The sequence below is a fragment of the Pollutimonas rozaliensis genome (assembly GCF_048751585.1).
Lineage (GTDB): Bacteria > Pseudomonadota > Gammaproteobacteria > Burkholderiales > Burkholderiaceae_B.
Genome location: NZ_JAZHOB010000001.1, coordinates 623,770 through 681,304, shown reverse-complemented (window position 1 = coordinate 681,304; position 57,535 = coordinate 623,770). Strand labels below are relative to the sequence as shown.

Here is a 57,535-nt window from a genome sequence, read left to right as displayed (position 1 = left end):
AGCACAGCGGCTGAGCCGGTGCTCGTCTTGGCGGACGGAACTCCGGCAGCTCGGGCAAAGGGCGATAAGCCCAACAATACGCCGCCGGCCGCTAGGCCCTGAACGAATCGGCGACGGGGCAGTATAGGTAGTGCAAGCGAGGACGGTAGCAGGTGTTTCATGTGAGCGTATCCCAAAGTCGAAAGAGGCAGACATCAATCATCCTTCGATGATCAAAGCCTCAAATTAAATTGATGACTAGCACTTTAACGAAATGCGCATGTCGGCCCAATGACGCCGGCATTACATTTTTGTAATGCATAGGTATTCTTCAGGTTGGGCCGTGTGGTTGCATTTTCGATACTGGCAGCAGGGAGGCACTTAAGCGTGTAACGCTCGCGTTAAGTGCCCATCATCCAAAACATCATGGCTCCCATGCCGACAAAAGCAAAAACGGCTATGAGTCCAATCGCCGCCAGTGCGATCACAAGGATTTTTATCAGTTTATTACTCATGAAACTACTCAAATTGCTTTACGCTATGTGAATGCCAAACGATACGATGTCAGGAGATTACTTATCGAGCGTCGTGCCACCTTTAGCAATCTGTAGCCAGGTCGCACCACGATCTTGACTGATATAGACGCTACGCTTGAAGGTCGCGATCGCAAGTTCTTCGTGGCGGGTAGGGTTTTGAGCAATAAAGGCCACCGCGTCTTCATCTAGTGCGGGAAGCTCGATTTTTTCTATAACTCCGCCGTCCTTCAGGTCCATGCGACTTAGCACGGGGACATTTGCATAACTGCTAACCCAGAGGTGCTCGCCATCCAGATCGAACCACTGCGCAAGTACCTGCGCGCTCTGGACCAATGGCTCAAAATGGTTGCCCGCGTCACGAGACAAGTACAACCCGTCGGCAGCGCCCACGGCAACGACGTTGACATCGCGCGGGTGCACCGCCAAGCTATTAATTTTGGCCCTTAGGCCGTTAGCGGCTGCCCGCGTCCATGCCAGGCCGTCTGTTTGAGTCATATACAGCCCAGCTTGGGGCATCCGGGTATTAGGCCCATAATTCAGGACGTACACCGCATCGGTTTCATAGCTTGTGGCCAAGGTATGAAAATCGGACTCTCCTTCCAGCCCCAACTGTCGCCAAGTTTTTCCCGCATCCGTACTCTTGATGAGGCCGAACGGATTAATTAGCTTCGAGCCTGTTGCGGGATGCCCGCTGCTGTAAAACGCCCCGCGGGTGGTGGCGAATCCCATGTAATCATGCTCGGGGCCGGCCATCTTTGTCCATTGACCATTCGAATACGCCGCGATGCCATGATGGCTCGGGATCAGCAACTGTTTACCGTCTGTGCTATAGGCAAGCCCGTGCACGTGCGTGAGTTTAATCGGCGCAGCCTGTGCCAAAGTCATTATGGCTTGTGCATCGGCTACGGATGGATCGGTACTTGCGGTTGCTACGCCGATTCCGCCGAACATCAATAGCGTGCCAACGCTTGTTGCCGCCAGGCTGGTAAAAATCGTTTTAGAACTCATCACGTGATATCCGTAAATCTAAGTGCTACCCCATCAGGAGTCCGCTATGGGTAGGGTAGGACGGCTGCGAGCCGGCTAGTCTTTGAGCGGCGAGTGTCCGACCGATGGTGTGGAGGGAGCTTTGTCGGCTTGGGCTTTTTCCACCCTTTGGTCCTTGTCGCAGGAGTGCATACCTTTCATCATGAAAAACATCATCAAGGGACAAATTAGAAAGAACAAAAATGGGGCGCTGGCGGCAAGCCATTCACGGGCGGCGGGAAAAGTCGCGTACGCCACGGCAATGGCGACAGCTAGGCCAAGAGCCGCCTTCAGCATGGTTTTCATATCACATTTCATCTTCGTATCCTTCAAATAGGCGGGTTAATTCATATCCGCTCGGCAGCGTTGAGTGACGGTAGCGAATTCACTGTAGCGAAGTCATGCTGTCAGTCCGATTACGCCGCGATTACATTTATGTCATGCGCGCGTTGCGTCTCCCGGTAGTCAAGCAACATGTTGTTATTTAAAGGCAAAAAGAATAGCAACGGCGGTCGCTGCGAGCTGCAAACGTGTGAACTGATTGCCGAGGAAGCCGGTAAATGGCACGTTGGGCCAGCTTGACATTGCCGTAATGGCAAGGTTTAGTATTGTTATGCTGCATTACCTAAGGAGACAGCACAATGATTGAATTTGAAGTGAAAGATATGACTTGCGGTCATTGCGTGGATACGATTACGCGCGTGGTCAAAGAAACGGCACCGACGGCCAGCGTTAGGATTGATCTCCCCGCTCATTTGGTTCGAATCGATGGAGAGTCCAATGCAGACGTTATCGAACGTGCCATTCGAGAAGTTGGCTATACGCCGGTGCTCAAACTTTAGGGCCGGACGCTGTTAAGCCGCCGAGCGCTAGGCGTTTTCCATGCTTTAGCGCGTTTTCGGCATCATGCTCCTAGTAACTCATCTGAGGCGAGCCATATTCTTGGCGAAATGGCTCGCAGATGCTCGCAATTATCTGATAAAACGTTTGGGTAAGTTCACTGCAGACTTCAATGTACCTGGTCCCGCAGACGAAATGCTTGTGCGTAATCGATGTCGAGCTTAATGCAACGCTCCATGTTTTTATATCTTGATTTTGAGGCAAGATACTTTGCAGTGAACACAAGGGCGTCTAAAAATGAATTCGTCCGAAATATTGTTGTATTACAGTTTTGTAATCTGATCGTCATCGTGCTGTCAGTTTTACGCGTGTAGAGTCTTACTATGAGTTCTGACGCTTCTACGTCAGGGGCGGTCCCTTAAGTCAGACACAAAACTGAAGTACATCGCAGGAGCGATCCCATGAAACTGCTCGTCGTTGAAGATGAGATAAAAACTGGCGAATACATACGTCAAGGGCTCGTCGAGTCCGGCTTTATAGTCGATCTGGCCCGCACGGGTCTGGACGGGCACCACCTCGCCCTGACAGAGGATTATGATTTGATCATCTTGGATGTCATGCTGCCAGATGTTGACGGCTGGCGTATTGTTCAAGCGTTGCGCGAAGCGAAGTCGGCTACTCCAGTATTGTTTTTGACGGCACGCGATAGCGTGGAGGATCGTGTTAAGGGCCTGGAACTAGGCGCCGATGATTATTTGATTAAACCTTTTGCTTTTTCGGAGCTGCTCGCACGAGTCCGTACGTTACTGCGTCGAGGAACCACGCCGGTCTTTAATGATCAGTTGCAGGTGGCCGACCTGGTGCTGGACATCCCGCGTCGGCGGGCGAGGCGGCAAGAGGTACGCATTAATCTGACAAACAAGGAGTTCGCACTTCTGGAGCTTTTGGTGCGTCGCCAAGGCGAAGTGTTACCGCGTTCTCTGATCGCCTCGCAGGTGTGGGACATGAATTTTGACAGCGATACCAACGTCATTGACGTGGCAATTCGGCGCCTGCGCGCCAAAATCGACGACGCCTTTGAGCCCAAGCTAATTCATACCGTTCGCGGCATGGGTTATATGCTTGATGTCAGCAGCGTGAGCTAAAAAGAATGGCACGCCGCCCCGCGTCCTTGGCCCTGCGCCTGACCGTATCCATTGGAGCAGTCATAACAGTGGTGCTTCTTACGTTTGGATGGATGGTCCAACGATCCATTAATAGTCACTTCGTTCAGCAGGATGTCGATGAGCTTAATGCTGTTGTTCAATCGCTGACCCAGACGCTCTCCGAGCCGCCAACTACTCAAGAACCGGATGCATTGAAGCGTCGATTAGCGGCTGCGATTTCAGGTCATCGTAATGCGCAGTTTCGAGTATCGGATAGCCATGGAAGTGTGATTTACGCTACGCCTAATTCGGATTTGGATGGTTTTGCGCGGTTGACTCCCTCTACGGGCGTGATCACCATTGACTCGGTAAAAAACTGGCGGGATAAGGGAGAGACCTATAGAGGAGCTGTTGTGCAGCTAATAAACAAAGGTCTTCCAGGTGGCGAGCCTTTAACTTTAGCTGTGGCCACTGGCATCAATTTTCACCTGCACTATCTTGAAAGCTTTCGCAGTTACCTGAGAATTATTACGGCCGTGGCCTGTCTGATTGCCATTCTGGCGACATGGCTTGCTGTGTATCAAGGGCATGCGCCGATACGGCGTATCAGCCAAGAGATTCGTCGAATTAAATCTGATCAGCTTTTTATTCGGCTTGTTCCTGGTACGGTTCCAGTGGAGCTAACTGAGCTGGCCGTGTCATTCAACGACATGCTGGATCGCATTGAAGATGGCTTTCATCGCCTCTCGAATTTTTCGGCTGATATTGCTCATGAGTTGCGTACGCCCATAACTAATTTGAAGACGCAGACTGAAGTCGCTCTCTCTCAATCGCGCGATATTGAGCAGTATCGAGAAATTCTATATTCCAATTTGGAAGAATACGAACGTATGGCCAAAATGGTCGGTGATATGCTGTTTTTGGCACAAGCCGATAATAACCAGCTCAAACCGGAGCTGGTCAGCGTGAACTTGGTCACGGAAGTGCAGGCGCTATTTGATTACTTCGAAGCGTGGGCCGAAGAACGCTCTGTTGCTTTGATACGCAAAGGTCCCGTTGTATGTGTTCAGGGTGATAGATTGATGATGCGCCGCGCGCTAAGCAATCTTTTGTCCAATGCCATACGTTATACCCCTCCGGGGCGAGCAGTCACCGTCTCACTAGCGGCTAACAGCAACGACACGGTGGTTATACGTGTTGCGAACCCGGGGTTAGCAATCAATCCCGAGCATCTTCCAAGGTTGTTTGACCGGTTTTACCGCGCGGATCCTTCACGCCAACGCAAGGGCGACGGAGCCGGTTTAGGTCTAGCCATTGTCAAATCGATTATTGACACACATGGCGGCACTATTACTGCAAAAGATGAGGATGGACAAATGGTTTTTGAGATTACGCTTCCTAACGCCACGCTTTAATTGAATATTAATTATCACGAATACCAATACGGTTGCGAGCGAGCTTTTGTTCCAACGTGAATCACGTATTGCTCGCCTAGGCAATGATGACGGCTTTATAGCCACCGATAAGTTCGACTGCTCCGACGGTCGATGTGCATGCCTACAGTTCCCGACCAGACGTTCGTGCAGAAGGCTTACCAAAAGCTTGATGAAACAGATCGCATGAAACCATCCTCATCCAATGATTGTGTTATCCATGTAATGGAAGAGTTATTCCCTCGTAGCTAAGATCTAGCATTTCCGGTCTGTCCTAATTCAGACCGGAGTGAACCATTTCGGGGTGGGAGTCACTTATGCATTTCAGAGCGAAAGAGGAAGGCAGCGAGGATCCCGAGGAGGATGGCGCCAGCGCCGAACACGTGGAGTGCCGTTTCGATGCCAAACGGCAGCATCGCGCCAAAAAGTAGGCTCCCGCTGCCGAAGCCGACGAACAGGGTGAACACGTTCAAGCCCATGGCTTGCCCGCGGTTTGGCCCCAAGTCGGTCACGATGCGGGCCAGCAGCGGTTGTGTTAGGTCGTAACCGACCGACAGCAGCGTTACTAAGATGGGCGCCCCGATCAGAGGGGCATGTCGAGTGAGAGCGCGGCGGCGCTGGCGCCGGCGATGAGCAATCCGACGGGGATCAGTTGGCTTCTGCCGTAGCGGTCGGCGAGCCGCCCGATGACTGGGCCGAGTAGGAAGCCGGGAATACCGTAGCCCAGAAGTGCAAGGCCGATCCCGACGTCGCCTAAGCCAAATTTGCGCGAAAAATACACGCCAAGCCAAGTGAACACGCCGAAATGAAACACCGCATTGAGCGCAACGTAGGCATAGGTGCGCTGACCACGTGAGCTGCCCAGTAAGGTACGATAGCCGGCAAACAGGGTGCCAAGCGTTGGCCTCGCGGTGCCGCTTTTGTTGCCCAACAGATCACGATAAGGCAACAGAAAGGCGAGAACCATCGTAGCGGCTGCGGCCACGCCAAAAAATAGGCCGCGCCACGTGATGAACGGCTCGAGCATCACACCCGCGACCGCGCCGACCGCCATGCGCCGGCCATGGCACCAAATAGCCAGCCCAGCGGGCGGCCCCGTTCACGGTAGGGAAACAGGTCGCCAATCAGTGCGAGAGCGAGCGGTACGACGCCGCTGGCCCCAAGGCCGGTCAGTAGACGCACGGTCGTTAATTGCTCAGCTGATTGGGAAAATCCCGTCAGAACGGTCAGAAGAATGAACGCCGATAGCGAAGCGATCATGATCGGACGTCGTCCGATCCTGTCAGATAGCAACCCGTAAAACAACGTCGCAACGCCATAGGCAATGAGATAGGCGGGCACCATCAGACTAGCCATTTCCACAGACACATGAAATACAGCGGCCAAACGCGGCAGCAGTGGTGCCACCATATATGCCTGGAAAAAGATAAGAAATGTGGCGCCGGTGAGAATCCATAGCAATCGTTCACTGCGCGCATTACCTCCCCCGGTAGTGAGCGCTCCACTAGTGTTTGTGGTCATATTTAATTGCCTCTCATTAGATTTTGATGTCGTTAGGATGGACCTTCCAATTGTGGCAAGGTCAAGCGCTTGTTGACGCTGGAAATCACAGAGACGATTAAGTCCAGTTGCTTGTTCTTCGTTGTTACCAGTGTAGAAGCCACGATATTGTCTGAATCTACATCAAGGTTCGATACAGAGAAATAGGGAGCCCCCATAACGTGTACTCCGGAAGTCATCAAGTTTTAAATCATTTCCATTACAGATTTGTAATCATGTCGTCACCACTGTGTCATCGTCGTGTAGGTAGAGTTTTGAGGTGGCGTTCATCGCCGCCGTCCTCGCGGCACAGAGGCTTGGTCTAACAATATGCGACAGTGTCGGAGAGGTTAACGAGACACTTGTGGTGTGGGGATGCGTTATTTACATAATTTCATTGTGTTCGATGAGGAGCAGAACTTTCATTAGACGGCGGATCGGGTGCACATCGAACATCATCTTGGGCAAGACGACGGGCGCGGAAAATGGCCGCGTTTGTGACTTATTACTGTCGAAGGCTGAGAGTTGAGTAGACGAGGCCAAGCGTAGTATGGGTGGGCCCCTTTGGGCTAATGCTTTGGTTGTTAATGAGCAGTACATACGTTCGAGGCTGAAAGAGAATGGTTTTAACGTTTCGATCTTCAAATTGTGCCCGCAGTTCGACATTCTCCGGGGCATCGTATATTACAAGCCGATCAAGAGCATGATCGAGCCGTCGTCATGCTTTGGCTGCCGGACGGTGGCGATTTAGCATGGAGCTACGCCATTTACGTGCCTTCATCGTACTGGCTGAGGAGCTCCACTTCGCTCGTGCCGCTGAGCGGCTGAACATTGAGCAGTCACCGCTGTCGCGTACTATCAAGCACCTAGAGGGCGAATTGGGCGTGCTGCTGTTTAAGCGCGATCGACGTGGTACGCATCTGACCCCTGCTGGTGAAGTCTTTCTGCAGAACGTGCGTCGGGTATTTACCAGTCTCGACCAAGCTACGGCGAGTGCTAAGGCAGCGGCAGCGGGTTATCGCGGCACGCTGCGTATTGCCGTCTCTGATGGAGCTGCGGAACCTAGACTAGCAGCGCTGTTGGCGCGCTGCCGTGAGGAGGATCCTGAAGTGGAGATCCGCCTGTTCGACGTACCACTAGCGGAGCAGTTGCGAGGGCTACGGAAAGGCGCGTTTGATGCCGGCTTCGCTCGCTCCTCCGAAACCGGAGACGATATCGTTGCTTATTCTGCCTGGAGTGATCCACTAGTAGTAGCCATGGCCGCACGTCATCCCTTGCTGGTGCATGCACAGATTCCGGTGGAAGAGTTGTTGCGCTACCCGTTGGTGATGTGTCATCCCCATGAGTGCGAAGGTTACCTGCAGCAGATCGTCAAACTACTGCGCATTGTGAACACCGAACCCATTGTGATCGCGCAAGCTAGTTCCTTGAGCATCGCTTTGACTCTGGTGGCCGCTGGCTATGGTCTGTGCTTTGCCACTGCCACCCAGATCGGCATGTACAAGCACCCGGATGTGGTGGCTCGGGCTCTGGAAGGGCCGCAAGGAGAAGCGACGTTGATGACCTATCTGCTATATCCTCAGGCTGGAGTTTCTGAACCATTGAGTCGATTTATCGAGCGAATTCAACTTGGAGAGGCTGACGGCATGTCATTGCCGTAGCAATATTACCCATCGGTTGCGTTGGTTTCAGTCTGTAGATTTTTCTCAGTGGCCGCTATCAGTTCACTCGCGCTTTTGTTCAGTGCCCTGGCGATACGCAGAATAATCGCCAGGTTCGGCATATGTTCGCCACGCTCGATCTTGCCCATGTGCGAACGCTCGATCCCCGCCAGGTGGGCGAGTGTCTCTTGGGCGATGCCCAACTCTGTTCTTGCCGTCCGCACGGCCATGCCAAACGCAATGGCTGGCCCTGCTTCATAGGTGGTGGTGCCAGCGGGCCGGCCTCGTTGAATAGTAAGCTTCTGCATCTGCAGAAGCTTCGTATGATGACATAAATCAAACCACGTTAAATTTAACTCATGATAAGATTTAAGCCTTATTTTTGACTTACGCTGTCGTTCTCCGCTAGTTCCTGGACCGTTACCGTTAAACGTGGGCTCGTCCATTAAATCCCGGACTCGGAAATGGAGCGTAGAGAATGTGAAGGAAGTGTTGAACCAGCTTCTTGTTTTGAGGAGAAGACATTAGGCGGTAGTTGGAGGCATGAGCTGCCCCAGTCTGTCTCCAGATGTCGGTCGTCCGGCTAGTTCAGCTTTAGCGAAGACTTTGGCACTATTCCGGTATTTAACGAAGAACGACAGTTCTCTGCGAATAAGGAGAACAATATGCCCTCCAACGCTGATCTGCGACCTTTGCGAATCGCCGTATCGTTTGGCGCGATCCACGCACAGCTAGCAACGCTCCTAGCTCGCCAACGCATAGAGGAGCCTGAAACGCCCGTTGCACTGTCTGAGGTTGCCCCAGCAGAGCAAATCGCGGGTCTGAAAGACAGACGCTACGAACTCGGATTTACCCTGGATGTGGGAGCCGAACACGGCCTGAAGATGCAGCCGCTCTGGCATGACGAACTGGCGGTCCTGATGCCAGCGCGCTCACCACTACTGACCTATGCAGCCATCCCGTTGTCTACACTTGCGGACTATCCGGTAGTGATGTGGCATTCCGAGGCCTGCGCGGCCATGCATTATTACGTGCAAGCCTTGTTCGTGAAGGCTGAAATGACACCACACGTTGCAGCTCAGGCGCGCAGTTTTGAGTTCATGGCAACTGTGGTAGCGGCCGGCTATGGTGTCGGGCTGGCCGCATGCTCTCGGATCGATGCGGCACGAGAAGCCGGTATCGTCGCGAGACCTCTTCACGCAGACGGTCACTCGATTACAACGTTCCTGCTTTATTGCGACGGCGCTTCGGAGAGGGTCACGCGGTTTATCGAGCGGGCGCGGCGCTGTGCTGGCACGGCCTCGCTTCGTGACGTGGTGGGTTAAAGCGGCAGCTCTCGCCGTTTGCTCCGAGATCGACTACGAACTTATTTCCGCTCAATAACGTTCAATAATACTGTGCGTCGCTCTGGCATTGGTCTGCATGTTTTCGATAGCGTTGTGTAGAACTCGACGGCTCTCTATGGCCTTCGCCAGACTTCGCGTATTATAGTGGTCATGGATGGGTACATTATTAGGTACATTCGCACTATTCGAACTGAATAAAACCTTTGTTAATCAAGGGGGTAGGCGGACTTTACTGTTTCCTTCACCCGCTCCAAGAATTTCAGCAATGGACTCTTCGCCATATGCGGAGAAAGAGTGGCCATCCCCCAAATACGGCTCGCACAGTCCCTGTCACGTTGAGTCAAGGCCCTGATGTGATCAGACCTCAACGCTTCCGGGCAAGCGAAAGAATTTCCAATTGATATCGAATTCGCTCTGCAAGCATCTTAAGGCCTATGGCCCCTAGGGATATACCGAGCAGAAAGGCGAAGAAATAAAGAGAAAGAGACTCCCAGCTTGTAAAATTGTAGCTGGAGTCGATTACCTGTCGTATCCAAGAAAGTCCGCCAGCTTCCTTCACGATTGGTATCGTAAGTACTATTAACGAAAGTACAGCGGTTTTGTCCCCGAGTATTACACCAATGCGCCTTTCCAGGCGGGATAGTTTCAGCCTCAGATGCTGTTCAGCCCTCTCCCGTACATCTTCGTTAAACGCAGTAAGGCTCAGCGCATGGCTTTCGTTAACCTCGACTTCGTGAAGCAATGTTGTTAGGGTGATTCTTTTCCATCGGAGGGCTAGCAGCAATATGCCCATGGAACGCACGATGACGGACAGTAGACTGAGAATTTGTGCGCCAATTGCAATGGTGAGCGCTGTCGTTTTTACCCATTGCGCCGTGGGATCCCAGAAATGGAAGTGCATAGCTAACGGGACGATAAGCAGGATAAGTCCACATGCAATCCCCAGCATCCAATTAGCGGCTCGTTCCAGCACTCGTTGCTCACGGCCAATGAGTGTTGAGGGACGGTAAGGCTGCGAGTTGGATAGCTTTGTAAGAAGAGCTGCCAGGTTGTTGGTAGATGAAAGTCTATTGTTCATATGCATAGCTTCAGCTTTGGAAGTAATAGGTTTTGTCTCGTGAAGGGTTGAGGCTAAGTGCCATGGCGTAAGGATACTTACACCGGCTGGAAAGATCGCAAACCCGTTGCCCAGGCACTGCGGCCCATCTATGCCGCCGCCAGCGAACAAGAAGCGCAAATGGCTTTGCAGGCCTTTGCCGAGGGGCAATGGGGCGCCAAGCACCCGACCATCGTGCAGGCTTGGCCGAAAGCAGCCAATCGCACGGCTGCCTTCTTCTCTATGCTTTGTTTGCCGAAAACGCCCCTGCAGTCAAATCAATATCCGCGCCGCTAATGCCCATCCGACGAGCAGCGTCCTGCCAATGATCGACAACCACGACTATCTCCTTCACAATTTTCCACGTCTGCTCATCGTCCAGTCCATAAAATGCGGCCGTGCTGAGGACCGTCTCTAGGCTAGGTCGATTGTCGGCGTCGTCAATATTCAAGACATGCTCCGCCTTGTCGATATTCGGATTGACGTCAAATGCGGGTGCGAGTCTCCATCCCGTCTTGCCAAGCACGAATCCGTGATTGCGAAGGTGGTCGTCGCGGTTGCCAACCGCGACATTGAACGCCACGCGCCGGAATAGCTGTTCCAAGTCTGCATCCGCGTGCTCGGCATCCCCCTGAGCTCGAATGAACTGCGCCAATTCCAGATAGCTCGTACCTTCACTTTGAGTCTTGCGAAGCAATGTCATCGCCGAGGCATAGAAGCGTCGCGAACTGTTGGCGCGATCGAACCTTTGGACACAGAAGGTATGGAAGTCGTTGTTTAACTTGATGAGCTTCGCAGGCGGTACGTCTATCCCCGCTTTTCGGGCGAGCTGGTGAACGACATATTCCCAAGCCCCGACGTCTCGATCGTCATCCTTGGCTGGGAACTTGCCGATCCAGAGTGAGCCGTCGGTTTCAGTAAAGTTGGCCTTTGGCCTGGCTCCGCCCAAAGACGCGCCAGGTGCGACAAGCACGGCTAGCCATTTGCGTAATGCATCTAGATTGTCGATACGCCGGTTGCTGAGCTGGTATGCCACAGCTTCCAACTCTCGTAGCGTCGTCACTGGCGGTGCCGCCATTTTTTCGTTGCCAAGAAACTCTTCCGTACCTGGCCGGCGAAAGCGCAAGGCGCCTTGGCGAGTGAGGTCTTGCACGCCGATCAGGAAGTCCCAGGCGTATAGCGTACGGGGAGAGCGTTGCTCATCCTTTGCCTGCAGGGCCTCGCGCCGCTTCATTAGTGTTTGTCCCCATCGGTCTGGTGACGAATCCAGGAAGATGCCGAAGTTGCCTAGCTCCGGTTTGGGAAAGAAGGGGTGTTCGTCGAGAGATAGGTCGGGGTCCAGCGCGAAGGCGCGAGGATCCTTCAGCCAATCGCGTTCGTAATGGAAGCGGATCTGGCCGCGGTCATGGGCAAGCGTGCCGACCTGGCGAGCAGAACCAAGGTCGTCGTCCAGCCAGACTTCCAGGGTGTTGTCCTGCGTGCTCATGTTGGTTCTTCGCCGTTTGAGGCTGATGAGGACTTGACGGTCTTGGCGCGGGTAGCGCTGCGGCGCTTGGGCGCCACCGGCTCCAGCGCCAGGTCCTGCAATTTCCGACCAACTCTGTCGTCGGCTCCAAGCTGGTTGAGGTCGTCCTCAAGACCAAGCACGGCCAGAACTCGAATATAGGACCCCAGCGTAGCCCCAGGATCACCCGCTTCAACCTTGTACAGGGTGGTCCTTGAAATTCCTGCTCGTTGCGCTACGACGGCATTGCTTAGCTTGCGTCGCTTGCGAGCAAGGCGCAGCCGCTCTCCTAGCGCGGACAGGAGACTCTGTTCTTGAGGAAAGATGATAGGTGGTTTGCGTGGCATGTTCGCTATTATGGGCAATATTTCTTCAATTTGTCCATAATAGATTAATATTTGGCGGGCGGCCAGCATTAGATTGGTCAACGATGCTTGGAAGGGGGGGGCGTCGCCTGTGAACCAAGTTGATGTCGCTACCGAGCTTCTGAATCGCACGCATGACGGGGCAGAGGATCGGGGACTACAGCTAAGCGCTCCGATGAGAACCTTAAAGTGCTATTTGTGTTCTCAAGAAAGCAATGATGGTCGTCAACGAAACAGGGCAATCCTAACCCCTGGCCAATGTCAATCAAGCTGGTACATAATCGGGTACATTCCCGCTTCCAAGGCGGAAACGATCCTTTATCAATCGATGGGTTGGATGGCAGATTCGATTCCCTCACCGCTCCAACTTGCACTTCCGCCCATCTTATCGCTCAATTCAATGGTAAGTCTGCCGACCTTTCGGCTTGTATATATCATCTTGCTTCAGTATGAGCTGATGATGTGCATTCAAAGTGTGCGGCAGCCAGCGACAAAGCCCTCATAGATCAACTCAACTACCACTTGACGCCGCGTGCCTGTGGTCTCTGTCAGCTCCTATCCAAGTGATCACAGAGATGTACCGACAATTCATTACCGACATGCTTTGTATATTTATGGTTGTAGCTGATGTTGAAGGTAATTGATAGGCTACTTTGGATTGCAAGCGACCGCGGGCTAACTAGCGACAACGTACGGTTATCGTTACTATTGCTCACATAGGGTGATGTGCGCGGCGCCCATATTGTGAACTACTTCAATGCGCGTCGATCATGCACGAATGTGCGGCGGCGATTTCCATGGCTTATAAGACTCCCTTATCCAAAGAGCAAAAAGAGAAACTGGCAAATTTAGAACCACGGCTTGTGTCCTGCGTCAAGTCTGCCAATTTACGAGAAGCAAAGCTAATCACGGCGGAGATACAGCTCCTATTACGGCCAACAGGGCATGAAACGCGTTTGCTTCAAGCAAAGAACTGGCTCTACGAAACCGCTATGGAGGCCAATAGCATCACGTTCGCTAAGTTGGGTTTTGAGGGAAATATCCAGAAAAGTGGTCCGCGCACTAGATTGCATCTTGAGGCAACCTCCCTTTTGGCGATATGTTATTTGCGAGAAAGAAATATCGATAGGGCGAGAGAGCTGATTGCTAAAGCAGTAGACGATATAAGCTGCATTAGATCCGAGTCAAAAAGAAAACAATTCCACGAGCGGCTTATAGCCCGTCTAGAGGAGGAAAGCATACTGCTTGGATTGGTCGATGAGCTTGCACCTTCGCTGGACTTGGAAGAAGTGGACTGGCATACCGTAAATCTAATAAAAACAAAATCGGAAAGTCAAATATATCTCGAAATGGGTAGGGCGGTACCGCCACAGGTGATCGACCTTCTGGATGTAGTCAGGCGAGCGTATACGTTGAGACTGCCCGCGCCGGATATAAAGTTGCTGCCACCTCCATTGAATAAGGAGAATGAGGAGTCGCTAGGAAAGAGAGCAAACTCAGCTCTTAGAAGAGTGGCTTGGCGGTCGATATGTAGTTCAGATAGTGAGGTATACAAAGCATGGAGTCAGGGGTTGGCAGCTGTTTACGACAAGAAATACATAACGGGCGCAATTGTGGTTTCATTTAATTCAATTAGCATATCTGCCGTTATGGTCGCTGCAAGTGCGGCGGCTTTGGCGATAAAATTTGGCGTTGAGGTTTTTTGCGAAACGTTTGCGCCTAAATCTCTCATGATTGAGAAGAAGGACAAAGCCTAGTTTGTTTTAGGTCGACTTTCCTTCCTTTGTGATGAGATGACTAAACCCTGGCTCTTCAACTGCGTTAGCAGCCATGCCAGAGTTCGCCCTGTGCCAAAAACACCTCGGCGCAGGGCAAATTCTGTCATGGCTTCACCGTCTTACAGTACCGCCGTTTCAACTCGATCAATTGGGCGTCGCGCCCGAGGACTCCACCAGCCCCTTCCACAATATGACTTCCTTATCCAGGAATTTCTTGAAATCCGCCGGGTTGCTGCCCACCGCTTCGGAACCCTGGTTTTCAACGGTCTTGCGTACCTCCGGGTTATGCATCACCGCCGAGATGCTGCGGGACAGGGCATCCACAACGGGCGCCGGTGTGCCGGCGGGAACGAAAATCGCATTCCACGTGGCCACGTTGAAGCCCGGCAGCGTCTTGGAGATGAGTGGAACATCCGGCACTTGAGGAGCCGGCTTGTCGGTGGTCAAACCCAATGCTTTCACCTTGCCGCTGCGTATATAGCCCAGGGCGTCGATCAAGGGGGCGAACATGACCTGGATGCTGCCGCCAATCAAATCTGTAACGGCCGGAGCGGCGCCCTTGTAGGGGATGTGCGTCATTTCCACATTGGCCATGGTCGTGAACATGACGCCGCCCAGATGCTGCGACGTCCCCGGGCCGCCGGAGCCGTAATTCAGTTCGCCGGGCTTCTTTTTCGCCAGCTCGATCAGGCCCGCCACGTCGTTCACCGGCAGGTCGTTGTTGACGATGAGCACCAGCGGGGTATGGACGATCTGCGATACCGGGATGAAGTCCTTCAGGATATCGAAGGGCAGGTTCTTGAACAGTGAGATATTGGCAATGGACGTGCTGGTGCCCACGAACAGCGTGTAGCCGTCGGGTTTCGATCGGGCAACGTAGTCGCCCGCAATATTGCCGCTGGCGCCGGGTTTGTTTTCCACGACGACCGGCTGCTTGAACTCCTTGCTAAGCCCGTTGGCCAGGATGCGCGCCACGATGTCGGTGCTGCCGCCGGCCGAGAACGGCACGACGACATTGACGCTGCGTTCCGGGTAGGCGGCGTGGGCGGCGCCGCTGCAAGTTGCGTACGCCGCAACCAGCAGCGCCAAGAGGGTGGTTCGAAGTTGGGACATGTCTCTTCCTTTATACGTTATGGGGATGGGCGGCGTGCCTACGACAGTACGGCTACCGTTTTCTTCTGGATCAGTTCGAAATCGATTTTTGCGCCCAGCCCTGGCTCGGTCGGCGCATAGACATAGCCGTCGGCGTCGGCATGAATGTCTTCAGCCAGCCCGTATTTCTGGGCGCCATCGGGCAGCAGCACTTCGAAGAACTCGGTGTTCTTCAGCGCCATGATCACGTGCAGGCCGGCGATGTTGTTCAGGGAGTTTCCTCCGTGGTGGACTTCATAGTTCATGCGGAATGACTCGGCCAGGTGGGCGGTCTTCATCATGGTGGTGATGCCGCCTTTCAGCGCCACGTCGCCGCGCAGGAAATCGGTCGCCTGCTGCAGCACCCAGGGGGCGTAGGAATCCAGGCCCACGGCGGGGAACTCGGTTGCCATGATGGGAATGTGCAGCTGCTGCTTGAGCTTCACATAGTTGTAGATGTCGGCATCGTGCAAAGGATCCTCGTACCAGTAGTAGTTCAGGTCCTGTAGTGCGCGGCCCACTCGCACCGCTTCGGGATACTGGTAGCTCCATGCGGCGTCCAGCATGACCAGGTAATCGTCTCCCACTGCCTTGCGGACGGCTTCGCAGACCTTGATGTCTTCCTGCCAAGGGTGTGGGGGATGGATCTTGTAGGCCGCCCAATTCAGCGATTTATAGTGCAGCGCTTCTTCGGCATATTCCTGGGGGCTGTCCAGTATCATCGAGCTTGCATACGCCTTCACGCGGTCCCGGTAGGAGCCCAGCAGCCTATGGATGGGCAGGCCGGCCACCTTGCCGCAGATGTCCCAAAGCGCGACATCGCAGGCGCCGACCGTGCGCACGGTGGTGGTCCGGGCCCTGCGCCATAGCGCGTGGTACAGGCGCTCGCGGTCCAGCGGGTTTTGCCCCATCAGGATGGGTTTCAGGTATTTGATCAGGTTGGGGCCGTCCAGGTCCGCGCCATAATACGCCGAACCCAGGAAGCTGTGGCCCGTGATTCCTTCGTCGGTTTCGATCTTAAGCAGCCCAAGCTTGCTGGAGCCGGCAAACTTGCCTGTATGCGCCGCATAGCTGGTTGGCGGGATATCGTCCCAGGCAAACAGGGTTAGGGTGACATCGATTATTTTCATGGTGTCCTTCGATCATTGATAAGGTGAAGAAAAGAGGTGTCTGTCAAACGTAGGCCGGGCCTTCGATGACGGGATGGGCGCGAAGAAACTCTTCATCGACGGCTACGCCCAGTCCGGGCTCGTCCGATGGGCTTACGCAGCCGTTTTCATCAAGGCTGTCCGCGCGGCGTGTCAGGCGGTCGCGAAACAAATTCTCTTTGGCGGTGTCGGCTTCAAAATATCCGCCGTTGTCGATGGAGGCCAGCACATGGATGCTGGAAGCCATGTTCAATCCCGTTGCGCAGGTGTGCGGACACAGGGGAAGCCGCCAGGCCGAGCCCAGCGCCGCAATGCGCATCAGTTCGGTAATGCCTCCGGCCTTGGATGCGTCGGGCTGAAGAATGCCAACCGCCTTGTCTTCGATCAGGCGGGCGAATTCATAGCGTGTGTAGTGGTTTTCGCCGGCCGCCAGGGGCGTTGCCCCGAGCAGGGCAGCCGCGGTGGCGTAGCTGCGATAATCGTGTGGCGCGAACGGTTCTTCCAGCCAGATCACCCGGCACTCCCGCAGCGCGGAAGCCACATTGCGCACATCCGTCAGCGAGTAGGCGGTATTGGCGTCCGCCATGATGCCCAGTTCGTCGCCGAACGCTTTCCGTACGGCCTGAAGGCGTTCGATATCCAGCGCCGCGGTGTCGCCCAGGCGAAGCTTGATCGCCCGATAGCCCTGTTCCCGCAAGGCGTGTACCTCGTTGACCAGGGTGTCGGGCGCCTGGAAGCCCAGGGATATGCCGCCGGCATAGGCGGGAATGGGCTTGCGCGATCCCCCCAGCAGGCGATAGACGGGCCAGCCGACCGCCTGGCCCCGGATGTCCCATAGCGCCTGGTCGATGCCGCTGAACGCCAGGGCGGCGGCCGTGCCCATGCCGTGGCTGGCCATCTGCCGCATGTAGACCTTATCCCAGATGCGGTTGACTTCATCGGCCGGCATGCCCAGCAGCAATTGCTGCAAGGTGGTGTTTACCAGGTGGGCGATCGCACCCGGACAGCGGCCGTGATGCGACTCGCCCCAGCCTACCAGTCCGCCGCGCGTCACGATCTTGATGATCACGCAGTCGCGCTTGACCGCCCGGCCTATGCCCAGCGTCACGCCATCGCGGACGGGCACGGATGACGCGATGGCCCGCAGTTCGACGATGTCCAGATCGGTCTTTGTCATGCCTTGCCTCCCTGGGCGGCGCAACGGCCGGGCCATGCTTCGGGATTCACCAGGTATTCGGGCCGCTCGCCCGCCATCATCTGCAGAAGCTGCTTGACGGTGCCCGAACTCATGTCGTTGAAGCTCTCGGCGGTGACCCCGGCAACATGCGGTGTCAGCAGGACGTTGTCCAGGCCGAAGAAGGCATGCGCGGAGTTCAGGGGCTGGTTCGCGTAGACGTCCAGCGCCGCTCCCCGTATCCGCTTTCCTTGCAGGGCGGCGATCAAGGCTTGTTCATCCACGATTGCGCCACGGGCGGCATTCAACAGGATCGCGTTCTTCTTCATGCCTTGCAGTTCCTGCATGCCGATCATGCCGCGCGTTTCGTCGGTCAATGGGCAGCACAGCGCCACGTAGTCACTATTGGCCAGCAGGTCGGCAAGCGATGCCGGCCGCACATTGGCGGGCAGTGGGATACCGGGCCGTTGCAAGCCAAGCACTTGCATGCCGAATCCCGCAATGCAGGCTTGTGCCAGGCCTTGGCCGATAGTGCCGACGCCGATGACGCCCAGCGTCTTTCCCGACAACTGCGTGGCAACGGAGGTAAGCGCGCGTCCGGCATCCCAGCCTTGCGCCCGGGTGGCCGCTTCCATGCGCGACAAGGGCCGGGCAAAGGCGAGCATGGCTGTAACGTAATGCTCCACGACCGCCTGGGCGTTCGCGCCGGGGACATTGGCGACCGGGATGCCCAACCGCGTGGCGGCCTGTACCGGGATCAGGTCCAGGCCTGTACCGTGCCTGACCACGCCCCGCAGCCGGGTACCGTATTCGAAGATGTCGTCGGGCAGCTTGTTGCGCACGACAAGGAAGTCCGCATCCGCGATGGCGGCCCGATAGCCGGCGACGCTGCGGTCGGTCATGACAAGCACGTCGGCCTGTTTTCTTAATTGATCGGCAACCGCGGGGGCCATGGCTTCCGTGCATAGGATTTTCATGGTTGGGTGCCTTCCGTCGTGTTGTAGGCCGGGCCGTGAGCCCACGGCGAAAACTCGGCGGGCAGCAATATTTTGTTTTCCTGTGTCAGGACAAAGGGCTGGACCTTCGCCGCATAGGATTTCCAGTCCGGGTTGGAAAGCAATATCGCGCGGCGGCGGGCCCGGTCGGCAAGGTCTTCGTACGCCCACATGTGCACGACTTGATTAAGAGTGCCCATCTCGGACAGGAAGTAGCCCAGCAAGTGGCCAAGAATGGGGCGCTGGATGGCCAGGCCCTCGTTCTGGTATGCCTTGACATACTGGGCCGCCTTGCCGCAGTGGCAGGTATAGATGCGTTCTTCGATGATCATGTAGTGGCCAACACCTTTATAAACACTTATAGTCCTGTGTAGGACTTTAGTGTCGTCTGCCTTTACATCCTTGTCAAGACCGCAGTCGGTTTTTTTTTTGTGCAACAGCATTTCGACGTAGGGATAAACTATCGCCATGACAATAAAACCCTCTCGCTCGCTACCCGACATCCGCTTGGCTGGTCCTGAAGGTCTGCCCAAATATTTGCAGCTCAAGAACGCCTTGGCGGAAGAGATTGCGGCGGGACGGTGGAAAGCTGAAGAGCAGTTGCCTGCCGAAGATGTCCTGGTGCAGGCTTCAGGCTTCAGCCTGGGCACGGTGCAGCGTGCGCTGCGCTTGCTGGTCGACGAGGGTATTCTTGTTCGTCGCCATGGCTCGGGAACTTTCGTGGCCAAGCAGTCTCATCCCCTGGGAGGGCCGTTTCAGCACTTCCGCTTCGTCAACGATGCCGGAGACGGCATTCTGCCGATCTATACCAACGTGCTGAAGCGCTTTATCGTGAAGGAGGCCGGGCCTTGGGATGCCTTCCTGGATAGCGGGGAAATTGTCTGCATCGACCGCGAGTTCTCGATCAACAACGAATTCTCGCTATACGTCCGAATCTTTTTCTGCACTATCCGTTTCCCGGAGCTTACGTCCATAGACACGGCAAAGCTGAACGGGGTCAGCTTCAAGGATCTTCTGTTTCGAAGATACCGCCAACGGACCGCCTCGTATACAGAGCAAATGAGCGTCCAGGCTCTTCCCGCCTTCGTTACCCAGGCGCTGAAGCTGCCGAAAGGAACGGTTGGCGCGCGCCTGGATATCGTTGCGCGCGATACAAGAGGGGATGCCATCTATGTGCAGTACGCTTACATACCGCCCAACGCCAGACAACTATTGATGTCTTGAGCGAAATTCATTTGAATCGAATATGGAGTTCTTATCGTGAAAATCTGGCTCACCATGGCCGCCCTGGCGGCGGCGTCATCTTTTGCGCATGCGGCCGACAAGGCCATCACCGTTTACCAGGACCCCAATTGCGGATGCTGCTCCGGCTGGGTCCAGCACATGCGCGATGCCGGCTTTGACGTGAAGGCCGTGAAAACCGCCGACATGGCCACGGTCAAGCAGAAGCTGGGCGTGCCGATGAACTTGAGCTCATGCCATACTGGCGTGGTGGAAAAAACAGGACAGCTTATCGAGGGCCATGTGCCTGCCAATGTGGTAAACAAGCTTTTGGCGGATTCCTCCGTCAAGGGGGTTGCGGCGCCTGGCATGCCCCTGAATGCCCCGGGCATGGGCCAGCTGGACGGCAATCTGGTCACGGTCGATTTTTCGGGCAAGCCGTTTTCGCGGGATTGAAAGCTTGCGGCTCGACGACCTTGACGGGATACGCATGAGGTTTCCGGGAACCTGCCGTCTGAAATCGGGTCAACAATAGGTCCATTGGATGCCGCGGGGCATACCTTGGCATTCCCTTTATTCCAAGAATAGGTAAACCGATATGTCCATACAGCAACTGTTGCAGCAAGTGCTTCAATCCGGCCAAAGCATGGCCCAGGATGCCGGCAGCAAGATGAATCAGGCGGCGCCCGGCATCAGCTCGACGCTGGGCGGCTTTGGCGGGGGCGCGCTTACCGGCGGCGTACTGGGACTGCTCCTGGGCAACAAGAAGTTCCGCAAGATGGGCGGCAGCGTGGCCGCGTATGGCGGAGCCGCGGCGCTGGGCGCCTTGGCCCTGAAGACTTATCAGGACTGGCAGCAGAAGTCGGCCGAGCAGGCGGCGGTTTCCAATCCCGCGCAGATCGCGCCGCCGCCGCTCTCGGCGCCGGCCGCGATACCCGCGAGCCAGCTTGAAGAGCACAGCCGGACGATATTGGCGGCGATGATCGCCGCCGCCAAGGCCGATGGGCACATAGGCGCCGAAGAACGCCAACTGCTGGACGCGGAAATCGCCAAGGCAAGCAGTCAAGCCGACCGCGCCTGGTTCGACGCGCAACTGGCCAAGCCGTCGGATCCCGTGGAAACCGCCGCCCTGGCAAAAACGCCGGAACAGGCGGCCGAAGTCTATCTGGCCAGCCTACTGGTCATCGACGAGCAAACCTATATGGAGCGCGCCTATCTGGACGAGCTTGCCCGCCAGATGCCGCTGCCCGAGGGGCTGAAGCTGGAATTGGAAGAGAAGGTGCGCAGTCTGGCTTGAGCGCTGGGACCGCTGGCAGACAGGGCTTTATTCGCTGACGGTTCCCGGCGGCACATGCACGGGATCGAAGTGCGTCATCACGTCCAGCACGGGTTCGTTCTGCATGACCCGCTTGCGTGCCTCGGTGGCGATGGCATGCCCTTCCGTGATGGTCAGATCGCCATCCATTTCCAGGTCTACCTCGACCCAGATCATGTCGCCCAGCTTGCGTGTCTTCAGCCCGTGTATGCCGTGCAGGCCTGGGGTGGACAGCAAGTGGCCGCGGATTCTTTCCTCGGTTTCCTCGTCCACCGCCGAGTCCATCAAGTCGTTGAACGAGCCGAAGAAGAATCGCCAGCCCATGCGTATGATCATCAGCCCCACCACCAGCGCCGCCAGCGGGTCGGCCAGGTGGAAGCCGCCAAGGTTGGCCAGGATGCCCAGCGCCACCACCAGGGATGATGCCGCATCCGAGCGCGCGTGCCAGGCATTGGCGACCAGCATGGATGAACGCACCCGTTTGGCGACGCGCAGCATGTAGCGGAAAAGCAGTTCCTTGGATGCCAGGGCCAGCAGGGCGACCGCGAGCGCGGCGCTGTGCACTTCGGGAATGGATTGCGGGCTTTGCAGCTTGACGAAGCTGTTCCACAGCATGCCTATGCCGACCGACAGCAGCAGGGCGCCGATGATAAGCGAAGCGGCCGTCTCGAAGCGCCTGTGGCCGTAGGGATGGTCGGCGTCGGGCGCCTTCTGGCTGTGCTTGTTGGCGACCAGCACGACGCCGTCGGACACCAGGTCGGACAGCGAGTGGATGGCGTCGGCCACCAGGGCCTGCGATTGCGCGAACAGCCCCACGACCAGCTGGATCGCGGTCAGCGCGATGTTGACGGCAACGCTGACCAGGGTGCTGCGATGGCCGGCGGCCTGGCGGTCGGGGGCGAAGTGCGGGCTCATGGGCGGCGCTAGCTGATGCGCATGCCGGGCTGGGCGCCCGGCCAGGGCTCAAGAATATAGATGCCCGGATCGGTTTTCTCGTCGTTGTGGCTGGCCGCAAGCACCATGCCCTCGGATATGCCGAAGCGCATCTTGCGGGGAGCCAGGTTGGCCACCAGGACGGTCAGCTTGTCGATGAGATCGGCCGGCTGGTAGGAGGACTTGATGCCCGAGAACACCTGGCGGTGGCGGTCTTCGCCCACATCCAGCGTCAGGCGCAGCAGCTTGTCGGAGCCGTCGACGGCTTCGCAATTTACGATGCGTGCGATGCGCAGGTCGACCTTGGCGAAGTCCTTGATGTCGATGAGTTCGGCGATGGCTTGGCCGCCGGGCATAGGCACGGGTTCGGCGGGCGGCTCGAAAAGGTCGTCGAGCATCTTGGGCTCCACGCGCTGCATCAGGTGCTTGAAAGGCGCGATCCAGGTAGGCAGCTGGCTGGCATCCGGCCAGCGGTAGGCGTTCGCGGCGCCGAACAGATCCCGCGCCACCTTGTCGGCAAGGACCGGCAGCACCGGAGTCAGCATGACCGACAGAGCCTTGAAGCCGGCCAGTGCGCGCGAACATACATTTTGCAGTCCGGCTTTTTGTTCGTCGTCGGCGCTGGCAATGCCCTTGGCCATGACCCAAGGCTGGGCGGCGTCGAAGGCCTGGTTGATCTGGTCGGCATGCGCCATGATGCGGCGTATGGCGCGGCCGTATTCGCGCTGTTCGAAATCGGCGCGCACCGTTTCCGCCACCTGCGCCAGTTCGGCTTGCAGGGTCTGGGTGTCGCCCAGGTAGGCCAGTTGGCCGTCGAAATGCTTGCTGATGAAATTGGCGGCGCGGCTGGCGATATTGACATATTTGCCGACCAGGTCGCTGTTGACGCGCGCGATGAAGTCGTCGGGGTTGAAGTCCAGGTCTTCGACGTGGGAATTCAGCTTGGCCGCGATGTAATAGCGCATCCATTCGGCGTTCATGCCCAGTTCCAGGTAGCGCAGCGGCGAAATGCCGGTGCCGCGGCTCTTGGACATTTTTTCGCCGCTGACGGTGATGAAGCCGTGCACATGCAGGCCGTCGGGTGTTTTCCTGCCGGAGAACTTCAGCATGGCGGGCCAGAACAGGGCGTGGAAATAGACGATGTCCTTGCCGATGAAATGCACTTGCTCGGTGTCGCTGTCGGGCGCCGTCAGCGCGTCGAAATCCAGGCCCTGCTTGTCGCAATAGGCTTTCAGCGAGGCCAGGTAACCCACCGGCGCGTCCAGCCAGACATAGAAGTACTTGCCCGGGGCATCGGGAATGGGGATGCCGAAATAGGGTTCATCACGCGAGATGTCCCAGTCGGCCAGCTTGGCCTCGCCGTCGTCGCTGCCCGTGCCCAGCCACTCGCGGGTCTTGGCCAGCACTTCGGCCTGCAGGCGCTTGTTGCCGCTGGCATTGCTGCCGGTGGTCCAGGCTTGCAGGAATTCGACGCAGCGGGGATCGGACAGCTTGAAGAAGAAGTGCTCGGACGACTTCAATACCGGCGTGGCCTTGGTCAGCGTGGAGTAGGGGTTGATGAGCTCGGTGGGCGCGTACACGGCGCCGCAGGATTCGCAGGAATCGCCGTACTGGTCCTTGGCGTGGCAGCGCGGGCACTCGCCCTTGATGTAGCGGTCGGGCAGGAACATGCCCTTCACGGGATCGTAGAACTGCTCGATGGTGCGCGTGTCGATGAAGCCGGCGGCCTTCAGGCGGCGGTAGATATCTTGCGACAGGGCGACGTTCTCGGCCGAATCGGTGGAGTGCCAATGGTCGAAAGCGATATGGAAGCCGTTAAGGTACTGCGGGCGTTCGCCGGCGTAGCGGGCCACCAGGGCCTGCGGCGTGATGCCTTCGCTTTCCGCCTTGAGCATGATGGGCGCCCCATGGGCATCGTCCGCGCCGACGAAATGCACCGTATGCCCCGACATTCGCATGGAACGAACCCAGATATCGGCCTGGATGTATTCCATGATGTGGCCGATGTGGAAGGAACCGTTGGCGTAAGGCAGGGCAGTGGTTACGAATAGCGTGCGAGGCATGTCGGAAGATGTCTATGAAAAAGTGAAGAAAAGCGGGGAACTGCCAATTTTAGGGCTTTCCCCGGCATCATGCTGAACACGCAAGCATAGCAGGCGGGCGCGCCGCCGCCGCCCATGATCCGATTTCGGGCTTGGGCTTGCGTCCGCGCAGCGCGGATTAGTGATGAATTGTTAAGTTTGGTATGCGAATGCCAGCACGCGTTTGCGTGCTGGGTATGATGGCTTCGCCATCGGGGCCTTTAGGGGATTTCTCGCATCTCGATATCGGTGACATCCTTGTTTTTAAAGACGTTTTTGGCCGAATCGGGCTTGCGGCGCTGTTCCCAGTAGGCTTTCACGCCGAAGGGGCGGCCCTTGATGCGAGCCACCACATACAGGATGGCGACGGCGATTGCGGTGGAAAGCATGAATATGAATGCCATGGCCATACCGAAAATGGCCAGCACCAGAAACAAGATACCGCGGAGAATTTGATTAAATGTATTCATATTGATTACGTAGACCCCGAAAGGGGAAAATAATTCCCCCAATCCGAGCGTCCGTTTGGGGAAAATAAATTCTTCTATCCGCTATTCTTGAGGCTTCGGTGTATTTTTTTCAAGCAAGGCCTATAGTCATGAGCTCAAATCCTGAACAAATACTTGGTGCGCTATCCGAAGTGACGGATCCCCACACCAAGAAGAAGCTTGCCGTTACGGCGAAGAACTGTGAAATACAGTTGAAGGGAACGGACCTAGATATCACTGTACCCCTTGGTTATCCATCGCACAATGGGCACGCGGAATTGCAGAAACGGATTGAAACCGCTTTGGCTCCGCTGGGACTGGCCTTGAAGTCCCTGCGCGTGAAGACGGCCATCGAGACCCATGCCGTGCAGCCCGGATTGAAGCCTTTGCCCAATGTCCGCAACATCGTGGCCGTGGCTTCGGGCAAGGGCGGTGTGGGCAAGAGCACCACGGCCGTGAACATCGCTCTGGCCCTGCTGAACCAGGGAGCCCGGGTAGGCTTGCTGGATGCCGATATCTACGGTCCCAGCGTGCCCATCATGCTGGGCCTGTCGGGCAAGCCCAAGAGCCTGGACGGCAAGACCATGGAGCCCCTGGTGGGCCATGGCCTGCAGGCCAATTCCATCGGCTTTCTTATTGAAGAGGATTCGCCGGCCATCTGGCGCGGCCCGATGGTGACGCAGGCGCTGACGCAGTTGCTGAACCAGACCAACTGGAACGACCTGGACTACCTGATCGTCGACATGCCGCCCGGAACCGGCGATATCGCCCTGACGATGGCCCAGAAAGTGCCGCTGACCGGCGCCGTCATCGTTACGACGCCTCAGGATCTGGCCCTGGCCGACGCGCGCAAAGGCTTGCGCATGTTCCAGAAAGTGAACGTTCCGGTGCTGGGCGTGGTCGAAAACATGTCCATGCACATTTGCTCGAACTGTGGCCATGCCGAGCCTATCTTCGGCGAAAACGGGGGGCGCAACATGGCGGCGGAATTCAATTTGCCCTGGCTGGGCTCATTGCCGCTGCAATTAAGCATACGAACCCAGACCGACTCGGGCAATCCCAGCGTGATTGCCGACCCCGCGGGTGAGGCGGCCAGGGCCTATAACGACATTGCGCAACGCATAGCCGCCAATGTGGCCGCCCTGCCGCGCGACATGTCCGGAAAAATTCCCACCGTGGTGGCAAGGAAGACGTGACTTAATGCGGGCTCGAGCGGTTTGCCTGTTGTTGGCATGGGGGGTGGCCCATAGCGCCCATGCGGCTCCGCCCGAGGTCATCATCGACCCGGGCGGGATTCCCCCTGAGGCTCTGCAATCCATCAACAGCGCGGTCCAGGCCATCACCCGGCTGGCCGAGGATCAGGACGGCGGCGAGGTGTCGCGCCTGAGGCGCCGCGCGCATGACGCGACCGTATCGGCCCTGCAAACGCAGGGCTACTACGCACCCACGGTCACGCTGGAGGTCGGCGAAGGCCTGGATGGCGAGGCCTGGGACATCATCATAGAGCCGGGCGAACTCACCCATGTGGACAGCGTGAATCTGGGTTTCAAGGGCCAGATCGAGCGTCCCGAGTTCGCCGCCCGCGTCCAGCTCTTGAAGGATCAATGGCCGCTTACGCAAGGCATGCCTTTCGTGAACGAGGCCTGGAGCAACGCCAAGGCGGGCCTGCTGGACGATGTCAGCCGCAAGGATTTTTATTTTGCGCGGCTCGCGTCCACACAGGCCACGGTGGATGCCGAGAAGTCCAAGGCCGATTTGTCGGTCCAGGTGGACAGCGGGCCGCGCGTCACGATGGGCGAGGTGACGGTGATCGGCCTGAAGCGCGTGCCGGCCAGCCTGATCGATCGCTATGTGCGGTACACGCCGGGCGACCCTTACGACCAGGACCTGCTGGATGAATGGCAGCAGGCCTTGCAAGCCACTTCCTTTTTTCGCGGCGCTTTTGTCACGCTGGATCAGGACGAGTCGGCCAGGAAGACCAAGCCCGATGGCGAAGTGGAGCTGCCCGTCCGGGTGCAGGTTTCCGAGGCGCCCGCGCGGCGGGTCACCACGTCGCTGGGTGTGGACAGCGATCATGGCATACGCGTCGAAGGCCTGTATCGCCAGAATGTGGTTTTTGGGCAGCCGGTCTGGATAGAAACGGGCGCTGGCATCGACAAGGACCGCCAGCGCGCTTTCTTCGATGTGCATTTGCCGCCTACGGCCAGTGGCTACAAGGACAGCGTGGGTGTGCTGTACGAGCATTCCGATATCGAGGGCCTGGACAACACGCGCGCCGGCCTGGGCTGGAAGCGGCGCCAGGAACGCAAGGCGGCGGGCGACAGCCGCGTCGAATACGAAACGCAATGGGGCTTGATCGCCGCCTACGACAAGACCCGCATCAGCGGCGCGCCGGGTTTCGAGGTTCCGACCTTGGTGGGCACCTGGCAATGGCTGCGCCGCGACGTGGACAAGAAGTACGATCCGCGCGAGGGCAATCTGATCGATTTCGGCTTGGGCGCCGGCGTTACGCTGGACAAGGGCGAGCGCTTCTACCGGTCCAGCCTGCGCGTGCAGCAATGGTGGCCGGTGGGGCGGCGCGATGTGCTGACTGTGCGGGGCGAGGTGGGCAAGGTCTGGTCCAAAACGGATCGCCTGCCGCAGGATTTCGGCTATCGCACGGGGGGCGCCCGCTCTATACGCGGCTATCGCTATCAAAGCATAGGCCTGCATCGCGGCGACGCCGTTATCGGGGCGCCGGCGCTGGTCGTGGGCAGCGTTGAATACACGCATTATTTCACCGAGCAGTTGGGCATGAATTTCTTTGTGGATGCGGGCGATGCGGCGGCTTCTTTCGGTCAAATGAAGATGTCGCTGGGTTATGGCGTGGGCATGGCGTTTCGCACGCCGGCGGGGCCGTTCTTTGTGGATCTGGCCTATGGTCAACGCGACAAGCGCCTGCGCCTGCACTTTTCCCTGGGTATTGCGTTTTGATGACTGTGTTGCGCCGTCTTTTTCTGTGGTTGGTGCCGCCGCTTGTGCTGCTGATCGTGGCGGTTTGCGGCTTTCTCTATTGGGTGGCGGCGACGCAGCCGGGTACGCGCTGGGCATTGATCACCGCTGCCGAGCAGTTCGACGGCCAGGCGCGCGGTATTTCGGGAACGCTTTGGACCGGCTTGCAGGTGGACGATTTTTCGATGACCGTGCCAAAGACTGTCGCGCTGAAGCTTGGCGATTTCCGCTTGCAGGTCCAGTGGCGCGAGCTATGGGACCGACGCCTGCATGTCGCCGAGCTGTCGGCCGGCAGCGTCGATCTGGACCTGCTTTCCGACCCGGATGCGCCGCCGTCTTCAGAACCTTTCCGCATGCCGGCCTTGCCGGTGCGCGTGGCCGTCGATCGCTTTGCCGTGGGCGAACTGCATGTCTCGCAGGATGGGAAGCCTGTGCCGCTGCGGGTGGGCCCATTGTCCACGGCGCTTGCGCTGGATGAGAATGGCGGTCAATTGGTGCTGCAGCGCCTGGATGTCGAACACGAGATGCTGCGGGCCGAGCTCAGCGGCGAAGTGAGGCTGCAGGCATTGCAGGATCCTTGGCCCATGCAGGCACAATTGACGACGAGAGTTGTCGGTCGCGGGAATGACTCGCCTTTGTGTGCGAGCCGCTATGTTTCGACGCTGCCCGCAAGACAGGATGCGGGTAACAAGAAGGGCGGGAATCAGGCTGCCAAGAACGCGGACGCCGGCGCCAAGAACCTGAAAACACAGGATGACAAGAATAAGAATGAAACAGCAGGCTTGGAAGCCGCTTCCGATTGCACGCTCGACATCGAGACCACGCTGGCCGGCACGCTGGACGCCCTGAAGCTGGCAGTCAATGGCGCCGGCCAGGGCATGAGCATCGATGTCGATGCGAATCTTGCGCCGCGTGCCGCATTTCCCTTGAAGGACGCAACAGCCGCCTTGCATCTGGCGGACGGCTCCCTGCTTGAAAGCCGGCTGGATTGGACATCCGAAGTGGTGGACACGGTGGTGCAGGATCGCCTGCAAGGAACGTTGAAGACAGAACAACTGGATATCGGCCGCTTGGTGGGCACCGCCATTCCTCCCGCCGTGGTCAACATGGCCGCCAATTTCGATGTGCAGTTGCACGACCGCGATCAGGTCCGGTCGGTGGAAATCGCCATTGATTTTGCCGATGGAACAAGATGGAACAAGGAAGCGCTGTCGGGCCGCTTGAGCGCCCGTATCGTCAACGAGGCGAAGCCGGGCCCCGTAGCCGTCGAGAAACCGGAATCCGCAACCGGACCAGGCGCCCGGCCCGAAGCCCAGGCGGAAGCGGCCGCCGAGGCCGTCATGGACGAGCCGGTCTGGAAAGGCCTGCAACTGGCGGCGGTGGACATGGATTTGCGGCTGGGCCGGAATCGCCTGAGGGCGGACGGCTCGCTGGGGACGGCGGACAGCCGGCTGAAGCTGGACCTGGCGGCGCCCCAGTTGGCGGCATTCTGGCCCGACCTTCCGGGAGGCGCCCAGTTGCGGGGAGAAGTGTCAGGCGTCCTGGCCAGCCACAAGGCTGATTTGACCGTGCAGTACACGCCGGCCGGCAGCAAGGCGCAAGAGGTGGGCAGCGCGCCTGCCAAGGCGCATGCGGTGCTGGAGGGCGGCTGGGGGCCGGGGCCGTCGGAGCAAGACGCGCTGGAGGGCTGGCGCGGCATTGTGAAAACCCTGGACGCGGAGCATGCGGGCCTGGGCGTGAAGGCCGCCGCGCCGGCGCGTATCGCTTTTTTGCCTTCGGCGACCGCGCCGGCCTGGCAATGGCAGGTGGGCGATACCCGCATCGATTTCCTGTTGTCCTCCCGACGCGTGTTCACCCTGGATCACAAGGCATCGCGCGGCGGTGCCGGGCGCTGGGAGACGCAAGGCGCGATCGCCCGCCTGCCGGTTTCGCCGCGCCTGATTGCCGATTTGCGCAAGAAACTGGATCCGGCCTTTCGTGATGAAGAGCAGCGGGGCGGGGTCAAGATCAAGTCCGATCAAGGCAGCGACCTGACCGAGATCGTGCTGGCGCTGGACTGGAAGCTGGCTTTTTCCGGGGCGCTGGAGGGCCAGGCGCATATTGCGCGCGTATCGGGCGACCTTATGGTGCCGGCCGAGCCGGCCTTCCCGCTGGGCTTGCAGGAGTTGGCCGTGGACCTGGTCGCCAGGAAGGCCGGAAACGCCGTAAGCCGGCTCAGCGCCGAGGCCCGGATCGTGACGCGGGAAATGGGCCGGGTATCGGCCAGCGCGTCGACCCTGCTGCATGCCAGTCCGGGCGGCGGCTTGTTCCTCAATCCGAAAGACGTCAAGGCGGTCAAGGTCGATGCCGATATCGACGATCTGGGGTGGACCAGCCTGCTGTTGGGCGACGCCATGGAACTGGGCGGCGCGGTGCAGGCCAGGGTGCAGCTGCAAAGCAAGCCTGACGGTAGCTGGGATACGGGCGGCACCATTACGGGCAGCAAGATCCGGGTTGTACGCGTCGATGACGGCATACGCCTGCTCGATGGCACGCTTTCCGCCCGCTTGCAGGGCGACCGCCTGATTCTGGACAAACTGGCGTTTCCGGCTATCTTGCGGGTGACGCCCAAGGAATGGCGCACGGCGGAATGGGTCAGCACGAATCCCGACGCGAAAGGCGGCAGCCTGACGCTCAGCGGCGATTGGAATCTGTTCGAGTCGCGGGGACTGGTAAATATAGACCTGTATCGCTATCCGCTGCTGCAGCGCTCCGACCGCTACGCCATGGTCAGCGGCAAGCTGGCGCTGGACGCGGCCTTGCCGCGCATCGCGATCAAGGGGGCGGTGACCGCCGATGCAGGCTGGTTCGACCTTGACATGCTGGGCGGCATCCCCACGGTGGACGGCGATGTGGTCGTCCTGCGGCCCGGCGAGACGCAAAAGGAAGTCAGCGCCCCGACCGACGTGTCCATGGACCTTGAGCTGGACCTGGGGCCCCGCTTCTACCTGACCGGCTATGGCGTGAACTCCGGCCTGGTGGGCAAGCTGCATGTGATGATGGCGGACGGCAAGCTGACCGCCATGGGGGCGCTGCGCACGCGCGGCGGGGCCATCGAGGCCTATGGCCAGCGCCTGCAATTGCGCCGGGGCGCCATCACCTTCCAGGGCGATATCGCCAGCCCCGTGCTGGACATCGAGGCGCTGCGCACGGGACTTGCTGTCGAAGCGGGTGTGCGGGTGGCCGGCACGGCCAAGCGGCCGCGCATCGACCTGGTGTCGTATCCGGCGGTCAGCGAGATCGAGAAGCTTTCCTGGCTGCTGCTGGGCCATGGCCCCAACGACTCGGGCGGCGACGTGGCCCTGCTGTTTTCGGTGGGCACCTCGTTCCTGGGCAGCGGCGAGCCTTTCTACCGCAAGTTCGGGGTGGACGAGGTCAGCATACGGTCAGGCGATCTGGGCGCGGCGGGCAGCATCCTTCCGGCGGAAAGCGTGGTCAGCGGCCTGGACAGCGGGACCAGCGACATTGAACGCAAGTTCATCACGGTCAGCAAGAAGCTATCCAGCGGCATTACCCTGAGCATCCAGCAGGCGTTGTCGGACACGGGCACGGTGGGCAGGGCCAGCTACCGCCTGGCACGCGGCTTGACGGCCGAGGTGACAGCCGGCACGGTCAACGGGCTGGCGCTGGTTTACCGCTGGTTTTCCAGGGATTGAATTTGTTTTGCCCCATTCGCGCTTCTTGGGCGCACAGGGGATAAAATACGCGCCAACGTAATAAGGTTAGGGCTATGAGCATAAAAAACGACCGTTGGATCCGGCAGTCGGCCGGCACTGGAATGATAGAGCCGTTCGAGCCGGGCCAGGTCCGTTCGGTCAATGGCAATCGCATCGTCAGCTACGGCACCAGCAGCTACGGCTACGATGTGCGCTGCGCCAATGAATTCAAGATATTCACCAATATCAATTCGACCATCGTCGACCCCAAGGCTTTCGATGAAAAGTCCTTTGTCGACTTTACCGGCGACGTGTGCATCATTCCGCCGAACTCCTTCGCGCTGGCCCGCACGGTGGAGTATTTCCGCATTCCCCGCAGCGTTCTCACGGTCTGCCTGGGCAAGAGCACCTATGCCCGTTGCGGCATCATCGTCAACGTGACGCCGCTGGAGCCCGAATGGGAAGGCCACGTCACGCTGGAGTTTTCCAACACCACGCCCTTGCCGGCGAAGATCTATGCGGGCGAAGGCTGCGCGCAAATGCTGTTCTTCGAAAGCGACGAAGTCTGCGAGACATCCTATCGCGACCGCGGCGGTAAATATCAGGGACAGCAGGGCGTGACCCTGCCTCGTACCTAGCTGGAGCCATTGAATGAAATTTCGTTTCCCCATCGTCATCATCGATGAAGACTACCGCTCGGAGAATGCCTCGGGCTTTGGTATTCGCGCCCTGGCCTCGGCCATAGAGGCCGAAGGCGTCGAAGTGCTGGGCGTGACCAGCTACGGCGACCTGAGCTCGTTCGCACAGCAGCAAAGCCGCGCCAGCGCGTTTATTTTGTCGATCGACGATGAGGAATTCGACGTCGATTCGCCCGAGGACGTGGCCAACGCCATCAAGAACCTGCGCTCCTTCATCGGCGAGCTGCGTTTCCGCAACGAAGAAATCCCCATTTATCTTTACGGCGAAACGCGCACCTCGCAGCATATTCCCAACGACATATTGCGCGAGCTGCACGGCTTCATCCATATGTTCGAGGATACGCCGGAGTTCGTTGCGCGGCACATCATCCGCGAGGCGCGCGCCTACCTGGACGGCCTGGCGCCGCCGTTCTTCCGCGAGCTGGTCAAGTATGCGTCCGATGGCTCGTATTCCTGGCACTGCCCCGGGCATTCGGGCGGCGTGGCTTTCCTGAAAAGCCCGGTGGGCCAGATGTTCCACCAGTTCTTCGGTGAAAACATGCTGCGCGCCGACGTGTGCAACGCGGTCGACGAACTGGGCCAGTTGCTGGACCACACCGGCCCCGTCGCCGAATCGGAACTGAATGCCGCGCGCATCTTCCATGCCGATCACTGCTTCTTCGTGACCAATGGCACGTCCACCTCGAACAAGATCGTGTGGCATGCCAACGTGGCGTCGGACGACGTGGTGGTGGTCGACCGCAACTGCCATAAATCCATTCTGCACGCCATCACCATGACGGGCGCCATTCCGGTGTTCCTGCGTCCCACGCGCAACCACCTGGGCATCATCGGCCCCATTCCTCTGGAAGAATTCGAGCCGGACAACATACGCAAGAAGATCGAAGCCAACCCGTTCGCGCGCAATGCCAAGGACAAGCGTCCGCGCATTCTTACGCTTACGCAAAGCACCTACGACGGCGTCATCTACAACGTCGAGATGATCAAGGAAAAGCTGGGCTCCGAAATCGATACGCTGCATTTCGACGAAGCCTGGCTGCCGCATGCCGCCTTCCACGAATTCTATAAAGACATGCACGCCATCGGCGAGAACCGGCCGCGCAGCCAGGACGCCATGGTGTTTGCCACGCACTCCACGCACAAGCTGCTGGCCGGCCTGTCGCAGGCCTCGCAGATCACGGTGCAGGATTCGGAGACCCGCAAGCTGGACCGCAACGTCTTCAACGAAGCCTACCTGATGCACACGTCGACCTCGCCGCAGTACGCCATTATTGCGTCCTGCGATGTGGCGGCGGCCATGATGGAGCCCCCCGGGGGCACCGCGCTGGTCGAGGAAAGCATTGCAGAGGCGCTGGATTTCCGTCGCGCGATGCGCAAGGTGGAATCCGAGTTCGGCAAGAACGACTGGTGGTTCAAGGTATGGGGCCCCAACCGCCTGGTGTCCGACGGCATCGGCAACCGGGACGACTGGCTGCTTGAATCCGGCGACGAATGGCACGGCTTCGGCGACCTGGCCGAAGGCTTCAACATGCTGGACCCCATCAAGGCCACGGTGGTCACGCCGGGCCTGGATATCTCGGGCACCTTCGCCGAGACCGGCATTCCGGCCGCCCTGGTGTCCAAATACCTGGCCGAGCACGGTGTGGTCATCGAGAAGACCGGCCTGTATTCCTTCTTCATCCTGTTCACCATAGGCATTACCAAGGGCCGCTGGAATACGCTGTTGACCGCCTTGCAGCAGTTCAAGGACGACTACGACCGCAACCAGCCCATGTGGCGCATCTTGCCGGACTTCTGCAAAGAGCATCGCCGCTACGAGAAGATGGGCCTGCGCGACTTGTGCCAGCAGATCCACGAAGCCTATCGCAAGTACGACTTGGCGCGCCTGACGACCGAGGTCTACCTTAGCGACATGATTCCGGCCATGAAGCCCTCGGACGCTTACGCCAAGATGGCGCACCGGGAAGCCGAGCGCGTCAGCATCGACGACCTGGAAGGCCGCGTGACCGGTGTGCTGCTTACCCCTTATCCGCCCGGTATTCCGCTGCTGATTCCGGGCGAGCGCTTCAACAAGCGCATCGTCCATTATCTGCAGTTCGCCCGCGAGTTCAATGCCAAGTTCCCGGGCTTCGAAACCTATGTCCACGGCCTGGCCCAGGACATGGGGCCCGACGGCATGGACAGGTATTACGTCGACTGCATCAAAGAGAGTTGAGCTTGGCATTCGGCGGTTTTGATGTGGCGGTCATCGGCGCCGGCGCGGCCGGCATGATGGCCGCCGCCGTCGCGGGCCAGCGCGGGTTGCGCGTGGTGCTGATCGAACACGCGGCGCGTCTGGCCGAGAAGATCCGCATTTCGGGCGGGGGGCGCTGCAACTTCACCAATATCGGTACGGGGCCCGCCAATTTCCTGTCCCAGAATCCCGACTTCTGCCGATCGGCGTTGGCGGCCTACACGCCGCGCGATTTCATCGACCTGGTGGAAAAGCACGGCATCGCCTGGCACGAGAAGCATCGCGGCCAGTTGTTCTGCGACAACTCCAGCGAAGAGATCATCGCCATGCTCAAGCGCGAGTGCGATCTTGGGCGCGTAGCATGGCGCATGCCCTGCGCGGTCCAGGGCGTGGCGCGGCACGAGGATGGCTATCTTTTGCAAACCAGCCAGGGCGCCGTTGCGGCCCGCCAGCTTGTACTGGCCACAGGCGGGATGGCGATTCCGCAATTGGGCGCGACCGATTTCGCGCTGGGCATCGCCCGGCAGTTCGGCCTGAAAGTGGTCGAACCCCGGCCGGCGCTGGTGCCGCTGGTTTTCGATGCCCAGGCTTGGGAGCCGTTCGGATCGCTCAGCGGCGTCGCCCTGGAGGTGGAAATCCAGGCCCAGGCGGAAGATGGCCGGCCCGCCGGTACGCCGGCACGCCGCTCCGGCAAGGGCAAGCGCAATACCGTGTTTTTGGAAGACCTGCTGTTTACCCATCGCGGTCTGTCCGGTCCGGCGGTGTTGCAGGTGTCCAGCTACTGGAATCCCGGCGAACCCATCCGCGTCGACTTGGCGCCGGGCCAGAACCTGGAGCAAAGCCTGCTGGACGCTAAATCGGGCAACCGGCAGCAATTGGCCACTGTTCTGGCGGGCCTGTGGCCCAAGCGCCTGGCGGAACAATGGCTGGCCAACGCCGCTACGGCGGGCGGCATGGATATCGGCACGCAGCGCCTGGCCGATGTTCCCGACAAGACCTTGCGGGAGCTGGCCGCGAACATCCACCATTGGACGCTGGTCCCCAGCGGAACGGCCGGCTACAAGAAGGCCGAGGTGATGCGCGGCGGGGTCGATACCCGTGGAATCAATCAGAAAACCATGGAAGCCCGCAATGCGCCCGGCCTGTATTTCATTGGCGAGGCGCTGGATGTGACGGGCTGGCTGGGCGGCTATAACTTCCAGTGGGCCTGGGCGTCGGGCGCCGCTTGCGGGCGGGCATTGAGCGCCGCCTAGGCCGGCGTTTTATTTCATTTGGCGTTCTGCACGCTTTCGAGTTATTCTTTGCGACTGCTGTCACTTACACAGAGTGGGAGAGTGTCGATTTTTCGACCGCCGAAGGCGCAATTCGCCCAGAATCGCTCAGGCACCCCGTACCGCTCGTGGTTTGTTTGGCTGATCGCCAGGCAAGGCAGCATTCTGGAGAGACTCGTTCCGCCCCATGGGCAGGGCTTCGAGCGCCGAAGGTGAACGCCCGCCATTGTGGGTCAACTCTCAGGCAAAAGGACAGAAGGGCGGTGCCGGCCAGCACTTCGTTGGCTTACGTCGTTCGTTTCCCGTCTTCCGGAGTCCCCATGTCTTCAGTCTTAAAGCATACCCCGCTGCATTCCATCCACCTCGAGTCCGGTGCCAAAATGGTCGATTTCGGGGGCTGGGACATGCCCGTGTCCTATGGATCCCAGCTTGAAGAGCACCATGCGGTGCGCCAGGATGCCGGGATGTTCGACGTATCCCACATGTTGAATGTCGATGTGAACGGCAACGACGCCTTGGCCTACCTGCGGCGCCTGCTGGCCAATGACGCGGCCAAGCTGACGGTTCCGGGCAAGGCCTTGTATTCCTGCATGTTGAACGCCGAAGGCGGCGTCATCGATGACCTTATCGTTTATTTCTTCAGCGTCGATGCATGGCGGGTGGTGGTCAATGCCGGCACCGCCGACAAGGACGTGGCCTGGATGCAGCAAGTTGCAAGCTCCGAAAATTTCGATGTCAGCATTACGCCGCGCCGCGACCTGGCCATGGTGGCTGTGCAAGGACCCAACGCGCGTGAAAAGCTGTGGTCTGTGCGTCCCGACTGGAAGCCTGCAACGCAAGACCTTACCCCGTTTACCGGCGCTATGGTCGCCGACGACACGCTGGTGGCGCGCACGGGCTATACCGGCGAGGACGGCTTCGAGGTCGTCCTGCCCGCCGCGCAGGTGGAAGCATTCTGGCGCGACCTGGCCGGCAAAGGCGTGCGGCCCTGCGGCCTGGGGGCGCGCGACACGCTAAGGCTGGAAGCGGGCATGAACCTGTACGGCCAGGAAATGGACGAGCAGGTCAACCCGCTGGTGTCCGGCCTGGCCTGGACCGTGTCGCTTAAAGATGCCGACCGCCGTTTCATCGGGCGCGATGCGCTGGAATCGGCGGTGGTCGATCGCGGGCTGATAGGGGTCAAGCTGCTGGAACGCGGCGTGATGCGCGGCCACATGAAGGTCCGCGCGGAACAGGGCGAAGGCGAATTGACCAGCGGCTCCATGTCGCCGACCATGGGCGTATCCATCGGCATGGCGCGCGTTCCGCTCGGCGTTCAGCCGGGCGATGCCCTGCAGGTGGAAATTCGCGGCAAATGGTTGCCGGCCGAAGCTGTAAAAATGCCGTTCGTGCGCAACGGCAAAATCATTGCCTAATTCACTTCCTGAACAAGAACATCCATTTTTATCAATACGGGGTAAATCATGAATCTTCCTAGCGACCGCAAATACACGTCCTCGCACGAGTGGGTAAAAGCCGAAGGCGACCTGCTGCTGGTGGGCATTACCGACACCGCGCAAGATCAATTGGGCGACCTGGTCTTCGTGGGCGATGTCAATCCAGGCGCCAGCCTGAAGGCGGGCGAGACCGCCGGCGTGGTGGAATCGGTCAAGGCCGCTTCCGACATCTACGCGCCGGTGGACGGCGAAATCGTCGCCTTCAACGAAGATCTCAACGATCAGCCCAACCTGATCAACGAAGCCGCCTTCGATACCTGGATCTTCAAGATCAAGCCCGTCAATGCCGCGGATGCCGACGGCTTGCTGGACGGCGCCGGCTACGAAGCCCTTGTCAACGCCGGCTGATTTTTTAATGCCTTTGCTGCGAACCTGTTCTGTTTAGGTTGATTTATGTTGCGTGAACTAGACCCTCATTCCGATTTCATTCCCCGGCATATCGGCCCGGGCCAGGCCGACCAGGCCAAGATGCTGGCTGCTATCGGTGTTCCCGACCTGCACAGCCTTATCCAGGAAGTCGTGCCGCCCAGCATCTTGAAGCGCGGCGCCCTGAACCTGCCGGCTTCGCGCAGCGAGGCCGATGCGCTTGCCGAGCTGAAGGAAATCGCCGGACGGAATCAGGTGTTCCGCAACTATATCGGGCAAGGGTATTACGGCACCCATGTGCCCAATGTCATCCTGCGCAACATCCTTGAGAACCCGGCCTGGTACACGGCCTACACGCCGTACCAGCCGGAGATCTCGCAGGGCCGCCTGGAAGCGCTGCTGAATTACCAGACCATGGTGGCCGATCTTACCGGCCTGGACATCGCCAACGCCTCGCTGCTGGACGAAGGCACGGCGGCGGCTGAAGCCATGACCCTGGCGCGCCGCGGCTCGCGCTCCAAAAGCAAGGTCTTCTTCGCCTCGGTGCATTGCCATCCGCAGACGATAGAGCTGCTGCGCACCCGCGCCAGCGGGTTGGACATCGACGTGGTGGTGGGCGACGAGGCCCAAGGCCTGCCCGAATGCTTCGGCGTCTTGCTCCAGTATCCACACAGCCTGGGCGGCGTTGCCGATTACCGCGCCTTGACGGAATCCGCGCATGCGCAGGGCGCCGTGGTGGCGGTCGCCACCGACTTGCTGGCGCTGGCCCTGCTGGCCGCGCCGGGTGAATGGGGCGCCGATATCGCCATCGGTTCGGCGCAGCGCTTCGGCGTGCCGCTGGGCTTTGGCGGCCCGCATGCCGGCTTCATGGCCTGCAAGGATGCCTTCAAGCGCAATATGCCGGGCCGTCTGGTCGGCGTGTCCAAGGACAGCCAGGGCGCGCCCGCATTGCGCCTGGCCCTGCAAACGCGCGAGCAGCATATACGCCGCGAGAAAGCCACATCCAACATCTGCACCGCGCAAGTGCTGCTGGCCGTGATGGCCGGCATGTATGCCGTCTGGCACGGTCCGGCCGGCATCAAGCGCATCGCCCAACGCGTGGCCTACCTGACCGCCTTCCTGCGCGATGCGCTGGCCGAACTGGGCGTGGCGTCGGTCAACAAACAATTCTTCGATACCTTGCTGCTGGACACCGGCGCAGCCACGCAAGCCATCGTGAAGGCCGCGCAGGCGGCCTCCATCAACCTGCGCCAAGTCGACGGCAAGCAGTTGGCCGTGTCGCTGGACGAAACCGTGACGGTCGACGATGTGCACGCCTTGCTGCAGGCCTTCGCTGCGGGCCTGGGCAAATCGTGGGACGCATCGGCCAAGCGCACATTGCCCGCGCAGCACGGCGTTCCATCCGCCTTGCTGCGCCAGTCCGCCATCCTGACCCATCCGGTGTTCTCGCGCATCCAGTCCGAAACCGACATGCTGCGCTATCTGCGCGCCCTGGCCGACAAGGACCTGGCATTGGATCGCACCATGATCCCGCTGGGCTCCTGCACCATGAAGCTCAATGCCACGGCCGAGATGATCCCCGTCACCTGGCCCGAGTTCGGCGCCATGCATCCATTTGCGCCCGCCTCGCAAAGCCAGGGCTACAAAGAGCTTATCGATCGCCTGTCGGCCGCCTTGTGCGAGATCACCGGCTACGATTCCATCAGCCTGCAACCTAATTCCGGCGCGCAGGGCGAATTCGCCGGCCTGCTGGCCATTCGCGGCTACCATCAGGCCAACGGCCAGCATCAGCGCAATGTGTGCCTGATACCGGCCTCGGCGCACGGCACGAATCCCGCTTCGGCCCAGTTGGCCGGCATGGACGTGGTCGTGGTGGCATCGGACGATAACGGCAACGTCGACGTGGCCGACCTGAAAGCCAAGATAGCCAGCGTGGGCGACCGCCTTGCCGCCCTGATGATCACCTATCCGTCCACGCACGGCGTGTTCGAGACCGCGGTCACCGAGATCTGCGCGCTGGTGCACGATGCCGGCGGCCAGGTCTACCTGGACGGCGCCAACATGAACGCCATGGTGGGCCTGGCCCAGCCCGGCAAGTTCGGCTCCGACGTTTCGCACTTGAACCTGCACAAGACCTTCTGCATTCCGCACGGCGGCGGCGGCCCGGGCGTGGGTCCGGTGGCCGTTCGCTCGCACCTGGCGCCATACCTGCCGGGCATCGTCGACGAAGGCGGCAAGCTGCCCGAAGGCACGGCGGTGGGTCCCGTTTCGGCGGCGCCATACGGCTCGGCCAGCATCCTGCCCATACCGTATCTGTATATCACCATGATGGGCTCGGAAGGTTTGCTGCAGGCCACCGAGGTGGCCATACTGAACGCCAACTACATTGCCGCGCGCCTGCGCGACCATTACCCTGTGCTGTACGCCGGCAAGAACGGCCATGTGGCGCATGAGTGCATATTGGACATCCGGCCCATCAAGGACGCATGCGGTATTTCGAACGAGGACGTTGCCAAGCGCCTGGTGGATTACGGTTTCCATGCGCCGACGATGAGTTTCCCGGTGGCGGGCACGCTGATGGTGGAGCCCACGGAATCGGAAGGGCTGGCTGAGCTGGATCGCTTCATCGATGCGATGATCGCCATCCGCGCGGAGATCGCGGAGGTGGAGCGCGGCGAGAAGGATGCGCTGGATAATGTGTTGCGGAACGCACCGCATACGACGCAGATGCTGTTGTCTTCGGAATGGCACCACGACTACACGCGCGAGTCGGCGGCTTATCCGGTCGCCAGCCTGCGGGATGGAAAGTATTGGCCGCCGGTTTCGCGGGTGGACAATGCCTACGGGGACAGGAATCTGGTGTGTTCCTGCCCGCCTATGTCGGCGTATGAGGATGATGCGGCGGCTGTTGCTTCTGAGGCTTCGGTTTAGGCTTTTGTGCTCTGCTGTTGCATTGAAGGCTGTGGCGACGGTTGTTGCTACAGCCTTAGTTTTTTGTAGACGTGCTTTTTGACGTGAATGCCCTTACTGCCTGGGACAGTTTTTTTTGCCTCAGCATTCGGTTCTTGAGACGCTGGCGGGCGGGAGGGGTGGGGCTCCGGCACGTCTAGCGGCCCGGCCAAGGCCGGGCTTCCCGCGCCTTCCTGGTCCGTGTGAGCGTCGATCGAACTCCCTACGGCTGTTCCAGTGGCCATACCTCAACGACGCCGTGCGCTACAGCACAAGGGGTTCGTGACACGATGTCTATGGCTTCGGCCAAATCGGCAGCCTCGATGACGGCAAAGCCGGCCACTGGCAAGGGCGAGTTCATGAATGGCCCGTTCATCGTTTCAACGTGAACAGCATCAGGATTGCGCACCTGGACCGGACTGCCTGCGATGCCCATCAGTATTCCGTCTTTTTGCAACTTTGCATCGTGCGCATGGGCCGCGTCGCGGATGGCGGCTGCGGTACGGTCGTAACCCTCTTGCTCTCCATATCCGATCGTTATGAACTTTGGCATGGATGGTCTCCTTAAGAATCCGGGGCGGGAAGAATGGTCAGCAAACCGTTTGCCATGGTTGGAAATAGAGGGTAGCTGCTTCCGACCCATTCCTGTCGTTTGCCCTTGTCACATCAAGCTGGTCGCATCCAGGGTGCATCGGAGGCTTGTGACCCCGGTTTCTTCGGCAAATTTTCGGCCAAGAGACCATTCTGTGGTCCACGACACGCCGGGTCGAGGCCTGCCTAAAGCGGACCGAACCGAGACGCCGACGGCAACTGGCGCCGACAGCTCCTTCTCGCCGAAAATCATCCGCTTTCAGTCGCAAGCGCTTCATTCAATCAGTCGAAGTATGTTCGAGGCATACCGGTGTTGAGTAGTCGCCATCCTTGGCGGTACTCAAAGAAGTCCGCGCCATTCACGTCAAGACCACCTATTAAATAGTCCACGCTGTAAAGGACGGTGGCAATGCTCGTTGTGATTCTGCGGAACGGGGAAAGTGTGTCCTTGGTAGAAAGGTCGATGATGCCTAAATTTTCAACTTTACCCGGTGCAACGACTCCGATATGACTTGATGAGTCGAAAGTTACGACCGGACAATTGTTCGGACTCACGGCTGTATCGGTTGCGGCAGGCAAGGCATTGTCTTCCGTGGCATGAAAAATCACTTGCGAAAAAACTCCAGCCATTTGCATCGCGTACCCTGCGTACGTAATTAACCCGCTTCCAGTAAAGCGAAGGGAGCCTATCCGCACAGCAATAGCTCTCCAAATTCGTACTAAGTTAGCGTATGCATCAAGTGCTTCCTCCACAGTTGGCATTGTTGGCGCCGCCGAAGTTGAACCGATTTTTGCGTGAAAAAGATTGCACCGCATCGCCGTGTAGTGACGTTCCATGACGTAATCCACTATGTTCACGCCGCCAGGGGTCTCGTGGGATAGGTTTAGAGTGCTGGTGATTTGGTTTAGCGCCCGGCGGAGCCAAATACCTTCTTTTTCTCTCTGACCTTTTGGCACCTCCGTCGAAAGCAATACCTCCAGCCCGAGCCACAAGTTACGATAAGCTTCATGTGGGCTTCGGCTCGTCTGGGATAGACGATAAAACCGAAGTGCAGAAATCCACTTTGCAGGGGGAGCAGGGGGCTGTGGAACTATCTGACCCTCGCTGTCGGTTTGGGTGATCGTTACTTGGATCGACATCGGATTGTCGGCCGTAGCCATCCGTTCAATCACAGACTTACCGTCCCGCTCAAACAAAAGAATGTGAGAGCGTCCGGGCGCCCCGATCTCTATGGCTGACGCGTTCTCGAATGAAAGAATGTCAAGAAAACGTTCCGCTTGTTCGTATCCGTCGCGGAGCGTGTCTTCCCTGCCTAGCGACTGCTTTTTTCGCGCTACTAAGAATCCGCTTCCTCGCCGTAGCTCGAATTCCCAATCGTCGAGTTGTTCAACCATGCTAACCGTGCTTTCTGTTGTCAGATGGAGAGCGAGAGCCGATTTGTACCTATTCTCGGAACCCAACCCATCTAGGGAAATACCGTCAATTGAAGCCATCGTTTAGTTTCTCTTATGAGCGGTGGAGATGCATCCGGCGATGTCTGGCCTAAGTCCTTAAGGCCCGAAACATGTGAAGCAAAGTGTAACTCGAACCTGGATCCAACTTGTCCTCGTGCATGTTGAATGCGAGCCGAAACCGGCTACTGCCCTGCTCGAATTTCCGAAAGAAAACGTGATGTCATCCGATACGCAAATACGCCTTCTAGTGGCATCATCGATTTCATCCGACGCAGGGCAGGGGGTCTAGCAAAGATTATCCGCGTGCTTGTACCGGTGAATGTCGTGTTATGGCCCGCGAGCTGCTTTGCATCGCCGGCTGAAATCGACCCTAATCAGTCATTCTGCTTTGCTAAAAGCAGACGTTAACGGTTAATTCACAGATATGGCCCGAGTGTCGGTAGACACTCTCTAGGAGATTACTCTATGGGATAGATGCTTCCTTTGAACATATGCACAATTCTCGATTCATCCCTGGGCAGCAGGTCAACCTCTTCCGAGGCAAATGGCGTAGGAAGATTGGCACCTACGGTGATCCTGCTATCGATGTACCAGTCCGCACGGTGCTTATTCCCGAGAGCCTTTTCGATGAGAAAGCAGTTTGCCATTGCCCAGCTTGAGGTTTTCAACACTATCGCACGTGGTTGAAGGGCAATTTGCCCGTTGAAAATGGCTGACGCGAGCGTGTCTTGGGGAAATGCCCTTCCCTGCACGGATATGCCATAAACTGGCATACCACACGCGTTCTGCAGTGAAGTCCTGAAGCCGTCTAACTCGGCAAAGAAATTACGCTTCGACCAGTTCGGTTCGGTCATATAGGAAAGAAGTAGAACTGAATCGTTCCAAACGTATCCGTGACTGTGCAGTTCGAGGCCGTGATTGATCTTTCCGACGGCATGACTATGCAAGTTCATCATGACCGACGAAGCCTTGCCGGACGCGGCAAGGTTCTTGATACCGGCGAGATCAAAGGCCGTGAGTACACACCGCGACCAATCTTGAGAGTTCATGTTTTTGTGATGGCTGGTTGGGTTGATCAAGGATGTAGTCAAAAACCAATTCAACTCGCAGCTGAATGCAGTAGGTCGGCATTTTCCGAGGCGACGGCAATTGTCAATGATCTACGGGCACTTGTCGGCTGTCAGTTCTTGGTTGAAGCTGTCGGTGGCGTTGATCTTATGGTGACAACTCAATGAAAGAATTTGGTTTTTTTGCTACACATGAAATGCATGGACCAGATTGCCTAAGAGGGCGGGGTGAAGATAGGTGGTTTTATTCGCCGGGATGGTCATCGGAGAGTCTATTGGCGTCAGCTTGATGCCTAAATTCATTCGCCAGCTCGTGAGCCCTTCTACAAGCTCTCTCCATTTGTGCGGCGGCTCTATTTTGTAAGGCATCACAAGGAAGAACCAATAACAATTAATCGCGATCATGCGAACCAAAAAGCGGTGAGACAGCGGGCCGTCATAAAGAATCTCGGCGCATCGAAGGTGACTTGGTTTCAGAAGATTCTCTGTTCCTTCGTTTAGGTTGACCACACGCGAGGCCGTGACAATTTGAAGGCGAAGGTGTAATGGCGGGCAATAGCCGCCATGGAGAATAAAATTAATGAAACCTTTGTGCGCCTTGATAGCCTTATCAGAGGCATCTAATCGAGCGGAGTTGTAGGATATTTTCAATAGCGCCCTAAGCAGCAACTGATAGTCATACGAGATAGTCGCCACTTCTCCAGGAACCAGAATGCGCTGGAAGTGCTCGTCGTAGAGAGTTGAAAGGTACGAGTCGAGCTTGCTGAGAAGTACGTTGTTGCAATGCTCGCAAACGTCTTTAATCGTGGGATCCCCTTTATAGAGTTTAGACTCCCTTTTTGAATATGTAAGCAGGCTCTCATACTTCTCGATCAAGCAATCGGGCCAAATGTGCTCTCTCGTGAGAGGAGCTCTATTTCCACAGTAAGAGCAAAGTTTCATGGCCAGCAATTCCATCGGTTGTTCCGCAGCACTTTGGAGTGCACATCAATTGAAACACATTGTTTCTAGTGGCCAACGAATTCGTATCGGCGCGGTTCGGGCAATTTCCGAGAATGGAACGGAACAGCTGCTATGAGGAAAAGCCTCGAGGTACCGCTTCTTGGCCGAACAGCGACCATCTCAGCTGCTGTCCTGTTCGATTGTAAGTAGATATCACACTTCTGTCTGCTCTGCCATTTCCAGCGCGTCATCGACTTCGATACCAAGGTATCGCGCCGTACTTTCGAGTTTGGTATGACCAAGAGGCAACTGAACTGCTCTCAGGTTTTTTGTGCGTCGATAAATCATTGATGCCTTTGTTCTTCGCACTGTGTGTTCCGTATGCTGTCGGGCCTAAACCAATGGCAGTCACCCAGGCGTCGACTATCCGGGCGTATTGCCTAGTCGAAAAGTGCAAAGATGCGTGGATCCTGCTTGAGAAAATGAAATCATTAGCGCACAGCTGTTTGTAGCGTATCCATGTCACCAACGCGTCGCGTGTTTGCTCAGTGATTTCAAATTGCACAGGCCTCGTAGGCAAAACTGCGCTGCTGTGGGACTACCAACAATGTGACCAGTCCATTCGGCGCACAAACGGTCGAGGTAATGGTGCATTTTCTATCGCTCGTGAAGTCGCTCGAAATGCTGACATTGTTTTAAGCATGACCGGGCTTCTTGTGAGCGAGAAGGTCGATCAGTCTGCGTCTATCCTCTTCGAGAAGTTCTCGAATGTAGTTGTGAGACCTTCTACTTGCGCGCAGATTGGCTCCTTCTTCCGAAAGGATGTCGCTGAGCCCAGACATACGCCTTTCTCCAACCCGTGCCCCCAGCCACGAAGCGAGCGATTCGTTATAGATGGGAAAGTACATAGAAGACGATCGATGTAGCGCAAACGCCCGCAATTCCGCCAAACGAAGAGTGTCGGCCAGATCTCTGTCGAACGTGATCAGATTTGCTACGTAAAATTCGCCCAGACTGGCGTCGTTGGACGAGTTCGACATACTGTCCATCGATCGCAGCAAATGGAGGTCCCAGGCGCAATTTCTAAGCGAGGAGAGCGGTGCGGGTTTGTCATGCAAAGCATGTAGCTTCTGGGATAATTGCGAGAGTCCACCTCGGCAAAGAATGTCAGCGCAGACAATCAGTTCGCGGAGCATTAGCGTCGATAATTCCTCGTGCATAAACTGCACGAGTGCCTCCATCTTTGACTGTGACGACTTTTGCGAAGAATACTCGATGATCTTTGTTCTAGTGAGCATTGCCTCCACCAGGTCGACTTGGTTTTCTATGAGTTGGCCGGTGTAATCCATGTCCCGGTAAAACTCCATTAGGAACTGGTCCGCGTGAGCTTCTGCTTCCCCTCTATAGTGAGCGCGGAACGTCTGTCCCCAATGCGCGTCGAGCGGTCCCTGAATAAGCTTGATCGCGTGAAGCGCAGCCATGGTTTGGCGCACGCCCGTGACAGTCCTAGCTCCCTTGTCACGCTGTGCTTCCCAAAGGTAAAGATATGGATTGATCCGTGAGAGTTCGTCAATAGGGAAATAGTTAGACATCGCCTTGCAGAATTCCAACAACTGCGCAGACGGTTCATCTCTGTATGCCAGCCGTTGGATGAAGCTGGCCGCATTGGAATCGACAAAGGTTGCAGTGCCCATGTAAATATTTATCGTCTCAGATGTGGCAGCTTCGCGATCGATAACCCAAAGAGACTCCACGGAATAGTGTTGACACAAAGCCTTTGTTGGAAAAATTGTGACGTCTCAACTTGAAGGGGCCATAGTTGTCTTCAGTGGCATAGATGATTCTCCAGTCCTTCAGAAGAGACCAGTTATGCTGGAACGCGTGCATCGCTATGAGAGGATTACCCGCCATTCCAACCTCCAGGATAGCTCGCTGGACATCAATGTCCACGTGGTTCTTCGAATACTTTTTATCGAAATTCATTAGTCTGCCTGCAGTTTATTTTGGGTGTCCAAGCACAGACTATAGTCATGTCCCGTCCGCAAGGTATCAGAGGACAGGAGACGCTGCAGAGCAGGCAGTGAACTTCGCTTGCTGAACTTCCGCTTCTGGCCGATTGAAGTCAACGAATGCACCTTAGTCGAGAACGGTTTGGGGATAGAGGGCTAAAGACTACATATTTCCCGTGCCAAGGCGCGGGCCAATGAAGTGAAGTCACTTGCTGAGGCCTGCTGCATCCACCAGCCAGTCTAATCCTTCGCTGCCAATACGTTTCATGGCCTCTTCTAGCTTGGTCGGATCCGGGTTGTCGAATGCCTGTGACATCATCGGATAAAGCTGCGTTGAGCATAGGAGGCACATTCGGCTCAGTGCTGCAGCTAAGCGCTCGACTTTATGCAACTCATCTTCTGTGGGAAAGTTCTCGCCATGCACCAAGACCGAACGAGTTTTATATACCGCTAGAGCCTGCTCATGGACACGGTGATCCTCATTGCAACCGAACGCCTCCAAAACACTCTTAACCCGGCCTGCAAATATTTTTTTACGCCCTGGCTCGAATTTTCCGAAGAACAATCGTTCGATCGCTGATACGTATTTAACGATACTCGCTGATGCATTTGAATCCGTTGCAGCGTCTCCAAACCAATTAATTGCGTCGATCAGCCTCTGGCGAAGATGCTGGATATCTACGGGGTCGACGATCGATGTCAAAGCAGAACCAAAAACTGCTAGTTCATTGGAGCCCTGCATCAATGCTTCGTACCAGTTTTCCGTACCAACCGGCCCTGAAGTATTCATACCGATGCTTGAGTGAATCACGCCATGGGCATCGGCATACAGATGTGCCGTCTGTAGGGCATCGCTTTGCGACCATGCGTGTCTAATTTTCCGAGTCGGCTCAGTACCTAAGAGGACACGGACAACATGAATCGCCATCTCAACGGCATGAACAGCACGCTCTTTAGAGGTCACTTTATCGCAATCAGTTACTTTGACGCTTGCAATCCACGGATATCCCCGGTAAGTCTTGATAGCACGCGCCTGAAGCTTGCGGATGAGCTGTCGTGATTCAACTTCACTGTACGCACGTTCTCGCGAAAATCCGCGTGCGACCGCTGCATTCACATACTCGATATGAGCCGCTGTCTCTGCTTCGACGCTGCACCTAAGCACCAACTTTCTATCTTTGAAGAACTTCCCTCTCCGGGTAAAAGTGACGGGCCCAACACGGAACTCGTCCGGAGCACCTTCTGGGAACAGTACACATGGCAAATAATGTTCGGTGACAATAAGGGATTGCCTCAATGCTGCCAAGGTATCTTGAAGCAGCAACACTGCAGTTTCTTGATTGTCCTCACGAGCCTCCTGCAACACCAGCTTTACGAAGGCATCAATCACTGCGCTTCTAGCACGCTGGCGACCAACACGGCGGGCGAGGCCGCGATCTAAATCGAGCACTAGATCCGTAAGCGCTCCTAACTTGTTCCAGGCGAGACCGCCACATTGGATATGACCACTCCCATTGGGATGTGGAATATGGCAAAAGGATTCGTTGGGATGCTTTCGCAAGTAGGCCATCCGCTCATCGACTGGCATTTTTGCAAATCGAAGGAGTTGCCGGCAAACAAACTCAATGTGGTGCTGAGCACGCTTGACAACGTCCTTCGCAATGGTAGGAGACTCTGGGTTGCAATCCATACTTTTGACAGTTTGATTGGGCTCGTACGTTCCTGTGTTCTATTCGCAGTTGATATAGTCGCTTCAGGCTAGCGAGCCTATTCCGGCAGACTTTCGTCCCATGCAATGATAGTGCTGATCGGCGGACATTTGGTGAGCCTGCAACAAGAATGTTTTAACGAATAGCCTTCCGAGTAAAGCAATTCTACGGAGAATCAAGATGAATGACGCTGCAAGCATGACCGAAAACTCGATAAAGGCGCGAGTTAATGTCAAGCTAGCCGAGTATGAAAATCGACCGCTCCTCGAGCAATACGCAATATTTATGGGGAGGGCTCAGATACTCGAGTTTGGTTTAAAAGGTCTTCTCATGCATAGATTCAACGCCCCCACAGATAGCGTGGAGCACTTGACTCTTGGGAAAAGAAGAATGCACTCAGAGATCGAGGCTTGCGACCTGATTTCATCAGGTTCTTGGAGAGTGTGGTTGAGCATCGGAACAATATGGCGGATGAATTCTTGGTGAATAATTTAATCACTCAATCCATAGGTGAATTCAGCTACCGCAAGCTGTATGGAGATTTGTTTCGCGCTCTCTATGAGATAGAACAGATAATTATTCTTTATGATTGGTGCGAAGAACATGACGGATGGATGCTGCAGCCTAAACATGCCCGACCATAGTTAAAGCTTATGCCACTTTAGGGACGTGGCGAATGACCCGCTCATGGCTCGAAAGCGGTAGCTGCAAGCTCACAACTCCAACGCATCTGACATTGCATGTCAGGCCTGGTAGTTACGGCGCTTCAATGCAAGCGAGCGCACCTCGACTTGCAGGTATATACCAGCATGCCAAGAGGGCTGAGGATTGTTTCGTCAGTTGGGTTATTTAGGCTCTTGTACGCAAGGTAGGCGGCTGTAGCGAACAGTCGGTATTGGGCAACGCAAGTATGATGATTACTGGCGGACGGATAGGAAAAGTATGGTCAACAAAAAAAGCGGCGACTCTAGTCTGGGAGGTAAACCAACCCGCGACGACTTCAGTCAAACAACCAGGAACACACTTGCGTTGCGAGCAGGATATCGTTGTTCATTTACAGATTGCGGAATTCCCACTGCGGGCCCAAGTGATGAAGCGCTGGATAAGCATATTAGTATCGGGGTGGCAGCGCATATTTCCGCAGCCTCGCTGGGAGGAGCGAGGTACGACGAAAACATGACCTCGGCCGAGCGCACGCACATTCGTAACGGTATTTGGCTATGCCAAACGCATAGTCGGTTGATTGATGTGAATCCTGTCGCGTACCCCGTCGAGGCCCTCCATAAGATGAAGGAGGAGCACGAGGATAAATTGCGTAGTGAGATGAGTGGAAGAGTTTGCTCTTCGATGACTTCGGATTTTATTGCTTTAGGCCCAGACATCATATTCTTGGGTGAGCTCGTTTCGGTGGAGGCGCAAGCGTGGTCATTCCGCCTGGATAACTTCTTTGTGGGCGACCTAGGAGCCTTGATTAAGTTCAGCGAGCGATTCGATACTGTCGACCCTTATGATCAATATGTTTTGGTCAATGCAATAGGGGATGGGCGCCAGCTATCTAAGGCTCCTAGCTGGCGAAAAATGGAGAACTGCCATTTCATCACGGTCACAGTGATGGAGAGCTATCCGCGTATCGACGCTCATAAGCTACCAAGGAGCTTGGCGCTGGATGACAAGCATGATCTTTTTGTGGAGAACGGTGATCTCGCCACCATATCTGGATTTGAGGCTCTGTCGCAGACAATAAAGATGTGCTTATCCACGAGGCGCGGTGAGGTATTTTTTAGCCTCAATTACGGCACGAGAATTGGAGAGTATTCGAAGGAGTTTGTTGGTTCTCCCTGGCTGCCGCAGCTGATAAAGCTTGAGACCATTAGAATGGCATGCATTCCCCATGCGGGTGTCGGCTCCGAGAAACCTGTGACCCCCTTGAAATGTATACAAAAGGTAGTGCTCGTTGAGCAATTGGACGCTTGCGGTGCTGATGGGTGGGCTCCCTTCCGTTTTCAATTGGAGATCGAAGGTGTAGGCGCTTGGGCTGGTGAGCTGACCCTATTTATTGCTAAAGACCTCTAATGCAGCCTCCGCAATCCTGTGGACAAGGTGACTGGTTCAGGGCCGACTTTTTTGTCGACTATGGCAGCTCACGATCCAAACGGGTCTAATAGGGAAAATGGCGATTCAATATCTGGAGATGATGGATGACTGGCTTCCTCTCGAAATTGCTCGGAAAGACAAAGGCGGAAGTGCCCCTGGAGTCCTTGGAAATGAGGGCCCTGATCTCCGATTCGAAGAAGGCATCTGGCAGGCGGGAGCCGCCGACCGCACTAGATTGGTCTCAAGCAGAGTACATTCCGCTACCGCCATCACCGCCAATTTGGGAGGTCGACGGTCGTGACGAGTTTCATCGTGAGTACAACGATCCATTGATGGGCCCAATTTTTCAGGCCGGATTCAAGGGCCAAAATACCAAGGTCGTAAAGCTCGCTGTCAGCCTTTCCCCAGTTCAGCGACAAGGCCGCGTCGGAGAGGTCATAGCAAAAGCTTATTCCAAACTCATCGTCCAGCGAACGAAGTCTGGGCAGTTGGGGGCGGCGGCGAAGCAATGCGTCGAGATGTTTGAGCTGGTTCCCGATCACGTAAAGGACGTTGATCGCCGCCGTTTCAATCGCATCCTTGGGCTGATGGACAAGGCGGGTAAAAAACATGACCATAAACCTGTAGAAGTTTCCAACCCTTCATCAATGCCATTATTCACGGTATCGGATGACGCTCCTTGGACACTTACGGGCGAACGAAAACTGCAGAGCAATGAGCAACCCGATTCCACTCTCGAGATTGCTGCCATGGATGCGACCGGGATCTGGCTGATTGACCGCGCTGCCAGCGAGGATCGGCCGGAGGTAAAAAGCGTACTTCGCCGAATTGGCCGATACGGCCTCTTTGTTGGCGAGAAGGCTCTGCTACATGATGTCTATCACACTGGGGCCGCTGCCGTCGGTTCCAGCATCGCTATCATGGACTCCAGCGGGGTTCTTCACATCTACGACGCAGAGCTGAACATCATCGCCGAGTCCAATCTTCGCGAGGACCCCCGCGTCGTAGATCACTTCCGGACTATCAAAACGAACTACTGGGGGGAGTTCAAGTCCCAAGTGCGGGCCGTAGATTTTGCTCCCGAGGGAGACCGGTACCTTTTCACATTAGCCGACGAGGCATGGTGCTGCACGACTGCGGGCGTCGCAGTGTGGGGGGTCGTGATGCCTCTTAAGGAAGGCTGGAAGCGTGTCGTGGGTCGGAGTGAGCGCTTCGGAGCGGGGCAAGATGTTGAGGATGCGTTGCGGCTTTTTGGGTTGTCGCTGCCAGTCGATCCTGCGGACATCAAGCGGAAGTACCGCAAATTGGCACAAGTCCACCATCCCGATCGCAATCCTGGCGATCCAACTGCCACTGAGAAAATGAAGTCCCTCAACAGGGCATTCGAGATTCTGACCGGTGTCGATCCGACTACGCTCGGATTCGAGGAGTCAGACGCCACCTATTTTGCTCGAACGGCTCCCGACCATGTTGTGGAGTTGGAGGAATTTCGATTAGAGATAACGATAACTGGAGGAACTCCTCAAGATTGGGTCTACGCGGCTAGCTTTGCTGCCGACGGTGGAGCCTACCTCGCAACCTACTCGGGTAAGGTCATCCTGGTTTCACAGAAGGGGCTGCCTGAGGTAGTGTACGACATCGGAACTTGTCCGAGCGAGATCATAGGCGTTGGTCGGTACACCTACTTCCTCACGCCCACCCGGCTCTACGTCGTCGAAAACAAAACGAAGCTCGTGGCTCTCCTCGATGTCTTCAGACAGGGTCGGCTGCTTGTTTCGCACACCGGATTTGGGTTGCTCTCGGGCAAGCGGCTTCAGTGGTTCACGGAGGCTGGTGTGAAAGTCGGTGAATTGACGGCGCGAGACCCGATCCGGGCGATTCACGCGGTAGAAGGCGGAGCAGTCGTGCAGACTCGACGGCATCAAATCGAAGTACAGAGACTCGTGACATGAAGCGCCATCGGGCTTGGCTGGGTTGGCTGGGGTGCGATAGGCAGTACATTGCCGCCGTTCGAGCTAAGTCAGCCAATGGGTGACGTGCAGCAGGAGCCGTTGTCCGTACGGCTCAAGTTAAAGCCGCAAAGTTGCCATTCAACGCTCCAGATAACCTCGACCACGGCGGTGGGCGGCACCAGCTCAATAGTTCAACGACGTGACGAACACCGCACGCCACCGTTCGCGGTCTTCCATAACAAATCGGTGATTGAGCGAGGGATTGGCAGCTATTTCGTTAAACCCGCTTGACGCTTTCAGCCACTATGAAGTTCAGCGGCGAGCATTTGGAGAAATAGTCCAGAGCGTAGTTGCGCTCGGCCTTCTTCAATGTTCGGGTTCCGGCGGCCGATGCCCACGAGAGCCAATCTGATTGCCCCGACTTTAGGTACTCACTTCTCAGTTCCTTCAGGCCGAAGCCTTGCTCCGGGATCTCCAGTACCTTGGCCCGTGCGATTCGAAAGTCCTGAGACAACTCGTAGAGCCGTAAGAGAACTTGCCCGTAGCAACCTGCTCCAAGTAGGTGATCCTCTACAAGGCAGGCAAGCCAGAATAATTGGTACTCGACGAAATATGACTCTGTCTTAAGATAATCTAGCAGGATGCTTGCAAGTGCCGCTTTGTCTGTGATCGTTGCGCAGAGTGAATAGAGGTGCTTGACAAGATTCGGGAACTTGCGGAGCAGGGTTGGTAGATGCTCGAGAATGTCGTCGCTGTGCAAGCGTAGGAACGCGAGAATGAGATCGGCGTCGGCCTCTTCGAGCGAATCATCCCGGAGTAGAGCGAGGAGCGAAGTGACTTGATCCTTTGTGAGTTCCGACACAACCTCTTCCTCAATCTCTACAAGGTCAACTCCAGAGGCGCCTTCTACCAGCTCAACGCCTTCGATGATTTCGATCAGCGACTCGTGAATCGCGGAAAGCGTGTCTTCGACGCTGTCGACGCTCTTGTCAAAGTGCGTTTTGCTTGGGTTCACATTGAGGCCAAATTGACCAAGAAGTTGTTGAATACGGAAGAAATCTTGCCGCAACACTGACGGATCGTCGTCAAACAGATTGAAGTCATCCATGAATCTCGAGATTGCAGCGGATTTCAGAACGCCAGACAGGTCGACGAACTTCAGAAATTCGTTCCCAATCATCTTTGCCGGATAAATCCCGTGGGGAAGAAAGTCAACGCTTCGACCGGCGTTGATCTCACGGAAAAATTTGCCTATCGCTGCAGAGTCCGCCTCAGTTACCGTTGTTCTGCCGGCGAACCAGTGTGAGATGTCGTGGTGGTACAGGGTGTTGAAGTACGAGGCAATGTCGAATTGCAAACGATGCGAGTGCTTGGCCGCGAGCTCAGTAAGGCTTAACTTGTACTCGGTGTAGGCGGTATGGACGGGGACGTGGCCTCCATCCTTAAAATTGTATCCAAAGCTTCTGCGTTCGAAACTCACTTGGGAACGAAAGATGGCCCGGTTTCTATATACGATATCGTACATAAAATATTCGGCCACTGGGTCAAGCTTGACCGTGCGGCGAAGATGTCCGCGAGGCTTCGTTGCATGCACGCGTTGCTGCGGTAAGAAGTTGTCCGCAGGATGTGCATCTGACAAAACTCGAGTCGTGATGTACTCGGCCAGTTCATTCTCGTAGTGCTCCAAAACGATCAAATTGGTCTTCATCGGGAAAAGCGTTCCCGAAAAGTCAGCCTTGATAAAATCAGAAGTTCCAGCCACAAGCATCCCCGAGGTGGTTAGTTTTGACATCCAATCTGAGGTAAGGGTTGGCGCCTCCCTTTGACGACATGTTACCAGTCGTTCATGACTAACTCTTCCCAGCCCGAAGCGGTCAAATTAGGAAGGCCATTAATGGCTACTCATGGCTGTGGATTCAACCGGTAGGTGCAACGGTCTGGTTAAATCGTTGGGCTGGTGTTTCGTAGTTTAAGGTTTTTCTCGGACGCTCATTCAATCGCCTCGCGATAGCGTTGAGCTTAGCTTGTGAGTAATCAGACAGGTCAATTCCCTTTGGCAAATACTGCCGCACAAGACCGTTGGTGTTCTCATTGGTCCCCCGTTGCCAGGGATTTGGGGGTCGCGGAAAAACACCTTAATATCCGTAGCCAGAGTGAAACGCTTGTGATCGGCCATCTCCTTGCCCCGATTCCAGGTGAGCGACTTATAGAGTTCCCGTGGCAGTTGTCGGGCATGCTTGATCAACCCATTGACCACCGTCTCAGTATCTTTGCCTGTCACCTTCACCAGCATGACATAGCGCGTCTGACGCTCCACCAGAGTCGCAATCTGGCTGTTACTGCTGCCAAATAGCAAGTCTCCTTCCCAATGCCCAGGAACCGCGCGGTCTTCCGCTGAAGCGGGCCGTTCGCTGATCGAGACAGCATCGACGATCCGGCCATGGTTGTCTGTCTTCTGCGTATGATGACGGGAGCGACGCATGAGTCGCGTACGTCGCAAGTGCGCCAGCAATTCCTTCTTCAGTGCGCCGCACGCCTGAATAAAGAGCGTGCGATAGATGGTTTCGTGAGACACCTGATGTTCCTCGTTGTCCGGATAGGCGCACTTCAACCAGCCGGCGATCTGCTCCGGTGACCACTGTAGCTGGAGCTTCCAGGCCACAAGGTGCGCTAGGTTTCGATTGTCTGCCAATTTGCACGTCTTGGGACGAAGAGCTCTGTTCCACGCGGCGTGATCCGCCAAGCTCGCACGATAATCCGATGACCCGCCGTTACGACTGACTTCCCTGCTGATCGTGGAGGGCGCCCGCTTGAGCCTCATGGCAATCGAGCGGATCGAGTGGCCCGCAATCAGGCCCCGCGAGATCTCTTCGCGCTCGGCTAACGTCAGCGCCCGACCGGATCGACATCTTGGCACTGGTTGTATGCCGCCAGTCTCCGCAAGAATCCGCTGGATCGACGAGTGGTTTCGATCAAACAGCTGGGCGATCTGCTGAAGTGATTCGCCCTTACGCCAGCGTTCCCACATCAGAGCTTTCTAGTCTCCGTATAGTAGATTCGAGGCCGCTTCTTCATCTGCAACACTCCTTCTGCTTCTTATGTAGCGTTTAGTATGTTGCATCCACCGGCTGAATCCGCAGCCGAAAGCAGACTGTCGTTGATCTGCTTTGCGGATGTCCGAGGCCTTCAGGCTTTTACATCCTTCCCTGAAACTGAACGCCGCCCGGCTTTGAACTGCACTCAGGCTCACCCAGCAGCTCAACCATCCGCAACTCACATGGAGAAAGATCATGCCCCCGTCGTTGCGAGACCATGAACGTAAGCGAACCGAGGTGCCAGGCACGGCGTTCAAGTTCGACGAGCTGTCCGTTCGCTAGATCATCGCCAACCAGATGTCGTGGCAAGTGCCCCCAGCCCAGGCCGGCCTTGAGGAGATCGCGTTTGGCGCCCAGATCATTGACCAGCCACTGGCGCTTGCCGGCGACGCCTTGTTGGGTCTTTTCCCATTGCGGCTGGTTGTCCGTAACGACGACCTGAACATGTCGAGCAAACTCGTCCATCGGGACGGGTTTCAGTATCGAAGCGAGCGGGTGAGATGGCGCGCAGACCGTCACCATGTCCGCCTCGCACAGCCAGTGGCGCTCTATGGCATCCGGGTTTACCTCGGGCACGTTGTTGATCGTCACAGCCAGAGCACACACCCCTTCGAGCACCAGGTTCTCACCGCCTTGCATGGTTGTGATTCGCAGGTCGATCACTGCGGTGTGGAACTCCGCTTGCAGCGTCATCAAGCAGTCGATCAGGTGGGCGCGCGGGAAGTAGGCATCGATAGCAACCGAAAGCTGTGGCGCCCCGGCGCTGGCTATAGAGCTGGCGCGGTTCTTCATCTCTTCCGTGCGTGAGATCACCGCCCGCGCGTCCGGCAAGAGGCTGTGCCCCGCCGCGGTGAGCTGCGCCTTCCGTGTGTTTCGCTCGAACAGCTCGACATCAAATGCGCTTTCCAGCGCCTTGATCGCATGGCTGATGGCTGACTGTGCGCGCCTGAGTTTCCGCGCCGCACCTGAAAAGCTTCCCTGATCGCATACCGCAACGAACGCACGCAACTGGTTGATGGTGACATTGTCGAGCATATTAATCTAAATAATAGATTGAATTTATCGATTTTTCGTCAATTGTCTTGATGTGTCAAGGGTTCTAGACTGTTCTTTAGTTTCAATATAGGACGCCGACTTGGCGACACACCATGAACAGACTTAATGGAAAGACCGCCGTGATCACCGGCGGCGCTACCGGCATAGGCCGCGCCGCGGCAAAACGCTTTATCGACGAGGGCGCCTTCGTCTTCATTTTCGGACGCCGGCAGGAAGCGCTTGATGCCGCCGTGGCCGACCTCGGGCCCAACGCCCGTGCGGTGAAGGGCTCGGTCTCCGATCCGGACGACCTGGACCGGTTATATGCGGCGGTGAAGGCCGAGCGCGGAACCCTCGACATCGTCTTCGCCAATGCCGGGACGGGGGGCCTGCTTCCGCTGGGCAAGATCACCGCCGAGCACATTGATGAAACCTTCGACACCAATGTGAAGGGTTCGATTTTCACGGTCCAGAAGGCGCTGCCCTTGATGGGCGAGGGCGGTTCGATCATCCTCACTGGCTCGAGCGCCGGCACGACGGGCGCGCCGGCATTCAGCGTCTACAGCGCGAGCAAGGCGGCAGTGCGCAACCTGGCGCGGACCTGGGCAGAGGACCTGAAGGGCTCCGGCATCCGGGTAAATGTGCTTTCGCCCGGGCCGACGGCAACCGAACTCGCGAAAGAAGCGGTAGGCGAGGAGGGCTTGAAGGCCTTCGCCTCGATGAATCCGCTCCAGCGCATGGCCGAACCGGCGGAGATCGGAGCGGCGGCTGCGTTTCTCGCGTCGCAGGACAGCAGTTTCATGACCGCCAGCGAGCTCGCCGTGGACGGCGGCCTGGCGCAAATCTGACATAAGGCGCTCTGCCGGCCACTCCAGCCGATAGCTGAAACCCGCAGGGCGCTGCAACCAAAAGGAAAATATATGAGTTATGCAATTATTGGCTTCGGCAAGGTCGGCCAGGCTCTTGCCACGGCGTTTGCCCGCAGCGGCATCGAGGTATCCGTTGCAACCACCCGCGACCCGGAAAGCTTTGCATCCGCCGCGGCCGCGATCGGACCCGGGATCACTCCCAAAACACTGGCGGAAGCGGTCAAGGCGGACATCATCTTCTTGGCTGTCCGTTACGAGTCCCACCGGGATGTCGCCAAGGCGCT

Annotated in this window: 49 protein-coding genes, 3 pseudogenes and 2 riboswitches (2 of these 54 running past the window's edge); of the genes and pseudogenes, 24 read left to right on the top strand and 28 right to left on the bottom strand. The window is 57.1% G+C overall.

The genetic code is table 11. The annotated features are described in order from the left end of the window. From V0R37_RS03200 to V0R37_RS03190, 3 genes are all read right to left on the bottom strand, one after another. Positions 1-161, bottom strand: the 5' portion of a protein-coding gene (locus V0R37_RS03200; protein WP_269495742.1) for a copper resistance system multicopper oxidase. Its footprint begins 1,690 nt before the window's first position; 161 of the gene's 1,851 nt are visible here — the first part of the coding sequence; it begins with the start codon at positions 159-161; the stop codon falls past the left edge of the window. Positions 162-551: 390 nt separating this feature from the next. Then, the gene (locus V0R37_RS03195) at positions 552-1,523 is read right to left on the bottom strand and encodes a F510_1955 family glycosylhydrolase (protein ID WP_269495744.1); all 972 of its coding nucleotides are present in this window, start codon (positions 1,521-1,523) and stop codon (positions 552-554) included. 75 nt (positions 1,524-1,598) lie between these two features. Continuing rightward, positions 1,599-1,847: a DUF2933 domain-containing protein gene (locus V0R37_RS03190; protein ID WP_269495747.1), complete on the bottom strand. Its 249-nt coding sequence runs from the start codon at positions 1,845-1,847 to the stop codon at positions 1,599-1,601. A 335-nt stretch (positions 1,848-2,182) separates the two neighbouring features. On the opposite strand from V0R37_RS03190, the gene V0R37_RS03185 reads away from it, so the two are divergent. The 3 genes from V0R37_RS03185 to V0R37_RS03175 all read left to right on the top strand — a co-directional run bounded on the left by V0R37_RS03185 (position 2,183) and on the right by V0R37_RS03175 (position 4,941). Then, a complete protein-coding gene (locus V0R37_RS03185; RefSeq protein WP_269495750.1) occupies positions 2,183-2,383 on the top strand; it encodes a heavy-metal-associated domain-containing protein in 201 nt (66 codons plus the stop codon). Between the two features lie 459 nt (positions 2,384-2,842). Beyond that, complete coding sequence (locus tag V0R37_RS03180; RefSeq protein ID WP_420373106.1) at positions 2,843-3,526, top strand: heavy metal response regulator transcription factor; 684 nt, start codon at positions 2,843-2,845, stop codon at positions 3,524-3,526. A gap of 5 nt (positions 3,527-3,531) precedes the next feature. After that, a complete protein-coding gene (locus V0R37_RS03175) occupies positions 3,532-4,941 on the top strand; it encodes a Cu(+)/Ag(+) sensor histidine kinase (protein ID WP_321329742.1) in 1,410 nt (469 codons plus the stop codon). 329 nt (positions 4,942-5,270) lie between these two features. On the opposite strand, the gene V0R37_RS03170 is transcribed toward V0R37_RS03175, so the two are convergent. From V0R37_RS03170 to V0R37_RS03160, 3 genes are all read right to left on the bottom strand, one after another. Next, positions 5,271-5,438, bottom strand: a complete 168-nt coding sequence (locus V0R37_RS03170) for a hypothetical protein (protein ID WP_321329740.1) — start codon at positions 5,436-5,438, stop codon at positions 5,271-5,273. 104 nt (positions 5,439-5,542) lie between these two features. Further along, the gene (locus V0R37_RS03165; protein WP_321329739.1) at positions 5,543-6,013 is read right to left on the bottom strand and encodes an MFS transporter; all 471 of its coding nucleotides are present in this window, start codon (positions 6,011-6,013) and stop codon (positions 5,543-5,545) included. Then, positions 5,986-6,519 carry an MFS transporter gene (locus V0R37_RS03160; protein WP_321329988.1) on the bottom strand — a complete coding sequence of 178 codons (534 nt, stop codon included), beginning with the start codon at positions 6,517-6,519 and terminating at the stop codon, positions 5,986-5,988. Before V0R37_RS03160 ends, V0R37_RS03165 begins: the two co-directional genes overlap by 28 nt. A gap of 731 nt (positions 6,520-7,250) precedes the next feature. Here V0R37_RS03160 and V0R37_RS03155 point away from each other — a divergent pair. After that, entirely contained in the window at positions 7,251-8,159 is a 909-nt protein-coding gene (locus V0R37_RS03155) for a LysR family transcriptional regulator (RefSeq protein ID WP_420373105.1), read from the top strand. 5 nt (positions 8,160-8,164) lie between these two features. Here V0R37_RS03155 and V0R37_RS03150 read toward each other — a convergent pair whose 3' ends face one another. Further along, positions 8,165-8,467 (bottom strand): helix-turn-helix domain-containing protein, encoded by a 303-nt coding sequence (locus V0R37_RS03150; protein WP_420373104.1) that lies wholly within the window; start codon positions 8,465-8,467, stop codon positions 8,165-8,167. Between the two features lie 357 nt (positions 8,468-8,824). On the opposite strand from V0R37_RS03150, the gene V0R37_RS03145 reads away from it, so the two are divergent. Next, a complete protein-coding gene (locus V0R37_RS03145; RefSeq protein WP_420373103.1) occupies positions 8,825-9,484 on the top strand; it encodes a LysR family substrate-binding domain-containing protein in 660 nt (219 codons plus the stop codon). A gap of 385 nt (positions 9,485-9,869) precedes the next feature. On the opposite strand, the gene V0R37_RS03140 is transcribed toward V0R37_RS03145, so the two are convergent. Beyond that, entirely contained in the window at positions 9,870-10,583 is a 714-nt protein-coding gene (locus tag V0R37_RS03140; protein ID WP_420373102.1) for a hypothetical protein, read from the bottom strand. Positions 10,584-10,661: 78 nt separating this feature from the next. On the opposite strand from V0R37_RS03140, the pseudogene V0R37_RS03135 reads away from it, so the two are divergent. After that, positions 10,662-10,841 (top strand): annotated as a pseudogene (locus V0R37_RS03135) (transposase); the annotation flags it as partial. Between the two features lies 1 nt (position 10,842). Here V0R37_RS03135 and V0R37_RS03130 read toward each other — a convergent pair. Continuing rightward, on the bottom strand, positions 10,843-12,087 hold the full coding sequence (locus V0R37_RS03130) for a type II toxin-antitoxin system HipA family toxin (RefSeq protein ID WP_420373101.1): 1,245 nt from the start codon (positions 12,085-12,087) through the stop codon (positions 10,843-10,845). After that, a complete protein-coding gene (locus V0R37_RS03125; protein WP_420373100.1) occupies positions 12,084-12,521 on the bottom strand; it encodes a helix-turn-helix domain-containing protein in 438 nt (145 codons plus the stop codon). Before V0R37_RS03125 ends, V0R37_RS03130 begins: the two co-directional genes overlap by 4 nt. A gap of 746 nt (positions 12,522-13,267) precedes the next feature. Here V0R37_RS03125 and V0R37_RS03120 point away from each other — a divergent pair. Further along, complete coding sequence (locus tag V0R37_RS03120) at positions 13,268-14,227, top strand: hypothetical protein (protein WP_420373099.1); 960 nt, start codon at positions 13,268-13,270, stop codon at positions 14,225-14,227. Positions 14,228-14,392: 165 nt separating this feature from the next. Here V0R37_RS03120 and V0R37_RS03115 read toward each other — a convergent pair whose 3' ends face one another. Genes V0R37_RS03115 through V0R37_RS03095 form a run of 5 tightly spaced genes read right to left on the bottom strand, consistent with a single transcriptional unit; the run spans position 14,393 to position 19,028 of the window. Beyond that, complete coding sequence (locus V0R37_RS03115; RefSeq protein WP_420373098.1) at positions 14,393-15,361, bottom strand: Bug family tripartite tricarboxylate transporter substrate binding protein; 969 nt, start codon at positions 15,359-15,361, stop codon at positions 14,393-14,395. 38 nt (positions 15,362-15,399) lie between these two features. Further along, positions 15,400-16,509 (bottom strand): enolase C-terminal domain-like protein, encoded by a 1,110-nt coding sequence (locus V0R37_RS03110; RefSeq protein ID WP_420373097.1) that lies wholly within the window; start codon positions 16,507-16,509, stop codon positions 15,400-15,402. Positions 16,510-16,552: 43 nt separating this feature from the next. Continuing rightward, on the bottom strand, positions 16,553-17,704 hold the full coding sequence (locus V0R37_RS03105; protein ID WP_420373096.1) for a mandelate racemase/muconate lactonizing enzyme family protein: 1,152 nt from the start codon (positions 17,702-17,704) through the stop codon (positions 16,553-16,555). Next, on the bottom strand, positions 17,701-18,678 hold the full coding sequence (locus V0R37_RS03100; RefSeq protein WP_420373095.1) for an NAD(P)-dependent oxidoreductase: 978 nt from the start codon (positions 18,676-18,678) through the stop codon (positions 17,701-17,703). Before V0R37_RS03100 ends, V0R37_RS03105 begins: the two co-directional genes overlap by 4 nt. Next, entirely contained in the window at positions 18,675-19,028 is a 354-nt protein-coding gene (locus V0R37_RS03095; RefSeq protein ID WP_420373094.1) for an NIPSNAP family protein, read from the bottom strand. The genes V0R37_RS03100 and V0R37_RS03095 overlap by 4 nt, the downstream gene beginning before the upstream one ends. 136 nt (positions 19,029-19,164) lie before the next feature. Between V0R37_RS03095 and V0R37_RS03090 the strand changes: the two genes are divergently transcribed. From V0R37_RS03090 to V0R37_RS03080, 3 genes are all read left to right on the top strand, one after another. After that, the gene (locus tag V0R37_RS03090; protein ID WP_420373093.1) at positions 19,165-19,920 is read left to right on the top strand and encodes a GntR family transcriptional regulator; all 756 of its coding nucleotides are present in this window, start codon (positions 19,165-19,167) and stop codon (positions 19,918-19,920) included. 36 nt (positions 19,921-19,956) lie between these two features. Next, a complete protein-coding gene (locus tag V0R37_RS03085; RefSeq protein ID WP_420373092.1) occupies positions 19,957-20,373 on the top strand; it encodes a DUF411 domain-containing protein in 417 nt (138 codons plus the stop codon). 142 nt (positions 20,374-20,515) lie between these two features. Next, positions 20,516-21,214 (top strand): tellurite resistance TerB family protein, encoded by a 699-nt coding sequence (locus V0R37_RS03080; RefSeq protein WP_420373091.1) that lies wholly within the window; start codon positions 20,516-20,518, stop codon positions 21,212-21,214. 27 nt (positions 21,215-21,241) lie between these two features. Here the strand turns inward: V0R37_RS03080 and V0R37_RS03075 are convergent, their stop codons facing one another. The 3 genes from V0R37_RS03075 to V0R37_RS03065 all read right to left on the bottom strand — a co-directional run bounded on the left by V0R37_RS03075 (position 21,242) and on the right by V0R37_RS03065 (position 24,716). After that, positions 21,242-22,147, bottom strand: coding sequence for a cation diffusion facilitator family transporter (locus tag V0R37_RS03075; RefSeq protein ID WP_420373090.1), 906 nt, complete (start codon positions 22,145-22,147; stop codon positions 21,242-21,244). Between the two features lie 8 nt (positions 22,148-22,155). After that, positions 22,156-24,228 (bottom strand): methionine--tRNA ligase, encoded by a 2,073-nt coding sequence (gene metG, locus V0R37_RS03070; protein ID WP_420373089.1) that lies wholly within the window; start codon positions 24,226-24,228, stop codon positions 22,156-22,158. Positions 24,229-24,467: 239 nt separating this feature from the next. Next, positions 24,468-24,716: a hypothetical protein gene (locus V0R37_RS03065; RefSeq protein WP_420373088.1), complete on the bottom strand. Its 249-nt coding sequence runs from the start codon at positions 24,714-24,716 to the stop codon at positions 24,468-24,470. A 128-nt stretch (positions 24,717-24,844) separates the two neighbouring features. Between V0R37_RS03065 and apbC the strand changes: the two genes are divergently transcribed. The 9 genes from apbC (at position 24,845) to gcvP (ending at position 40,415) form a co-directional block, all read left to right on the top strand. After that, on the top strand, positions 24,845-25,930 hold the full coding sequence (gene apbC / locus V0R37_RS03060; protein ID WP_420373087.1) for an iron-sulfur cluster carrier protein ApbC: 1,086 nt from the start codon (positions 24,845-24,847) through the stop codon (positions 25,928-25,930). Positions 25,931-25,934: 4 nt separating this feature from the next. Continuing rightward, positions 25,935-27,707, top strand: coding sequence for an autotransporter assembly complex protein TamA (locus tag V0R37_RS03055; RefSeq protein ID WP_420373086.1), 1,773 nt, complete (start codon positions 25,935-25,937; stop codon positions 27,705-27,707). Continuing rightward, complete coding sequence (locus V0R37_RS03050; protein ID WP_420373085.1) at positions 27,707-31,420, top strand: translocation/assembly module TamB domain-containing protein; 3,714 nt, start codon at positions 27,707-27,709, stop codon at positions 31,418-31,420. Before V0R37_RS03055 ends, V0R37_RS03050 begins: the two co-directional genes overlap by 1 nt. A 74-nt stretch (positions 31,421-31,494) precedes the next feature. Then, positions 31,495-32,058, top strand: a complete 564-nt coding sequence (dcd, locus tag V0R37_RS03045) for a dCTP deaminase (protein ID WP_420373084.1) — start codon at positions 31,495-31,497, stop codon at positions 32,056-32,058. Positions 32,059-32,071: 13 nt separating this feature from the next. Beyond that, positions 32,072-34,333 (top strand): Orn/Lys/Arg family decarboxylase, encoded by a 2,262-nt coding sequence (locus V0R37_RS03040; RefSeq protein ID WP_420373083.1) that lies wholly within the window; start codon positions 32,072-32,074, stop codon positions 34,331-34,333. Continuing rightward, complete coding sequence (locus tag V0R37_RS03035) at positions 34,315-35,604, top strand: BaiN/RdsA family NAD(P)/FAD-dependent oxidoreductase (RefSeq protein WP_420373134.1); 1,290 nt, start codon at positions 34,315-34,317, stop codon at positions 35,602-35,604. Before V0R37_RS03040 ends, V0R37_RS03035 begins: the two co-directional genes overlap by 19 nt. A 64-nt stretch (positions 35,605-35,668) precedes the next feature. Beyond that, a riboswitch (glycine riboswitch) is annotated at positions 35,669-35,757 on the top strand. A 20-nt stretch (positions 35,758-35,777) separates the two neighbouring features. Further along, positions 35,778-35,888: riboswitch (glycine riboswitch) on the top strand. 54 nt (positions 35,889-35,942) lie between these two features. Continuing rightward, positions 35,943-37,037 (top strand): glycine cleavage system aminomethyltransferase GcvT, encoded by a 1,095-nt coding sequence (gene gcvT / locus V0R37_RS03030; protein WP_420373082.1) that lies wholly within the window; start codon positions 35,943-35,945, stop codon positions 37,035-37,037. A gap of 48 nt (positions 37,038-37,085) precedes the next feature. Then, entirely contained in the window at positions 37,086-37,466 is a 381-nt protein-coding gene (gene gcvH, locus V0R37_RS03025; RefSeq protein WP_420373081.1) for a glycine cleavage system protein GcvH, read from the top strand. A 45-nt stretch (positions 37,467-37,511) separates the two neighbouring features. Next, positions 37,512-40,415 carry an aminomethyl-transferring glycine dehydrogenase gene (gene gcvP, locus V0R37_RS03020; RefSeq protein ID WP_420373080.1) on the top strand — a complete coding sequence of 968 codons (2,904 nt, stop codon included), beginning with the start codon at positions 37,512-37,514 and terminating at the stop codon, positions 40,413-40,415. A 241-nt stretch (positions 40,416-40,656) separates the two neighbouring features. Here gcvP and V0R37_RS03015 read toward each other — a convergent pair whose 3' ends face one another. The 7 genes and pseudogenes from V0R37_RS03015 to V0R37_RS02985 all read right to left on the bottom strand — a co-directional run bounded on the left by V0R37_RS03015 (position 40,657) and on the right by V0R37_RS02985 (position 48,085). Continuing rightward, positions 40,657-40,986, bottom strand: coding sequence for a YciI family protein (locus V0R37_RS03015; protein WP_420373079.1), 330 nt, complete (start codon positions 40,984-40,986; stop codon positions 40,657-40,659). Between the two features lie 320 nt (positions 40,987-41,306). Further along, positions 41,307-42,419, bottom strand: coding sequence for a hypothetical protein (locus tag V0R37_RS03010; protein WP_420373078.1), 1,113 nt, complete (start codon positions 42,417-42,419; stop codon positions 41,307-41,309). A 518-nt stretch (positions 42,420-42,937) separates the two neighbouring features. After that, entirely contained in the window at positions 42,938-43,558 is a 621-nt protein-coding gene (locus tag V0R37_RS03005) for a hypothetical protein (RefSeq protein WP_420373077.1), read from the bottom strand. Between the two features lie 174 nt (positions 43,559-43,732). Next, entirely contained in the window at positions 43,733-44,503 is a 771-nt protein-coding gene (locus V0R37_RS03000; RefSeq protein WP_420373076.1) for a hypothetical protein, read from the bottom strand. A gap of 198 nt (positions 44,504-44,701) precedes the next feature. Next, positions 44,702-45,059: pseudogene (locus V0R37_RS02995) on the bottom strand (tyrosine-type recombinase/integrase); the annotation flags it as partial. Positions 45,060-45,183: 124 nt separating this feature from the next. Further along, positions 45,184-46,182 (bottom strand): hypothetical protein, encoded by a 999-nt coding sequence (locus V0R37_RS02990; RefSeq protein ID WP_420373075.1) that lies wholly within the window; start codon positions 46,180-46,182, stop codon positions 45,184-45,186. 520 nt (positions 46,183-46,702) lie between these two features. Further along, positions 46,703-48,085, bottom strand: a complete 1,383-nt coding sequence (locus tag V0R37_RS02985; protein WP_420373074.1) for a hypothetical protein — start codon at positions 48,083-48,085, stop codon at positions 46,703-46,705. Positions 48,086-48,386: 301 nt separating this feature from the next. Between V0R37_RS02985 and V0R37_RS02980 the strand changes: the two genes are divergently transcribed. From V0R37_RS02980 to V0R37_RS02970, 3 genes are all read left to right on the top strand, one after another. Next, a complete protein-coding gene (locus V0R37_RS02980) occupies positions 48,387-48,692 on the top strand; it encodes a hypothetical protein (RefSeq protein ID WP_420373073.1) in 306 nt (101 codons plus the stop codon). Between the two features lie 456 nt (positions 48,693-49,148). Further along, positions 49,149-50,279: a DUF2634 domain-containing protein gene (locus V0R37_RS02975; RefSeq protein WP_420373072.1), complete on the top strand. Its 1,131-nt coding sequence runs from the start codon at positions 49,149-49,151 to the stop codon at positions 50,277-50,279. Positions 50,280-50,404: 125 nt separating this feature from the next. After that, complete coding sequence (locus tag V0R37_RS02970; RefSeq protein WP_420373071.1) at positions 50,405-52,252, top strand: J domain-containing protein; 1,848 nt, start codon at positions 50,405-50,407, stop codon at positions 52,250-52,252. Positions 52,253-52,529: 277 nt separating this feature from the next. Here V0R37_RS02970 and drt5 read toward each other — a convergent pair whose 3' ends face one another. From drt5 to V0R37_RS02955, 3 genes and pseudogenes are all read right to left on the bottom strand, one after another. Next, positions 52,530-54,044 (bottom strand): antiviral reverse transcriptase Drt5, encoded by a 1,515-nt coding sequence (drt5, locus tag V0R37_RS02965; RefSeq protein WP_420373070.1) that lies wholly within the window; start codon positions 54,042-54,044, stop codon positions 52,530-52,532. A 124-nt stretch (positions 54,045-54,168) separates the two neighbouring features. Further along, a pseudogene (locus V0R37_RS02960) lies at positions 54,169-55,327 on the bottom strand (IS30 family transposase). A 119-nt stretch (positions 55,328-55,446) separates the two neighbouring features. Further along, the gene (locus tag V0R37_RS02955) at positions 55,447-56,382 is read right to left on the bottom strand and encodes a LysR family transcriptional regulator (RefSeq protein WP_420373069.1); all 936 of its coding nucleotides are present in this window, start codon (positions 56,380-56,382) and stop codon (positions 55,447-55,449) included. 113 nt (positions 56,383-56,495) lie between these two features. Between V0R37_RS02955 and V0R37_RS02950 the strand changes: the two genes are divergently transcribed. Both V0R37_RS02950 and V0R37_RS02945 read left to right on the top strand, forming a co-directional pair. Further along, on the top strand, positions 56,496-57,230 hold the full coding sequence (locus tag V0R37_RS02950; RefSeq protein WP_420373068.1) for an SDR family NAD(P)-dependent oxidoreductase: 735 nt from the start codon (positions 56,496-56,498) through the stop codon (positions 57,228-57,230). 72 nt (positions 57,231-57,302) lie between these two features. Further along, positions 57,303-57,535, top strand: the beginning of a protein-coding gene (locus tag V0R37_RS02945; protein WP_420373067.1) for an NADPH-dependent F420 reductase. 367 nt of this gene lie beyond the right edge of the window; the window shows 233 of its 600 coding nt (coding positions 1-233); the start codon lies at positions 57,303-57,305; its stop codon lies off the right edge, out of view.

Bases quoted from the DNA above. Each gene is read 5' to 3' on its own strand.
- V0R37_RS03165 (WP_321329739.1), bottom strand. From the start codon at position 6,013: ATGGCGGTCGGCGCGGTCGCGGGTGTGATGCTCGAGCCGTTCATCACG.
- apbC (WP_420373087.1), top strand. From the start codon at position 24,845: ATGAGCTCAAATCCTGAACAAATACTTGGTGCGCTATCCGAAGTGACG.
- V0R37_RS03145 (WP_420373103.1), top strand. From the start codon at position 8,825: ATGCCCTCCAACGCTGATCTGCGACCTTTGCGAATCGCCGTATCGTTT.
- V0R37_RS03080 (WP_420373091.1), top strand. From the start codon at position 20,516: ATGTCCATACAGCAACTGTTGCAGCAAGTGCTTCAATCCGGCCAAAGC.
- V0R37_RS03010 (WP_420373078.1), bottom strand. From the start codon at position 42,419: ATGGTTGAACAACTCGACGATTGGGAATTCGAGCTACGGCGAGGAAGC.
- dcd (WP_420373084.1), top strand. From the start codon at position 31,495: ATGAGCATAAAAAACGACCGTTGGATCCGGCAGTCGGCCGGCACTGGA.
- V0R37_RS03150 (WP_420373104.1), bottom strand. From the start codon at position 8,467: ATGCAGAAGCTTACTATTCAACGAGGCCGGCCCGCTGGCACCACCACC.
- gcvT (WP_420373082.1), top strand. From the start codon at position 35,943: ATGTCTTCAGTCTTAAAGCATACCCCGCTGCATTCCATCCACCTCGAG.
- V0R37_RS03090 (WP_420373093.1), top strand. From the start codon at position 19,165: ATGACAATAAAACCCTCTCGCTCGCTACCCGACATCCGCTTGGCTGGT.
- V0R37_RS03040 (WP_420373083.1), top strand. From the start codon at position 32,072: ATGAAATTTCGTTTCCCCATCGTCATCATCGATGAAGACTACCGCTCG.
- V0R37_RS02970 (WP_420373071.1), top strand. From the start codon at position 50,405: ATGACTGGCTTCCTCTCGAAATTGCTCGGAAAGACAAAGGCGGAAGTG.
- V0R37_RS03175 (WP_321329742.1), top strand. From the start codon at position 3,532: ATGGCACGCCGCCCCGCGTCCTTGGCCCTGCGCCTGACCGTATCCATT.
- V0R37_RS03095 (WP_420373094.1), bottom strand. From the start codon at position 19,028: ATGATCATCGAAGAACGCATCTATACCTGCCACTGCGGCAAGGCGGCC.
- V0R37_RS03180 (WP_420373106.1), top strand. From the start codon at position 2,843: ATGAAACTGCTCGTCGTTGAAGATGAGATAAAAACTGGCGAATACATA.
- V0R37_RS03155 (WP_420373105.1), top strand. From the start codon at position 7,251: ATGGAGCTACGCCATTTACGTGCCTTCATCGTACTGGCTGAGGAGCTC.
- V0R37_RS02985 (WP_420373074.1), bottom strand. From the start codon at position 48,085: ATGCCAGTCGATGAGCGGATGGCCTACTTGCGAAAGCATCCCAACGAA.
- V0R37_RS03075 (WP_420373090.1), bottom strand. From the start codon at position 22,147: ATGAGCCCGCACTTCGCCCCCGACCGCCAGGCCGCCGGCCATCGCAGC.
- V0R37_RS03110 (WP_420373097.1), bottom strand. From the start codon at position 16,509: ATGAAAATAATCGATGTCACCCTAACCCTGTTTGCCTGGGACGATATC.
- V0R37_RS03055 (WP_420373086.1), top strand. From the start codon at position 25,935: ATGCGGGCTCGAGCGGTTTGCCTGTTGTTGGCATGGGGGGTGGCCCAT.
- gcvH (WP_420373081.1), top strand. From the start codon at position 37,086: ATGAATCTTCCTAGCGACCGCAAATACACGTCCTCGCACGAGTGGGTA.
- V0R37_RS03105 (WP_420373096.1), bottom strand. From the start codon at position 17,704: ATGACAAAGACCGATCTGGACATCGTCGAACTGCGGGCCATCGCGTCA.
- V0R37_RS02975 (WP_420373072.1), top strand. From the start codon at position 49,149: ATGGTCAACAAAAAAAGCGGCGACTCTAGTCTGGGAGGTAAACCAACC.
- drt5 (WP_420373070.1), bottom strand. From the start codon at position 54,044: ATGTCAAAACTAACCACCTCGGGGATGCTTGTGGCTGGAACTTCTGAT.
- V0R37_RS03000 (WP_420373076.1), bottom strand. From the start codon at position 44,503: ATGGAATTGCTGGCCATGAAACTTTGCTCTTACTGTGGAAATAGAGCT.
- V0R37_RS03065 (WP_420373088.1), bottom strand. From the start codon at position 24,716: ATGAATACATTTAATCAAATTCTCCGCGGTATCTTGTTTCTGGTGCTG.
- V0R37_RS03185 (WP_269495750.1), top strand. From the start codon at position 2,183: ATGATTGAATTTGAAGTGAAAGATATGACTTGCGGTCATTGCGTGGAT.
- V0R37_RS03140 (WP_420373102.1), bottom strand. From the start codon at position 10,583: ATGAACAATAGACTTTCATCTACCAACAACCTGGCAGCTCTTCTTACA.
- V0R37_RS03130 (WP_420373101.1), bottom strand. From the start codon at position 12,087: ATGAGCACGCAGGACAACACCCTGGAAGTCTGGCTGGACGACGACCTT.
- V0R37_RS03190 (WP_269495747.1), bottom strand. From the start codon at position 1,847: ATGAAAACCATGCTGAAGGCGGCTCTTGGCCTAGCTGTCGCCATTGCC.
- gcvP (WP_420373080.1), top strand. From the start codon at position 37,512: ATGTTGCGTGAACTAGACCCTCATTCCGATTTCATTCCCCGGCATATC.
- V0R37_RS03195 (WP_269495744.1), bottom strand. From the start codon at position 1,523: ATGAGTTCTAAAACGATTTTTACCAGCCTGGCGGCAACAAGCGTTGGC.
- V0R37_RS03050 (WP_420373085.1), top strand. From the start codon at position 27,707: ATGACTGTGTTGCGCCGTCTTTTTCTGTGGTTGGTGCCGCCGCTTGTG.
- V0R37_RS03125 (WP_420373100.1), bottom strand. From the start codon at position 12,521: ATGCTGGCCGCCCGCCAAATATTAATCTATTATGGACAAATTGAAGAA.
- V0R37_RS03170 (WP_321329740.1), bottom strand. From the start codon at position 5,438: ATGGGCTTGAACGTGTTCACCCTGTTCGTCGGCTTCGGCAGCGGGAGC.
- V0R37_RS02955 (WP_420373069.1), bottom strand. From the start codon at position 56,382: ATGCTCGACAATGTCACCATCAACCAGTTGCGTGCGTTCGTTGCGGTA.
- metG (WP_420373089.1), bottom strand. From the start codon at position 24,228: ATGCCTCGCACGCTATTCGTAACCACTGCCCTGCCTTACGCCAACGGT.
- V0R37_RS03100 (WP_420373095.1), bottom strand. From the start codon at position 18,678: ATGAAAATCCTATGCACGGAAGCCATGGCCCCCGCGGTTGCCGATCAA.
- V0R37_RS03015 (WP_420373079.1), bottom strand. From the start codon at position 40,986: ATGCCAAAGTTCATAACGATCGGATATGGAGAGCAAGAGGGTTACGAC.
- V0R37_RS02980 (WP_420373073.1), top strand. From the start codon at position 48,387: ATGAATGACGCTGCAAGCATGACCGAAAACTCGATAAAGGCGCGAGTT.
- V0R37_RS03120 (WP_420373099.1), top strand. From the start codon at position 13,268: ATGGCTTATAAGACTCCCTTATCCAAAGAGCAAAAAGAGAAACTGGCA.
- V0R37_RS02990 (WP_420373075.1), bottom strand. From the start codon at position 46,182: ATGGGCACTGCAACCTTTGTCGATTCCAATGCGGCCAGCTTCATCCAA.
- V0R37_RS03115 (WP_420373098.1), bottom strand. From the start codon at position 15,361: ATGTCCCAACTTCGAACCACCCTCTTGGCGCTGCTGGTTGCGGCGTAC.
- V0R37_RS02950 (WP_420373068.1), top strand. From the start codon at position 56,496: ATGAACAGACTTAATGGAAAGACCGCCGTGATCACCGGCGGCGCTACC.